Below are 55,625 nucleotides of genomic sequence, written 5' to 3' on the forward strand. Positions count from 1 at the left end.
CCCGATCGGCGCCAGCGGCGCGCGCATCATGGTCACGCTCATGCATGCGCTGCAATCGCGCGGCCAGAAGCGCGGCGTCGCGACGCTGTGCATCGGCGGCGGCGAAGGCACGGCCGTAGGCATCGAATTGCTCTAGCACCAGCCGGCCTCGCTGACCGCAGCAGGTGCGGTCAGCGAAGACAAGCTGCTTGGGGATCGATGCTAAGACGCCGTGCAGGCAAAGCTGCCGGCAGCACTCGGATCGCCACCGATATACCGAGGGTAGGCCGGATAACGGCAGACCGGGCGGTTGATCGGTTTTACGCCTTCAGGGACTGTCCATTGCGTCGCAGTGATGGTGCTGTCCGATGGCTTCGTACCCTTCTCGATCCATTCGAACATCGGGCCCACCAGATCGACCTTGTCCGCCCCCGTACCACCGGAACAGTGTTGCACCCCCGGCGCGGTGTAGTACTCCATGAACTCGTCGGTAGCGGCTTGGCCACCGCTTTTCTGAACGACGTTTTGATAGTAGTTGGTGGCGTTGTTGGCCGTGATCAGCCAATCCGTCAGCCCGGTCCAAAGGATCAGCTTTCCGCCGCGCGCCTTGAAGCGACTGAGATCCGGATCCACCGCATCGATGATGGAAACGAGTTGATCTATCCGGCTGGTGTAGGCGGTCGGGTCGAGGGTGAGCCAGTCCACGGTCGGGTCACGTGCAACCATGTACTTGATGTATCCCTCGCCGAGTTCCTTCAACGGGACCATATTGGCGGGGCCCCAGCCCTCTGCTTCGCCACCCGGTGGAAAGCCTGGCCAGGTGTAGCGCCCGTTCGCGACGTCCGTTGGCGCGTAGAAGGCCTGGGCGCTTTTGACCTGTGCAGGCGTCAGGCACGCATCGGATTCGGTCCCGGTGCACGCGAGTTCGACAGGGCTGAAACTGCAAGCCTGCGGGCGGCCGATGATGTTGTCCTTGATTCCGTCGAGGCCATCGCACTTGGCCAGCACGGCATCGGAGATCGTCTTTATCTTCGCCGTGCTCAAGGCGGCTCCCGGCTCGGCAAGTCGCTTTGCAAGTTGCTGATAGTGAAGAAACTGCGGCGTGTAGGCATTGGCCGGCGCCCGCGATATCACGCCATCGAAAAGATCGGGATAACGCTGGGCCTCGATCAAGCCTTGGCGCCCTCCGCCTGAACAGCCTTCGTAGACCAGTTTGGTGCTCGGGAACGCACTGTCGTAGCGTTCGCGGAGTATTGCCTTGGCAGCCGCCAGAACCCGAGGCACGGCGCGATTTCCATAGTCGGCCAGCATGTCCTCGTCCAGCGCGAATGAGGCATCACCAGGTCTGTTGTGCCCATGATTCGTCGCGATGGTGGCGTAGCCGAGCTTTGCGAGGTTCGGACTTCCAACGGTACTCACCGCAGGATCGCTCAGGAATGCGACGTCCAGATAGCCATCGAAACCACCACCGCCCCTGAAGACCGTACGCTTGTTCCATTCGGTCGGCATGCGAACATCGAAGTCCAGGTCTTTCGGCATCTCGCCACGCACTTTGCAATGCTCCAGAGATGAGTCACTCGCCGGCACCAACTCCGCACGGGTCACCGTTGCGCCTTCGTATGTGCGGCCAAGGAAGGCATCGCACTTGCTCTTGGCAGAAGCTTGTGGCTCGGGTCCTCGATCATCGTGACCTCCTCCACAACCGGCCAGCGCAAGCACGACCAAGAGCGAGGCTGTCGAAACCAGAGCGGTGCTTTTCGCGTGATTTTGCGGCGCGCACAGAGGAGCGGATCGCAATGATCCAGGGGTAAGGGCATGTCTCATCTCTTTCTCCTGAGGTGTTTCCCTCAACCAATGCAGTTGGGGTTTGGAGAACTTAGGCATCGTCCCGATGAGCAAATGTCCACCTCATGACATTCGAGGGTTTGACCTACTCGGTGTGCTTCCACTCCCGGGGCGACAGGCCGCTTTGCGCCTTGAAGGCGCGCGACAGCGCGGCTTCGCTCCCATAGCCGACCTCCTGCGCAATGAGCTTGAGCGGGCGCCCTTGACGCAACGCCTGCTGGGCGAGGCCGACGCGCCAGCGCTGCAGGTAGACCCCCGGCGTGCATCCCACGGTGTCGCGGAACTGGGTGGCGAAAACGCTGCGCGACATGCCCGCCTCCGCAGCGAGAGCGTCGAGCGTCCATTCGAGCGCCGGTCGCTCGTGCATGGCCACGACGGCGTTGCGCAACCGCGGGTGCGAAAGCCCTGCGAGCAGGCCCGAGCGGGTTTGCCCCTTCTCCATCAGGTGCCTGAGCACCTGGATGAGCACGACGTCGAACAGGCGGTTCAGCAGCACCTGCTTGCCGCAGCGCTGCGCGAAGGCTTCGTCGAACAGCAGCTCCAGAATGCCCTCGGTGCCGTCGATCTCCTCCAGCGGCAGACAGACGAACGCCGGCAGTGCGGCAAGGATCGGGTTCGCGGCACCACCTTCGAATTGCAAGTGCGCGCAGGCAAAGTCGGCGCCGTGCGCAGCGTCGGTGATGAACCTGTGCGCCATCGGCCGCGGGTACAGCAGAAGGCTCGGCCGCCCGATGCGCAGCACCTCCGCGCCGCCGTGGCTGACGCCCACCTCGCCGCGGCGCACCAAGTGCAGCTGGCCGGTCGCGCCCTCCTCGCCCAGGTCGTTGATTCCGCACAGCACGCCGGTATGAAACACCCGCGCGGTGACGGAGAAGTGCGTCAGCAAGGCTTCGAGTCGATCGGACAAGAAATACTCCAAGTCAAGTTATCAAGACGTTTTATCACCGATCGTTTCACCACACGCCTAAAGTTCGTTCTGTCGATTCCGACTCGAAATCTCAACCCGCATCAAGGAAGAAACATGAACGCCGTTACCCGCATCTTTGCCGTGGCCGCTCTCGCTGTTGCCGCCAACGCCGTGTTCGCCGCCGACCAGTCGGCCGTTCGCCAGCCGGCACCGGCGGTTGCCAAGACCGCCAGCTACATCACCACCAAGGACGGCGTGCAGCTCTACTACAAGGACTGGGGCCCGAGGAACGGTCCGGTCGTCACCTTCAGCCACGGCTGGCCGCTGAGCTCGGACAGCTGGGAATCCCAGATGATCTTCCTGGCTTCCAAAGGCTATCGCGTGATTGCGCATGACCGCCGTGGCCATGGCCGCTCGAGCCAGCCCTGGGAAGGCAACGACATGGACCACTACGCCGACGATCTGGCCACCGTGATCAACACGCTCGGCGTGAAGGACGTCACGCTGGTCGGCTTCTCTACCGGCGGCGGCGAGGTGGCGCGCTACATCGGCCGCTATGGCACCAACCGCGTCAAGAAGGCGGCCCTGGTCAGCGCGGTTCCGCCGTTGATGCTGAAGACCGACAAGAACCCGGGCGGCCTCCCGATCGAGGTGTTCGACGGCATCCGCAAGGGCGAGTTGGAGAACCGCTCGCAGCTATATCTCGACATTGCCTCAGGCCCGTTCTTCGGCTTCAACCGGCCGGGCGCGAAGGTCTCGCAGGGCGCCATCCAGTCGTTCTGGGCGCAGGGCATGCAGGGCGGCCACAAGAGCACCTACGACTCGATCGCGGCGTTCTCGGCCACCGACTTCACCGAAGACCTGAAGCGCTTCGACGTGCCGACCCTCGTCGTGCACGGTGACGACGACCAGATCGTGCCGATCGACGCATCGGGCCGGGCTTCCGCCAAGCTGATCAAGAACGCCAAGCTGATCGTCTATGCAGGCGCACCGCATGGCCTTGCCGACACGCACAAGGATCGACTCAACAACGACCTGCTGGCATTCATCAGGGAATAAGCGGGCTCCAGGTCGCGGCTTCCAAGGCACCACCGGCCTCCTGGCGCATGGCGATCACTCGCCAGGAGGCCGCCGAGCGTTTTGATGCGTAAGCTGAGGCTGGGCGGTGTCATGCGGGGCAAGGTCGTGCTGCACGATCCTCTCAGGAGTGGAAGCCTCCTCAAAACACGGGGCGATTCAATCAGTCCACTGCGCATTCCAGCGAGAAGAGAGGCACGTCGGCTCGTCGGCTGAGCCACACCCCGCCGCCCAAGCCCTTGAACTCCCTCGACAACCCGCGGCGGTACATGTCGTCGCGGTGTCGAAAGAGAAGCGGGTCGGTCAGGTCTTCGTCCACGATGTCATTTTCGTAGTCCTCGAGCGTCACTGCCTCGACGTAGAGCGCGCCATGGCTTAACGCCCCAAGGTTGCGCAGGGCGCGCTTCAGGTCGGCAGGACTCAAATAGGCCAGAACGCCCTGGCAGATGACAAAGTCGAATGGTTCCTTGGCCTGGTAGTCCACGACCGAGCCACGCTCCCAGCCGTAGCGACTGCACAGGTATTCGCTGACTTCGACGCCTTGATAGCTCGCCTGCGGAAAGTGTCGGGCAACGATGTCGCGCCACAGCCCGACGCCACAACCGACGTCCAGAACTCGACGCACGGGGACGCGCAAGTACTTGAGGTAGGCGCTTACAAAGGCGCCCAGCCGTTCGACATGCTGCAGGTCAGCCACTTTGGTCTTCTTGTCGAAGTAGTAACGCGCGTAGTACGACTCATCGAAGGTGGCGGCATGAACAGATTCCATGCGTGAATCCTACCCGTACGCGCCTTCTCTCCATGTGATTCCAGACGGCCCGTGCCTGAGCGGGTCAAGGATCAAGGCCGGTTTCTGGCCGAATGTAGCCGGTGAACGGCCGCACTCCTTGAGCCCCTCTTCGATCGCCCCGGATCGCGTCGATCCGCTATCGGGTGCCGGCAGGCAGGCACGCCGCCAACTGGCGCGCGGTTCGCGCGCTGGCGCCTTTGCCGGTGACGGCCAGCGCCGGGGGGTGGACCAGCATCCGCTCGAAGACCGCCCGCACTTCTTCCGCGCCGATGTCGTCGATCATCGCAATCGCTTCGGCCATCGGCGTCACGGTCCCGCTGGCGAAGAGCTCTTCGACGGCCTGCTCCATCGTTGCGTAGGTCCGCTCGGCTGCGCGCACGCGGGACACGGTCAGCTGGTTCTTCGCCCGCTCCAGGTGCACCGGATCGATGGTGGTGGCCTGCGCGCGCAGCAGATCGCCCGTGGCCGTCACCAGGGCGTCGAGCTTGTCCGGGGTGGTGACCGCATGCACGATGAAGTTGGCCCAGACGTCGCCGCTGTCGATCGTCGAATGGGCCGTGTAGGCCAGGCCGAGTTGCTCCCGGACCGTGTCGACCAGGGGCGCCGACATCCCGCCTCCGAACAGGTTGGCCGCCAGCGAAGCCGCAAGGCGCCAGCGCTGCTGCGGCATCTCCTCTGGCTGCACAGGCGCCAGCGGGTAGGCGATATTCAGGAACACCTGGGACACCTGCGTGAAGCGCCGGGCCAAGGCTTGACCGACATACTTCGCTGGCGCTGGCGCGCGCAATACGGGCAGGTCGGCCGACGCGGGCATCGCTTCAAAGAGTTCCCCGGCGAGCGCTACCCACGGTTCGACGTCGAAATTCCCCGCCGCAGCGATGATGGTCTTTTCCGCGACGTAGTGGGACTGCACGTGGCGCACCAGGTCGTGCCGGGTGAAGCCTTCGATGTTCCCGACGGTGCCGATCACCGGCATGCCCATGGGGTCGTCGCCCCAGATGGCGCGGTCGAGCAATTCACTGGAACTGTCCTCCGGGTCCTCGTCGTACTCGATGGCCTCCTGGCGAATCACGTCCAGCTCGCGCTGCAATTCGATCTCGGGAAATGTGCTGTTCAGGACGATATCGGCCGTCATGCGCGTCAGATGCTCTGCATGCCTGCCCAGGCCGGTCATGAAGTAGCCGGTGGTGTCCTTGCCGGTGAACGCGTTGACATCCGCACCCAGCCGCTCCGCATCGAGGTTAATGGCCTGCACCGAGCGGGTCGCGGTCCCCTTGAACGCCATGTGCTCCAGGACATGGCCGATGCCGTTGGTGCCCGGCGTCTCGTCGCGGGAACCGACGCGCAGGAACACGCCCACACTGGCGCTCTGCACATGGGGCATGGGAATGGCGAGCAGCCTCACCCCGTTCGGAAGCGTGCGAAGGGTGATGGAGGTGCGCTCCGCCGGCAGCCGGACCATGGCTCAGCGGCCTTCCGGCTGTTGCAGCCTGACGCCGATGCCGTAAAGGGCAAGGAGGCCCAGCACGTGCCCGATGGCGACGCCGGGCTCACCCGCTTCGATGCGGCCGATGGTTTGGACGTGCACGCCCAGGCGCGCGGCCGCGGTGGCCTGGCCTTCGCCTGCAGTCGATCGGGCCAGCCTTGCCGCTGCGCCCAACTCGCGGATGGAATGCAAGGCGTCGTCGCCGATGTCTGCCGAGATGCGCTTGCCTTGGGTCATCTCTGCATTGTCGCTTCGCCCGTCATATCAGATCGTAGAATGAGAATCGTTCACTACGATTTCAGGGGTTCGATTCATCCTGGAAGCCCTTCGTGCCCACTGTCGACCGCTCATTTCCCACAGAGCTTCACGCCCTTTACAGCCATCACCATGGCTGGCTGTACACGTGGCTGCGCAAGAAGCTTCGAAACGGTTGCGACGCGGCCGACCTGGCACAGGACACATTCGTCCGTGTTCTGGTCGGCCAGAAGTTCTCGGCGCTGCAGAGCGAACCGCGCGCGCTGCTGACACACATCGCCAAGGGTCTCGTCATCGACCACTGGCGTCGTCAGGACGTGGAGCGCGCCTATCTCGACAGCCTGGCGGCGATGCCCGCGAATGTGGTTCCATCGCCCGAGACCTGCCTGCTGATTCTCGAGGCCCTGCAGCGCATCGAAGTCATGCTGCGCGAACTGCCGGAGAAGACGCGCGACATCTTCCTCCAGGCCCAGTTCGACGGCATGGGCTACGCCGATATCGCGAAGCTGCACAACACATCGCTGATCACTGTGAAGCGCCACATGCGCAAAGCCTTCGCCGCCTGCCTGGCGGCGGCATGAACCGATGAGCGATGGCCCCTTGCCCACGGTAGATGGTGCCGGCGCCCGCGAGTTGCTCGAGGAAGCGGCCGACTGGATGGTCCGGTTCAAATCCGGCAGCATGACGGAGCGCTCGCTGCACCAGTTCGAGCGATGGCGCACCGGCAGCGCCGCGCACGTCGAGGCCTGGCGGCGCGCCGAACGGGTCCTTGGAGCCTTCGACATCGTGCCCGAGGCAATCGGCAGCGAGACCATGAAGCGACTGGCCAAACCGGGACGCCGTCAGGCCCTGCGCGCGCTGGGCATCGTGACGGTCGCCGCCCCTGTCGCCTGGTTGGCGTGGCGCGATCCGGTCGCCAGCACCTGGATCGCGAGTTGGAATGCAGACCTGCGCAGCACAGCGGGGGAGCAGAGGACAATCACGCTGCAAGACGGTACCCGACTCGTCCTCAACACCGCCAGCGCCGTCGACGTCGCGTTCAGCCTCACCGAACGCCGGCTGCATCTGCGCCAAGGCGAGATTCTCGTCACGACGTCGCACGAAGACCCTTCGCCAATCGATCGCCCCTTCATCGTGCAGACCGCGCAAGGCGACGTGCGGGCGCTGGGCACACGCTTCTCGGTTCGCGCGGAAGAGGAAAGCACCCGCGTCGCGCTGTTCGAAGGCGCGTTGCATATCCAGGCGGCACAGACCGGGCAGTCGCTGATGCTGCGCGCTGGCGAGCAGACGCTGTTCAGCGCCACGGCCATCGAAGCGCCGCAGGCCGCACCACCGACCGCCTCGCTCTGGGAGCAGGGAATGCTTGTCGCCAACGACATGAGGCTGAGCACGTTCGCGGCGGAGCTGGGCCGCTACCGCGCGGGCGTGCTGCGCTGTCACCCCGATGCGGCGAACCTGCGCGTCTCGGGCGCCTTCCCGCTCAAGGACACGGACGCAAGCCTGCAACTGCTGCAGAAGACCTTGCCGGTGCGCATCTCGACCATGACGCGCTATTGGGTCGTGATCGAGCCGCGCTGAATATTCTTTGCAGAGGGGTGATACCTTTTTCCGTTTCGTACGGTGTACCGAATGAAAGCGCCTCAGTGCGCCAGCCATGCGTTCATCTGCGAAAGGACTCTCTTGATGGTCTCCGGCCTTTTTGCTCGTTCGACCGAGCTTGTCCCCCGTCATCCGCGCATCGTCGTTCCTGCCCGCCTCCGGCCAATGGGCGTCGCGCGCTCCATGCGCTGGACGCTGGCTGGCCTCGGCCTTGCCCTGGTCGCGCCGCTCACGGTCGTTCACGCCGCGGAGCCGGCCGCCACCGAGTCGCGGCGCGCCTATGCGATCGAGCCCGGCCCGCTCGGCAACGCACTGGCGCAGTTCGCAGGCATCGCGGGCGTTCCGCTGTCCTTCGATCCGACGCCGCTGGCGGCCATCCGCAGCCCGGGTCTGCGCGGCAGCTTCACCGTGCAGGATGGCTTCGCCCGGCTGCTGCGTGACTCGGGCTACCAGCTGCTCGACGCCGGCAACGGCGGCTTTTCGCTGCGGCCCTTGCCCGTGGTGAAGGGCGCGGATTCGGCCACACTGCCGACCGTCACCGTCACGGCGACCGAGCCACTGCCCAGCGAGTTGCCCCGCGCCTATGCGGGGGGCCAGATGGCGCGTGGCAGCCGACTGGGCCTGCTGGGCAACGCGGACACCATGAGCTCCCCGTTCAGCACCAGCAGCTTCACCTCGGAGGCCATGACGAACCGGCAGGCGGCGACGCTGCCCGAAGTGCTCAACAAGGACTCGTCTGTGCGCTTCACCGGCCAGCTCGGCGGCGTCACGGACTCCTTCTACATCCGCGGCCTGCCGATCGGCGAGGGCAACCTCAGCGAAGTGGCCTTCGACGGCGTGTACGGCGTGGCGCCCAACTACCATGTGTTCACCGAATACGCGGAACGCGTCGAGGTGGTCAAGGGGCCGGCCGCCCTGCTCTACGGCATGTCGCCCAACGGCGGCGTGGGCGGCGTCATCAACATCGTGCCCAAGCGGGCATTGCCCGAAGATCTGAGCCGGGTCTCGCTCGACTATGGCAGCGGCTCGCAGCTCGGCGAGCACGTCGACCTGAGTCGACGCTTCGGCGCCGACCGCGAATGGGGCGTCCGTTTCAACGGCGTGCACCGCGAAGGCGACACACCGCTGGACAACCAGAAGTCGCGCACCGACATCGGCGCCCTGTCGCTCGACTACCAGGGCGAACGCCTGCGGGCATCGCTCGACTTCCTGTCGCAAACCGAGAAAGTCGATGCGCCCACGCGCCCCTTCCTCGTGGCGGCGGGCCTCCAGGTGCCAGATGCGCCCGACGGCCGGCGCAACATCTCGCAGCCCTGGGGCTGGTGGAAATCGGACGGCCAGTCGACGCTGCTGCGCACCGAGTACGACCTGAACGACAAGGTCACGCTCTTCGCCAATGTCGGTGGCTCGACGGTCGACATCGCTCGCCTGTCCGACCAGACGCCCACGCTGCTCAACGGCTCCGGCCTGACGACCTCCACACCCACCCACTACAAGTTCAAGGTGGACCGGCACACCGTCGATGCGGGCTTGCGCGGGCACTTCGAAACCGGCGCGATCAAGCATGCTGTGAGCCTTCAGGTCAGCAGCTACGAGGACCGGATCGCGCAGGCCAACAACACGGGCACCGCGATGCTGACCAACATCTACGCACCGATCGACCGGCCCGCCCAAAATATCGCCGAGCCGCTGCGCACGCCGAAGGTGTCGGCCTCGCGCCTGTCGGGCGTGGCGCTGGCCGATACGCTCAGCGCCTTCGACGACGGCCTGCAGTTCACGCTCGGCCTGCGCCACCAGCAGGTCGAATCGAACAACTACAGCGCAAGCACCGGTGCTGTGACCGCCCGCTACGACCAGAGCGCGGTCACGCCAATGGCCGGCGTCGTCTACAAGCCATCGCAGGGCGTGTCGATCTACGCCAACTACATCGAGGGCCTGAGCAAGGGCGACACCGCCCCCACCACGGCGTCGAACGCGGGGGAGATCTTCTCGCCCTACAGGTCGAAACAGCACGAGATCGGTGTGAAGTTCGACCTCGGGAGCACGCTGGCGACGGTGAGCGCGTTCCAGGTCACCAAGCCCAGCGGTCAACTCACCGGCACGGTCTATGCGGCCGATAGCGAACAGCGCAATCGCGGGCTCGAGTTCAACGTGTTCGGTGAACCCGTGAAGGGCCTGCGCCTGACCGGCGGCCTCACGCTGCTCGACGGCAAGCTCACCCGTACCAACAGCAGCACCACGCTGGGCAACCGACCGGTAGGCGTTCCCACGGCGATGGCCAACCTCGGTGCCGACTGGGATGTTCCGGGTATCGCCGGCCTCGCAATCAGTGGCAGTCTCATCTACACGGGCAGGGAATACGTCAACCAGGCCAACACCCAGTCGATACCCGCCTGGACCACGCTCGACCTCGGCGCGCGCTACACAACCCGAGTCGCCGGGCGCACCACCACCTTCCGAGGCACGCTGGCGAACGCCACCAACCGGGCCTACTGGTCGGGCGTCGCGTCGTACGGCACGATCTCGCAAGGCATTCCGCGCACCTTCGTGCTGTCCGCTTCCGTGGACTTCTAGGCCGTCGGCACGCGAGCTTTCCTAGACGCTTGCCCTACGCGCGCATCGTGCGCCCGGAGGGCGCTCGGCGGCTGCATACCTCTTGACGCTCACACCTCGTCCGGCTGGTAGCAACGATTCATCGGGGCGCCACGAACAAGGTTTCGATTTCAACGGCGGCAGCGGCGATGCGGGACTGCTGGCTCCGCAGGTACTCAGGCGACGAATACCGCGTACTCGTTCCCGAGAGTGAAAGCGCGCCGAGCAACTTGCCTCTCGCATCGAAGACCGGCACAGCGACCGCCGCAAGCTCAGGATCGCGCTCTCCAAGACTTGTCTGCACGACGTCCGTACCGTCGGCGGGCCGACCTCCTTCGTATTGCCTCAACACCCGCCCTCCAGCGCCACGCTCGGTGGGCAAGACGTCGCCGACCTTCAAGGTGTGTCCGACTGCGCGGCGCCCGGCTGCAACTGCCACGCACAACCGCAAATCACCGTGGCCCACAAAGAAGCTCGCTGTCTCTCCCGATTCCCTGGCGATCCGGTCGATGACTGGTTGCACGACCGCTGCGATCCCATGGGTCGTGTCGCCCGTGGCCTCGAGAACAGCCGTCGCCGGGCCTAGGCGATAGCGCTCATCGGAGTCCTTTACCGCAAACGAATACCGCATCAAGGAGCGCAGCAGCCTCGATGCCGTGGCTTTGTCGAGCTGGGTTGCCCGGGCCAGATCGCTGAGCTTCTGGCCTTCGTCTTTGCGCAGCGCCATCAAGAGCCGGAGTCCGCGTTCGAGCGCGTTGACGCCAAGGCCCTTTGCAGAGGTCGCCAAGGGGGTACTTACGTTGATTGACATGAGGAATTGCGAACCCTATAGTTTCATCTAGTGATTATATAGGCTCATCAGATGAAACATCAAGAAGATGCGAACCATGCGGAGTTGCCGCTGGCCGGCGTGAAAGTCCTGGACTTCGGTCACACCGTGATGGCCCCCACCTGCGGGCTCATCCTGGCGGACTTGGGCGCCACGGTCGTGCGTATCGAGCGCGTCGAAGGCGATCCCACGCGCAGCCTCACGGGTTTCGGGTCGGGCTTCTTCGGCTACCTCAACAGAAACAAGGAAAGCGTGGCGGTCGATCTGAAGAATCCGCAGTCACGGCCCATTCTGGAGAACGCCATCCGGTGGGCCGACGTCCTGATCGAGAACTTCGGACCCGAGGTCATGACGCGCCTGGGCTATGGCCATACCGCTGCGAGCAAACTGAATGAGCGCTTGGTGTATTGCTCTTTGAAGGGCTTCTTGCCGGGCCCCTACGAAGCGCGTACGGCCCTCGATGAGGTCGTCCAGATGATGGGTGGCTTGGCGTACATGACCGGCCCGGCCGGGCGCCCGATCCGCGCCGGTGCATCGATCGTCGACATGACGGGTGGCATGTTCGGCGTCATCGGCATCATGGCCGCCTTGCGTGCACGCGAGCAGTCCGGGCGCGGCGCATTGGTCACCAGCGCACTGTACGAAACCACGGCATTCCTGGTCGGCCAGCACATGGCCATGGCGCAGTTGGGCGGCACTGAACTGGTACCCATGCCCGACAGAACGCAGGCCTGGGGCGTGTATGACCTGTGCCGATGTTCCGATGGCCAGATGTTCATCGGCCTCACGAGCGATGCGCAATGGCGCCGCTTTTGCAGCGAGTTCGGTTTCGACGAGCTGCGAGACGACCCGCAGCTGGCGACCAACACAGCTCGAACGACGGCTCGCAGCTGGATGCTGCCTCGCTTGAACGAAGCGTTGTCGGCGTTCTCGATGGCAGAAGTGGAGGCGCACTGCCTTCGCGCCCAAGTCCCGTTCGGGCCTGTGCGCACGCCCCTCGACCTGCTCGACGACGAACACCTCGGCGCCAACGGCTCTTTACTGGACGTCTGGGTGGAAGACAAGCATGCAGCCCTCCCGGCCATGCCGTTCCGCATCAACGAACAAAAGCCCGCCGTTCGCCTGCAACCGCAGAGCGTCGGCGCACAGACGGCCAAGTACCTCGAGGCTTGGGGGATGTCGGCGACGGATTCACGCGGTCTCTTCGAATCCGGCGCTGTCGCCGGCCCGCACTGACGGCGCAAGGATGCATCGTGCTGCGATGCAGGCAGCCAGACAACAAGATCGCTTTCGCGACACATTAACCACACGGAGACAACATGAGCCCCATGAACAGACGAACGAGCATTACTGCGCTTGCAGGACTTCTCGCCACATTCGGTCCGGCCTACGCGGCCGACGCCTATCCCAGCAAGCCCATCCGGATGATCACGCCGAACTCAGCCGGCTCCGGCGCGGACAACATGACGCGGCGTTTGGCCGACCAGATGTCCAGGGCCCTGAAACAGCCGTTCGTCGTGGAGAACTTGCCGGGCGCCGGTGGCGTCGTGGGCACCGAGGCCCTGCTGCGGGCCCCTGCCGACGGGTACGCCATCGCGCTCATCAGTTCGAACTACGTTGTGTTTCCCCACGTCTACAAGAAGCTGTCCTTCGATGCGCTGAAGGACATCACGCCGATTGCAGGCGTGGCGTCATCGCCCATGGTTCTGGTCGCGCGTTCAGACCTGCCCGCCAACAATGTGGCTGAACTGAAGGCGCTGGCGTTGAAGCAGCCGAACAAGTTGACGCTGGGTTCATCTGGCAACGGAACGATTCTTCACCTCGCAGGGATGTTCATGCAGGACAAGGGGCAGTTCACGCTGCTCCACGTTCCCTACAAGGGCGTGGCCCCGGTTCTTCCCGATCTGGTCAGCGGCGTCGTCGACGTGGCCTTCATGTCGTATGCGGCCGTGGAGGGGCTGGTCCAGCAGGGGCGTCTCAAGGTGTTGGCGGTGTCCAGTGCCAAGCGCGCTCCGGCGCTGCCCAATGTGCCAACCCTGTCCGAAGCCATTCCCGGCTGCATCCTGGAAGCGTGGTACGCGGTGATCGGGCCCAAGGGAATGCCGGCCGACATCGTCCGCAAGCTCAACGAAACCATCAACACGACGCTGCGAAGCTCGGCCTTCCAGAATCAGATCGCGCCCGAAGGGGCGGCGATCGCACCCATGAGCCCGGATGAACTCAAGGCGTTCATGGCGTCCGAGTACGTCAAACACGGCGAGCTGGTGGCGCGCTCGGGTGCCGTCATCCAGTAACGGCGGGGCTGCCATGATGCCGCGCACGCTGTTCCAGAAGCTCTGGGACCAACATCACGTCGCCGACCTGCCGGGCGGCGAAGCGCTGGTCCACATCGACCGGCACCTCCTGTACGAGATCACGAGCCCGCAGGCTTTCGAGAGCTTGCGATCGGCCGGGCGCGCCGTGCGCAATCCGGAGCTGACCTGGGGCACCACCGACCACCTGATCTCGACCGATCGCGGACGGGGGGACGACACGGTCGAAGGCGGCCAAAAACTGATCCGGGCTTTCCGGAAGAGCACGAGCGAGCACGCGATACGGCATTTCGATGTGCACGATCCGCAGCAGGGCATCGTCCACGTCATCGCGCCCGAACTGGGCATCGCGCTTCCCGGCGTCACACTGGTCTGTGGTGACAGCCACACCGGCACCGTCGGCGCCCTGGGTGCGTGGGCCTGGGGCATCGGCACCTCGTCGGTCGAGCAGGTGCTTGCAACACAGACGCTGGCCGTGCGCAAACCCAAGACGATGCGCATCCGCGTCGATGGCACCTTGGGCACTGGCGTCACCGCCAAGGACCTCATCCTGTTTCTGATCGGTCAGATCGGCACGGCCGGTGCGACGGGGTACGCGTTGGAACTGGCGGGGCAGGCCATCTCGACCATGCCGATGGAAGGAAGATTCACCCTGTGCAACATGGGTGTCGAAGCGGGGGCCAGGACCACGTTGATTGCGCCGGACGACACCACGTTCGACTACGTCAGGGGACGCGAATACGCGCCTTCTGGCGATGTGTTCGCGTCGGCTGTTTCGCACTGGCGTCAACTCGCCAGCGACGAGGGTGCCACCTACGACGCCGAGTACCACTTCGACGCGCGCGCCGTTGCACCACAGGTCACGTGGGGCACCAGTCCGGAACAGGTCGCCGCGATCGATGCGGCTGTGCCTGACCCATCGCGCATCGTGGACAAGGAAGAGCGGGAGGCCGCGCAACGCGCCATCGACTACATGGGCATCCAACCGGGCGTGCCCTTACTGGGCTTGAAGATCGACAACGTCTTCATCGGCTCTTGCACCAACAGCCGCATTTCGGATCTGCATGCCGCTGCCTCGGTCGCACGAGGCCGGAAGGTCGCCGGCCATGTTCGGGCCATCGTGGTTCCCGGGTCCATGACCGTGAAGCGAGAGGCGGAAGCCCTCGGCCTGGACCGCATCTTCCTGGATGCGGGGTTCGAGTGGCGCGAGCCGGGATGCTCGATGTGCGCCGCCGTGAACAGCGATCGTGTTCCGACCGGGAAACGCTGCGTGTCGACCTCGAACCGCAATTTCGAGGGCCGCCAGGGACCCGGTGCGCGGACGCATCTCGCCAGCCCCGCCGTGGCAGCCGCAGCGGCCATCGCGGGCGAGCTGACAGATATTCGCAACCTCGGAGCAAGCTGATGGAACCGTTCATCCGACTGGAAGGCACTGCGGCGCCCTTGCCCAGAATCAACGTGGACACCGACGCCATCATCGCTGTCCAGCATGTCTACACGCTGTCGAAAGCCGGGTTGGGCCAGTATCTCTTCCATCGATGGCGCTATGACGAAGACGGCAGCGAGACGCAGGAATTCGTCTTGAACCGCACGCCTTTCCGGCATGCCTCGATTCTTGTGGCACGCGCGAACTTCGGTTGCGGCAGCTCTCGGGAGCACGCCGTATGGGCTCTCGCCGACTTCGGCTTTCGCAGCATCATCGCCCCGTCGTTCGCCTCCATCTTCTACGAGAACTGCATCAAGAACGGCATCCTGCCGGTGACGCTGCCCGAGGAGGCGGTGGAACGACTGTTGACCCTGCTGGAGCGAGACCTGGGCGAGCCGGTGACGGTTGATCTGCGCTCGTGCCAAGTGGTGTTTCCCGACCATTCGGTCCACGCCTTCGAGATGGACGAAGCACGCCGTGACACCTTGCTCCGGGGGTTGGATCCGATCACCGTCGCAGCGAGCCACGAGGAAGACATCGCCGCCTACCAACGCAGGGACCGACAGGCGCGTCCGTGGGTGTGGGCACATCGCATCGACTCGACGGAAAAGCACCCATGAATACACCGACCCCTGTGATCGTTCGCGAAGTCGGCTTGCGCGACGGCCTGCAAAGCATTGCCAGAACCCTTCCGACGGCGCAGAAAATCGAATGGCTGCAGGGCGCGTACGCTGCCGGGCTGCGCGAGATCGAGGTCGGCGCTTTCGTGCCGGCACGCCTGCTGCCCCAGTTGGCGGACACGGCTGACGTGGTGGCGTGCGCCAAGACGCTTCCGGGTCTGGTGACGTCTGTGCTGGTTCCCAACCTCAAGGGAGCGCAGGCGGCGCTGGACAGCGGTGCCGACGTCATGCTGCTGCCGCTGTCCGCGAGCCATGCACACAGCCTGGCCAACCTGCGCAAGACGCCCGACGAGGTGGTGGCGGAAATCGCCCGCATTCGCAGCCTGCGCGACAGCAGCGGATCGGCCTGCCTGATCGAGGTCGGCCTCAGCACGGCCTTTGGTTGCACCATCCAGGGCGCCGTCGCTGAAAGCGAGGTGCTGCGCCTGCTGCAGGCCGTGCTGGATGCCGGGGCAGACCGCGTCGGACTGGCCGACACCGTGGGCTATGCACAGCCGATACAGGTCAGGCGCTTGTTCGAGAAGGGGTTCGCCGTTGCCGGCGATCGCCTGAGCTGCGGCCATTTTCACGACACGCGGGGGCTGGGCCTGGCCAACGTGTTCGCCGCCTGGGAAGCCGGGGTCCACCGATTCGATGCCTGCACGGCGGGCATCGGCGGATGCCCCCATGCACCGGGCGCGAGCGGCAACGTGTCCACGGAAGACACGGCCTTCCTGTTTGCAAGCATGGACGTGCCGACGGGATTGAACTTTGACGCGCTCATCGCGCTGCGCGCCAGGGTGGCGCAGTGGCTGGAAGGTGAGACCCTTCACGGCGCCGTATGGCGCGCGGGCCTGCCCAGGACAATGCTGATTGGAGCGTAGAGCGCCGCCCTCCCCGTGCCAGGTTTGCGCCTCAGGCGGAGCTCACCTGGCCGGCGCGCAACATCCCCGCCAGGACACGATGCTTGGACTGCTCGATGTGCGCCATCATCTGCGCCAGTGCGCCGTCGCTGTCTCGAGCCGCAAGGGCATGCAGGAATTCGAGATGCTCCCGCATCGCGGGCACGACCTGGACCGGTCGCATGGAGTCGGCGTCATAGCGGATCAGACGCACGTGAAGACTGTTCACGCGATAGATCTCCGACAGGATCTCGTTGCCGATGGAATCGACCATCTGGTCGTGTAGCCCCCAGTCGACGGCCTGTGCGTCCTTTTCCAGATCCACATCCGGCTTCGGCTTCATTGCGCGCTTCAGAATGGCTTCGTGCTCCGCGATCAAGCGTGCGATCGTCTCGTTGCTTGCAACCTGTGCAAAGTGAAGCACGGCTTCGCGCTCCACCATCGCCCGGACCTGCCAGGCGTTGCGGATGAGCTTCATGTCGACAGAGGCGATCTGCAGCCCTCGCTGGGGCACGGTCCTGATGAGCCCGGCGGCCTCGAGACGGGGGATCAACTCCCGCACCGCAGCCAGCGGCATCGCGAGCATCTCCATGAGTTCGCGTTGCGAGACGAACTGCCCCGGCCGGATTCGCGCGTCGATGATCTGCTGGCGAAAGCCCTGGTAAGCGCGGCCACGCTGGTTGACCGGTTCGGAATCGACAAGGCGTGGCGCGGTTGATGTGAGGGATTCGGGTCGGTCAGCACGTACGGTCATGGCCCAGATGGTAAGGGGCCGAGCGCAACGCACGCTGCTGATCGCATGTCAGGGTTAACTCTGACGTTACACTAACATGTTAGTCCGTTTATAGTTGCAGCCGAGGCGACGTCGTCGCTTTTCGCCAATCACCGTACACGGAGAAATCTCTCATGGGTCTCGAACTCACCGGCGTCATCCCGCCTCTTGTCACGCCGTTCACCGCCGATGGCAGCATCGACGAAGCGGCATTGCGCAAGGTCATCCGTTTCAACCTGGACAAGAAGGTGCACGGGGTCTGCCCGGGCGGCAGCACCGGCGAGGGCCATACCCTCACGGTCGACGAATTCAAGCGCGTGATGGAGATCACCGCCGCCGAAGTCGCCGGTCAAGTGCCGATCGTCGCGGGCATCATTTCCAACAGCACCCGCGACGCCATCCACCGCGCCAAGGCGGTCTCGCACCTGTCGGTCGCGGCACTGCAGGTGACGCCGGTTCATTACCTGTTCAAGCCCGACGAGGAGGCAACCCACAACCACTTCAAGGCGCTCACCGAAGCGGTGGACATTCCTGTCGTGATCTACAACGTCGTGCCGTGGAACTACCTGAACCCGGCCCAGATGATCCGCCTCATGAAGGAGCTTCCGGGCGTGCAAGGCATCAAGCAAAGCCAGGGCGACCTGAAGCTCATGGCGGACCTGCTGCTGGGCGTGCCCGAGGGCTGCAAGGTGTTCTCCGCGGTCGACGCGCTGCTCTATTCGTCCTTCGCACTCGGCGCGCACGGAACGATCGCCGCCACGCCCGCCGCGCTACCCGGGGTGTGCGTGAACCTCTGGAACACGGTGCAGGCGGGCGACCATGTGAAGGCACTCGAGATGCACAAGTCAATGCTGGCCTTCTGGAACGCGCTCATCGGCGACAACCTTCCGGCCAACATCAAGACCTCGATCACGCTGCAGGGCTGCGCGGCGGGCCTGCCGCGTGCACCGATGCCGGCGACCAGCCCGGCGCAGCATGCCCGCATCAAGGCGGCCATGGACGACGTGCTGCGCTTCGACGTGTAAGCGCCCCCAAAAACCAACGGAGACAAAACCATGAAGATCCAACGTCGACGACTTCTGAGCCTGGGGGCTGCGGCCGCCGTCACCGGGACGCTCGGCACCCGTGCCTGGGCGCAAGCCTTTCCGACCAAGCCGGTCACGCTCGTCGTGCCCTTCGCGCCCGGCGGCAACACGGACATCGTGGCACGCACCGTGGCTGTGGCCCTGGGCAAGGTGCTCGGCCAGTCCGTCATTGTGGACAACCGCGCCGGCGCCGGAGGCTCGATCGGCGCGTCGCAGGTCGCGCGTGCAGCGCCCGACGGCTACACGCTGCTGCTGTGCGGCGCCGGCGTGATCGTCACCGTGCCGGAGATGGTCAAGACCAGCTACAGCCGGACGAGCTTCGCGCCGCTCGGCCTCGTGAACAAAAGCTCGATGGTGCTGCTCGCGCGCAAGAACGACCCGCGCTTCAGGACCTTCAAGGACCTGGCCGCCTACGCCCGCTCCGGCGAGGGCAAGCTGACCGCCGCGCACTCCGGGCCAGGCACGCCCAACCACCTGGCCCTGCTGCAACTCGAGAGCCTGCTCAAGACCAAGTTCACGGTCGTCAGCTACAAGGGATCCGGCCCTGCCCTGGTCGACCTGATCGGCGGGCAGGTCGATGTGCACTTCGATCAGGTGCCCAGCTCGCTGCAACACATCAAGGGCGGTTCGCTGCAGCCGCTGGCGGTGCTGGGACCGGTGCAGGACCCATCGCTGCCAGGGGTGCAGACCGTCGCGGAGCTCGGTTTCGGAGAGATCGACGGCACGACGTACGTGGGCGTGCTGGCACCCAGCGGCGTGCCCAAGGACGTGCTGGACAAGCTGGCGACTGCGCTCGCGCAGGCCGTGAAGGATCCGCAGACGGTCAACAGCGCGCGCGAACTGGGGAGCGTCGCCCTCTCCAGCACGCCGCAGGAGTTCGCGCGCATCCTCGACGCCGAATACGGCCTCGCGGCGCAGGCGACGAAGGATGGCCGACTGAAGGCCGACTGACCCAGCGCAGCACGCGGGCGCGCCCACCGATCCCCGCCCATCGCAGGTGGCGGCCCGCCTCCTCCCACCCTCAACCTCCCCACCCGAGCCCCGTGAAAAAGATCCTCAACGACCCGAACGCCTACGTCGACGAAATGCTCGAGGGCCTGTGCCTGGCCCATCCCGAGTTGCAGCGCCGCGGCGACGGCGGCCGGGTCATCGTCCGCAGCCGCGGCGCCGTCCAGGGCAAGGTGGCTGTGGTGACCGGTGGCGGCTCGGGCCACCTGCCCGTGTTCCTCGGCTACGTGGGTGAAGGCCTGCTCGACGGCTGTGCCGTCGGCAATGTTTTCGCCGGGCCGCGCATGGACGACTGCATCGAGGCCATGCGCGCGGCCGACGGCGGAGCCGGCGTGCTGCAGCTCTACGGCAACTATGGCGGCGACCGCATGAACTTCGACATGGCCGCCGAGATGCTCGAACTCGAAGGCATGCAGGTGGCATCGGTGCGAGTGGCAGATGATGTGGCGAGTGCCCCCGCTGCCCAGCGCGAGAAGCGGCGTGGCGTGGCTGGCCTGGTGCTCGTCTACAAGGTCGCCGGCGCCAAGGCCGCGACAGGGGCATCGCTGGATGAGGTGGCTGCACTTGCGCACAAGGCGAACGATGCATGCCGCTCGATCGGCGTGGCGCTCACGCCTTGCGTGGTGCCCGAGTCGGGCAAGGCCTCGTTCTCGATCGGCGACAGCGAGGTCGAGTTCGGCATGGGCATCCATGGCGAGCCCGGCATCTGGCGCGGCCCGCTCAAGAGCGCGGACGCCCTGGCTGACGAGATGCTCGAATACCTGCTGCCCGAACTGGCATTGACGACGGGTGATCGCGTCGCCGTGCTGGTCAACAGCCTCGGTGCCACACCGGCCGAGGAGCTGTACATCCTCTATCGCCGTGTCGCGGCGGTCTTCGCTGCGAACGCGGTGGAAATCGTGCGCCCGCTCGTGGGACGCTACGCCACCTCGATGGAGATGGCCGGGGCCTCGTTGAGCGTGATGAAGCTCGATGCGGAACTCGAAAGGCTGCTGTGCGCACCGGCCGACTGCCCGTTCTGGAGGGTCGGATGATCGACGCCGAAGGACTCACCCGGATCGTGCCGAGATGGTGTGCCGCCATGCATGCGGCCGCCCCCGAACTCAATGCGCTCGATGGCCGGCTCGGCGATGCCGATCTGGGCGTCACGCTGGACAAGTGCGCCACCTTGATGGAACAGGCGCTGCCGGAGCTCCCCGGATCGCTCGAGGGCATCTTCAGGCGGCTCGCGCAGGCCTCGGCCAAGGCATCGGGCTCGAGTTTCGGGACCCTGCTCACGGTCGCACTGATAACGTCGGCGAAATACAGCGCCGGGATGGCGGCGCTGGGACGCCGCGATCTCGCGCTGCTGCTCGCCGAAGTGGTCTCGACGCTGGCGGCCCGCGGCGGCGCGAGCCTGGGCGACAAGACCGTGCTGGACGCCCTGCAGGCTGCACAGGGCGCACTGGCGGGCGCATCGGATCATGACGACCTGCGGCGCCTCGCGAGCGATGCGGTGCGAGATGCACTGGATGCCTTCCGTGACCGTCCCAACCGGATCGGGCGCGCGCGGATGTTCGCAGCCAGGACGATCGGCATGGACGACCCGGGGATGGTGGCCTTGCAGCGCATGATCGACGGCATCGGATGCAGCTGACCGGCATTCCGGTTGCTCCGAGCGCCTGCACAGAGGGTGCGGCCGAAGTGTTCAGGTTTTCCACGTGACGCTGTTAAAGTGCTGGTGACTGCGATGCGTGCATCGCCTCGCCCCATGACTTAGGAGCAGTGAAGCTCCCAACGGCCCGCCGCGTGGCCGTTGGGAGCTTTTTTCATTTGGAGAGTAGCCACCGTGAGCACACCCACAGACCGAACCTGGCGCGTCGGCGTTCTGTTCTCCACCACCGGGGTGACCGCCGCGGTGGAGCGCACGCAGCAGGCCGCGACGCTGCTGGCCATCGAGGAGATCAACTCCGAGGGCGGCGTGCTCGGCAGCCCGATCGAGCCGGTGCTCTACGACCCCGAGTCGCGCCCCAAACGCTATGGCGAACTGGCCCGCCTGCTGTGCGACCAAGACGGCGTGCGCGTGATCTTCGGCTGCCACATGTCCAGCACGCGCAAGGCGGTGCTGCCCATCGTCGAGGCGCACCGTGCACTGCTGTTCTACCCGACGCTGTACGAGGGCTTCGAGTACTCGCCCAACTGCGTCTATACCGGTGCGGCGCCCAACCAGAACTCAGTGCAGCTGGTGCGCTACCTCACGCGCCACTTCGGCAAGCGGCTCTTCCTGATCGGGTCGGACTACGTCTACCCCTACGAATCCAACCGCATCATTGCGGACCTGTTCCGCCAGGCCGGCGGCGAGGTGCTGGACGAAATGTACGTGCCGCTGCGCGTGGCCGACATCGACATGGCCAAGGTGCTCCGGCGCATCAAGGCCGCCCAACCTGACGCCATCTATTCGACCGTGGTGGGCGACGGCATCGCGCGCTTCTACACCGCCTACCGCGACGCCGGCTTCGACCAGCGCACCCACCCCATCGCCAGCCAGTCGACACAAGAGGCGGAGATCGCCCAAATGTCGGTCGAGGCGGCGCGCGGCAGCATCACCGCGGCACCCTACTTCTCCACGCTGCAGAGCCCGGCCAACCTGAAGTTCGTCGAGGCCTACCGCAAGCGCTTCGGGCCGGACCTGCCCATCACCGGCTGCGCCGAGGCCGCCTACTTCCAGGTGAAGCTCTACGCGCAGACGCTGGAGCGCGCCGGCGACGACCGACTAGACGCGATGCTGCCGCATCTGCACGAGCACGAGTTCGACGCGCCGCAGGGCAAGGTCCGCATCGACAAGGAGAACCACCACACCTACCTGTGGCCGCGCGTGGCCCGCGTGGACGACGCGGGCAGGTTCCAGGTCGTCGACGATCCGGAGGTCCGCGTCAAACCCGACCCCTACATGTTCGAGAGCCGGTTCGACCCGCTCGCTGGCCGCCTGGAGTGATCGGAGAGTCACATGTCCATCTCGTTGTTGCGCCAACTGCCGGAGTTGAAGGTCGTCGTCGTCCATCCACCGGACGAGGAAGGCGACGCGCTGCTCAGCCACCTGCGCCGCGTGGGCTGCATGGTCAGCATGGTCTGGCCGGTGCCCGAGGCCCTGGCCTCGAACGCCGACGTGCTGTTCCTGCTGGTCGAAGGCGAAGGCCGGCATGCCACGGAAGTGCTGCTCAAGTCGCTGGACAAGCCCGAGCCGACAGTGATTGCCATCGTCAACTACGAAGATCCGACGACGCTGCAGCTGGTGCTGGAAAGCGGCGCCTTCGCCGTGGTGCAAAAGCCCATCAAGCCATTCGGCCTGCTCGCGAGCCTGGTCGCCGCGCGCAGCATCTGGACTGAGCGGCAGACCTTGCTGAAGGAGAACCGCAAGCTACGCCGCAAGATCGCGAGCGACCAGGCCATGAGCCGCGCGAAGACGATCCTGATGGCATCGAAGGGCATCAGCGAGGGCGACGCCTACCAGGCGATTCGCGCGCAGGCCATGGCCAAGCGCCTGTCGATGGAGCAGATCGCCAGCTCGATCATCAACATGGAAACTTTGTTGCACGCCTCCAGCTAATGCATATAAGATTCTCTGCACTGTGTCGGCGGCATCCGCCGATGCAGTGGCCGCACCACCCTTGATTCATCAGGCCTGGTGCGGTTCATCCCGGCAACCATGTGTGTTGCCTGGATCCAGGCAATGAAGCCCACATCGCAGCCCATGCTGCGACGTGGGTTTTTTTTTGCCTGCGCTCGACAGTGCCGTCGGCTGGTTTCGCTTGATACGGGTTCTTCCACCATGGGCCGCGCATGCCGCGCTGCCAAACGTCTTAAGGGTTCCGCCATGTTGACATCCACACGTCGCCGTCTTCTCGTCTCTTCCGCCGCCTCGGTCGCCGCCGTGGCATCACCTGCCTGGATGCGCTCGGCTTTCGCCGCCGACAGCATCAAGGTCGGTGCGCTCTATTCGCAGACCGGCGGCTTGTCCATCGTCGAGAAGATGATGGCCAATGCCGTGCGGCTGGCGGTATCGGAGATCAATGCCTCCGGCGGGGTGCTGGGCCGGCAGGTCGAGGTGGTGCTGGAAGACGGCGCCTCCGACCCCAAGACCTTCAACGAGAAGGCCTCCAAGCTGGTCACGCGCGACCGCATCGAGACCGTGTTCGGCTGCCACACCTCGGCCAGCCGCAAGGCCGTGCTGCCGGTGTTCGAACGACGCAACGCGATGCTGTTCTACCAAACGCACTACGAAGGCTTCGAGTGCTCCAAGAACGTGGTCTACAGCGGCGCGGTGGCCAACCAGCAGTTGGGCAACTACATCCCGTGGATCGTGCAGAAGCTGGGCAAGAAGAAGTTCTTCATCGTCGGCTCCAACTACGTCTACCCGCGCGAGATGTCCAAGGTCAGCAAGAAGCTGATCGAGGCTTCGGGCGCCACCTGGGTGGCCGACGAATACCTGGAACTGGGCCACTCCGAATGGGCCAGCATGGTCCGCAAGATCAAGGAGTCCGGCGCGGACGTGGTGCTGTCCAACGTGGTCGGTGATTCGCTGGTGGCGTTCTACCGCGAGTACAAGAACCAGGGCATGTCGCAGGCCGCGGTGCCGATCTGCGCGACCGTGACCAGCGAGATCGAGGTCGCCGCCATGGGCGCCGAATACGCGGCCGGCAGCTACATCTCCGTGCCCTACTTCATGTCGATCGACACGCCGGCCAACAAATCCTTCATCGAGCGGTACCGCAAGTTCGTGAACGACCCCAAGGCCGTCACCTACCACTCGCTCGAAGCCGCGTATTTCCAGGTGTTCCTGTGGAAGCAGGCGGTGGAAGCCGGCAAGGCCACCACGGCCGACGCCATCCGCGCCAACATCGGCGGCCAGACCTACGACGCCCCGGGCGGCAAGGTACGCATCGATCCCGAGAGCCTGCACGTCTGGATGACGCCGCGCATCGGCCAATGGCAGGCCGACGGGCAAGCCAAGGTGGTGGACGCCGGCGCGCAACCGATCCGCCCATTGCCGTACTTCGCCTACGGCGAGACCGACGCCAACCTGATGTGCACGCGCAAGGGCGCGGCGCAGGTCAAGGTCTAAGCAGATCCACCGGCCCGCCGCGGACGGCAATGCACGCCGGGGCGGGCCGCGTCCTCCAAGGAACTCCGACATGCTGGATGTACTACTGATCGGCCTCAGCGTGGGCTCGATCCTTCTCCTGGCCTCGCTCGGCCTGGTGATCATCTACGGCGCCATGGGCGTGGTGAACATGGCCCACGGCGAGATGGTCATGGTGGGGGCCTATGCCGCCGTGATGACGCAGATCTGGCTGGGCTGGAGCCTGTATGCGGCCATCCCGATCGCCTTCGTGGTCACGGCGCTGCTGGGCCTTCTGATCGAGCGCTGCGTGGTGCGCCGGCTCTACGGGCGCCTGGGCGACACGCTGCTGGCCACCTGGGGTGTGGCCATCCTGGTGCAGCAGGCCGTGCGCCTGGAGGGCGGGCTGTCGTTCTTCGGCATCCACATCCAGGGCCTGGGCCCCGGGCTGCAGAACATGCCGGTGCCGCCGGAGCTGCAGGGCGCGTTCCAGATCGCGGGCACCTCGATCAACGCCTACCGTGCGTTCATCGTGGCCGCCACCCTCGTGCTGACGCTGGCCACCTGGTTCCTGCTGTACCGCACGCGCATGGGCATGCAGGTGCGCGCGATCATCCGCAACCCGCGCATGGCCGAGGCCTGCGGCATCGACGTGCAGCGCGTCAACGCCTGGACCTTCGCCTTCGGTGCGGGCCTGGCCGGCATCACCGGCGTGCTGGTGGCGGGCTTCAAGACGGTTTCACCGGACATGGGCACCTCATTGGTGGTCGACAGCTTCCTCGTGGTGGTGGCGGGCGGCGTGGGCAGCCTGCTCGGCGCCGTGGTCACGGCAGTCGGGCTGGGCGAGATCAACGGCGTCGTCGCCGCTGTGACGAACGACATCGTCGCGCGCGCCACCATGTTCGGCCTGGTGATCCTGCTCATCGTCGTGCGCCCGCAAGGCCTCTTTTCGTTCAAGGGGCGCTGAGACATGCATTCCACACTGGACAGGCGCGCGACCTACGCCGCCTATGCGATCTTCCTCGCGCTCGTGGCGTTCGCGCCGCTGGTGCTCGACGGCTTCTGGCTCAACCGGCTCGCAAAGTACCTGGTCTACGGCATGCTGGGCATCGCCATCGCGATGTGCTGGGGCTACGCCGGCATCCTGAACCTCGGGCAGGGCCTGTTCTTCGGCATCGGCGCCTACATGCTGGCCATGTCGCTGAAGATGGCCAGCCCGACGAGCCTGCAGCACGGCGGCAACGGGCCGGTGCCCGACTTCATGCTGTCGAACGCCGAGCCCGGCGCGGTGATCGACCTGTGCTGCATCAACGCCGGCGCTTTCCTGTGGTCGCCGTTCCGCCACCAGGCGTTCGGCATCCTGATGGGGGTGGTGCTGCCGGTGCTGGTGGCCTTCCTGCTGGGGCTGGTGGTGTTCCGCAAGCGCATCGCTGGTGTGTTCGTCTCGATCATCACGCTCGCGCTGGTGCTGCTGGTGCGCCTGCTGCTGGTCGATGCGCAGCCGCTGACGAACGGCTTCAACGGCCTGTCGGACCTGGCCTGGCTGAAGGTCGGCGGCTTCGAGTTCGACCCCTACGGCGTGGCGACCTACTATCTCATCGCCGGCCTGCTGGCGCTGGTGCTGGTCGGTGCGCGGCTGCTGCTGGCCACGCGCGCCGGGCTGATTCTGCGTGCCACGGCGGGCGATCCCCAGCGCGCGCGCTACCTGGGCTTCGACGTGGCGCACTACCAGACCTTCTTCTTCGCGCTGTCGGCCGGCATTGCGGCGCTGGCGGGCATGCTCTACGTGGTGGTGGCCGAGTTCGCCTCGCCCACCTTCATGGACCTGGCGTTCTCCATCACCATGGTGGTGTGGGCCGCGGTGGGCGGGCGCGGCTCGCTGCTGGGGGCCTGCGTGGGCGCCATCCTCATCAACATGCTGGAATCCACCGCCAGCGAGACGCAATCGCTGGTCGAGGCCTGGCGCGTGATCGTCGGGCTGAGCTTCGTGCTCGTGGTGCTGTACTTGCCCAAGGGCATGGCCGGCTGGGTGCACGAGATGCTGGACCGCCGGGGCCGCGCCGGCGACGAGCGCGCACTGCGGGGTGCGAAATGACGGCCAACACGAGCAGGACCGCGCTGGAACTGAAAGCGCTGGGCGTGAGCTTCGGCGGGTTCAAAGCGGTGGACGGTGTCTCGCTGCAGGTGGCCGAAGGCGAACTGCGCGTGCTGCTCGGCGCCAACGGCGCCGGCAAGACCACGCTGATGGACCTCATCTCCGGCAAGACGCGCAGCACGCACGGGCAGGTGATGCTGTACGGCAAGGACATCACCAACTGGCCCGAGTACCGCGTCGCGCGGGCCGGCATCGGCCGCAAGTTCCAGATCCCCAGCGTGTTCCGGGACCTGACGGTGCGGCAGAACCTCAGCGTGGCGGCGACGCGCGAGCCGTCCATCCTGCGCAACCTGCGCTGGGGCTTCGGCCGCGAGGCCGAGACGGGCGTGAACGAGATCCTCGACCTGATCGGCCTGCAGGATGTGCAGCACCGCCAGGCCGCCGACCTGAGCCACGGCCAGACGCAGTGGCTGGAGCTGGGCCTGCTGACCGCGCAGAAGCCCCAGGTCATCCTGCTCGACGAGCCGACCGCCGGCATGACGCAGGCCGAGACACGCAAGACCGCGCAGATCCTGATGGCCCTGCGCGGGCGCCAGACCATCCTCGTGGTGGAACACGACATGGCCTTCGTGCGCGACATCGCAGAGCGCATCACCGTGCTGCACCTGGGCAAGGTTCTGGCCGAAGGCGATGTCGCCGAGATCGAACGCGACCCCAAGGTACGGCAGGCGTACCTGGGCTCCCATGGCATCGCCGCATCATGCTGAAACTCACCAACGTCAACAGCTACTACGGCCGCAGCCACGCGCTGCAGGACGTGAGCCTCACCGTGCCAGCCGGCAAGGTCACCGCCGTTCTCGGGCGCAATGGCATGGGCAAGACCACGCTGCTGCGCACGCTGATGGGCAGCATGGTGCAGTCCACCGGCGCGATCGAACTGGAGGGCCGGCGCATCGACACCCTGCCCACGCACCAGCGGGCGCGCAACGGCATCGCCTACGTGCCGCAGGGGCGCGAGATCATCGCGGACTTCAGCGTGCAGCAGAACATCCTGATGGGCGCCTTCGCCGGCCGCGGCCCGCGCGAGATTCCGCCGCTGGCGCTGGAACTGTTCCCCTATCTCGCGGCCAACCTGCAGCGGCCGGGAGGCGTGCTGTCGGGCGGCCAGCAGCAGCAGTTGGCGCTGGCCCGCGCGCTGGCCGCGCACCCCAAGGTCATGCTGCTCGACGAGCCGAACGAGGGCATTCAGCCCTCGGTGGTCGAGGAGATCGAGGCCGCCATCACGCGGCTGAACCGCGAGTTCGGCCTGACCATGGTGTTGGTCGAACAGAACATCGACTTCGCCCGCCGCGTCGCGAGCCATTTCGCAATGTTCGAGAAGGGCGCGATCGTGGCGAGCGGCCCCATTGCGGAGCTGACCGATGCCGTGGTCGACCGGCACATGACGTTCTGAGCCAGGCGCCCTTTTTCAACCCGTTTTCCAACCCCTTTTCAACCATGCGACCCGATGCGCCGCACGCACCGGACGCAACCTCTTCCAACAGGAGTTCACCATGAGCGCGACCGCATCGCAGCCCACCGCCGTCGACTTGACCACCTTGACCGTGGAGCAGGTGCAGCACGGTTTTCGCACCGGCGCCTTCACCGCGGAGAGCCTGGCCCAAGCCTGCCTGCGCCAGATCGAGGCGCACAACCCACGCTACAACGCCATCATCTTCCTGAACGACCAGGCGCTGGCCGATGCACGCGCCATCGACCAGCGGCGCCAGGCCGGCGAAGCGCTCGGCCCGCTGGCAGGCGTGCCGGTGGTTGTGAAGGATCCGATGGACATGGTCGGCTTTCCGACCACGGCCGGCTGGTCGCTGCTGTACAGCAAGGCCGGCGGCGTCGACCTGATGCCCGCCACCGATTCGCCCGTGGTCGCGCGCATGCGCGCCGCGGGCGCCGTGATCCTGGGCAAGACCAACGTGCCGGTGCTGAGTCACACCGGCACGCACGCCGATGACAGCTGGGCCGGGCCGACGCTGAACGTGGTGCGGCCCGAGCGCGTGCCGGGCGGCAGCAGCGCCGGCACCGCGGCCGCCGTGGGCGCCAGCATGGCGGTGCTGGGCCTGGCGGAAGAGACCGGAGGCTCGATCCAGAACCCGGCCTCGGCGCAGGACCTGGTTGGCATCAAGCCGACCATCGGCCTGGTACCCAACGCCGGCGTGATGCCGCTGTCCGGCAACCGCGACGTGGTGGGCCCGATCGCGCGCTGCGTGCGCGATGCCGCGCTGTGCCTGGACGTGCTGGCCGGCTACTCGGCCGAAGATCCCAAGACGCTCGCCGGCGTCGGCAAGACGCCGGTGAACGGCTACACATCGAAGCTGCGCAAGGACGCGCTGAAGGGCGTGCGGCTGGGTCTGTACGGCGCGGGCTGGCGGCCGCAGCCGCTGTCGGCCGAAGCGCGCAAGCTCTACGACCGCGCCGCAGAGGAGCTGACGGCGCAGGGCGCCATCCTGGTCGAAGACCCGTTCCTGGGCACCGGATTTGCAGCACTGCGCCAACCCACCACGCCGTTGCCGAACTTCGACGCACGGGGCATGGAGTCCGTGCCCTACGACCTGCAGAAGTACCTGGAGCGCCTGGGCCCGGACGCCGCGCTCAAGAGCTTCGCCGCCTTCGCCGAGGCCACGGCCAAGGAGTCGGCGTTCGGTCCCAAGGGCGTGCTGAGCTTCATGCACAACCTGCCCCAGTTCGTGGCCAGCCTCGCGGCACCGACCACGCCGCCGGACCTGTCCGACTTCATCGCCTTGAAGGCCAGCTACCTGCGCATCGTCGACGAGGTGTTCGCCGCCCACCGTCTGGACGCGCTCGTGTTCCCGCAAATGCGCGAAGAACTGCCGCTGAACAAGACGGGGACCATCCAGGAAACCACGGTCGGCGAGATCAACATCGCCGGCATGCCAGCGGTGACCGTGCCGGCCGGCTACTACGCGTCGGGTGCGCCATTCGGGCTTCTCTTCGTCGGCAAGCTGTGGAGCGAAGCCGACCTGCTCGCCTTTGCCTATGGCTACGAGAGCGTTACACGGCATCGGAAGGTTCCGGCCTTGACGTGAGGGCCGTCACGCAGCGAAGGGACCAAGGCCATTTCCGACGCAAGCAATGCCGACTCGAGCGTGGCGATCAGCGAGTCCAGCAAACGCGCAAGATCCACGATCAGCGCACCATGCAGGGCCGCTTGTTGTCGAACTGCCAGCCGGGGATCAGGTACTGCATGGCCTGCGCGTCGTTGCGCGCGCCCAGGCCGTGCTTCAGGTACAGCTGGTGCGCCTTCTCGACCTCGTCCATGTCGAGCTCCACGCCCAGGCCGCCCTGGGTCGGCACCTGCACGAAGCCGCCTTCGATCTGCAGCGGCGCCTGGGTCAGGCGCTGCCCGTCCTGCCAGATCCAGTGCGTGTCGATGGCGGTCACCTTGCCCGGCGCGGCCGCCGCCACGTGCGTGAACATGGCCAGCGAGACGTCGAAGTGGTTGTTCGAATGCGAGCCCCAGGTCAGGCCCCAGGCCTGGCACAGCTGCGCCACGCGCACCGAGCCGGCCATGGTCCAGAAGTGCGGGTCGGCCAGTGGAATGTCGACCGACTGCAGCGACAGGCTGTGGACCATCTCGCGCCAGTCGGTGGCGACCATGTTGGTGGCCGTGGGCAGGCCGGTGGCGCGGCGGAACTCGGCCATCACCTCGCGGCCGGAGAACACGCCTTCGGCGCCGCACGGGTCTTCGGCGTACGCCATCACGCCGTGCAGGTCGCGCGTGATGCGGATCGCATCCTTCAGCAGCCAGCCGCCGTTCGGGTCGAGCGTGACGCGGGCGTCAGGGAAGCGCTCGTGCAGCGCACGGATGGCCTCGACCTCCTCCTCGCCGCGCAGCACCCCGCCCTTGAGCTTGAAGTCGGTGAAGCCGTAGCGCGCATGGCTGGCCTCGGCCAGGCGCACGATGGCCTCGGGCGTCATGGCTTCTTCATGGCGCAGGCGGAACCAGTCGTTGTCGGCGTCGGGTTCGCTGCGGTAGGGCAGGTCGGTCTTCTTCCGATCACCCACGTAGAACAGGTAGCCGAGCATCTGCACCGCATTGCGCTGCTGGCCTTCGCCGAGCAGCGCGGCCACCGGCACGTTCAGGTGCTGGCCAAGCAAGTCGAGCAGTGCGGCCTCGGCGGCGGTCACCGCATGAATCGCGATGCGCAGGTCGAAGGTCTGCGTGCCGCGGCCGCCGCTGTCGCGGTCGGCGAACTGGGCGCGCATGGCGTTCAGCACCGCGTTGTGGCGGCCGATGGGCTGGCCGACGATCAGGCCGCGTGCATCTTCGAGGGTCTGGCGGATCTTCTCGCCACCGGGCACTTCGCCCACGCCGGTGTGGCCGGCGCTGTCTTTCAGGATCAGCAGGTTGCGGGTGAAGAAAGGGCCATGGGCGCCGCTGAGGTTCATCAGCATGCCGTCGTGGCCGGCCACCGGCACCACGCGCAATTCGGTGACGATGGGTGTCTGCGAAGAGGAAGGGAGAGAGGAAGAGGTCGTCATGGCTTCAAAGAAAAAAGGAAGGGTCCGCTGTGCGGACCCTGTTGTCAATCTGCAGTGATCTTTCGGGTTTCGATCAGCGTCTTCCAACGTGCCCATTCGCGCGTCTGGAAGGCGGTGAAGTCGGCCGGCGTGCTGGCCACGACCTCGAGGCCTTGCTCGACCATGCGCTTCTTCACCTCGGGGTCGTTGATGGCGGCGATGGCAGCCGCGCTCAACTTGTCCTTCACGGCCGGCGGCAGGCCCTTGGGCGCTGCCAGGCCTTGCCAGGAATACACCTCCGCCCCCTTCACGCCGGCTTCGGCCAGGGTGGGCACGTCGGGCAGCACGGGGGAGCGCTTGTCGCCGGTCAAGGCAATGGCATGCAGCTTGCCGGCCTTGATGTGGGGGAGCACGGCGTTCACATTCTGGAACGAGAAGTCCACCTGGCCGCCCAGCAGGTCGTTGATGGCCGGTGCGCCGCCCTTGTAGGGCACATGCAGCCCTTCGGTGCCGCTCTGCTGCCAGAACACCTCGGCCGACAGATGGTCGGAAGAACCGTTGCCCGAACTGGCGAAGCTCACCTTGCCGGGGTTGGCCTTCAACGTGGCGATGACCTCGGCCACCGTGCGCTCCTTCTGCTTCGGGCTGGCCACCAGCACGTTGGGCGCCTGCACTGGCACGCTGATGTAGTCGAAATCCTTGGTGGCGTCATACGGCACGTTCTTCTGCAGATGCGGCGTGACCACGAAGGCGCCCAGCGACGACACGAGCAGCGTGTAGCCGTCGGGGGCCGCCCGCTTCACGAAGCCCGCGCCGATCGTGCCGGTCGCACCCGGCTTGTTGTCGACCACGAAGGTCTGGCCGAGCTTGGTCTGCATCTGCAGCGCCAGCGCCCGGGCCACCATGTCGGTCGAACCGCCCGCCGGAAAGGGCACGACGATGGTCACCGTCTTTTCGGGCCAGTTCGCTTGGGCGTGAACGCCGAAGGCCAGGGCACAGGACAGGGCAGCAATGACTTTTTTCATGATGTCTCCTAAGGGTTGCGTTTCAGGGCTTACTGCGGGCCGAGCTTGTCGATCAGCGCCTTGAGCATTTCCATCTCGTCGGGCTTCAGGTCCGTCAGCGGCGGGCGCACCGGGCCGGCGTCGTGGCCGACGATCTTGGCGCCCGCCTTCACGATGCTCACCGCATAGCCCTGCATGCGGTTGCGCAGCTCGAGGTAGGGCATGAAGAAGTCCTTGAGCAGGCGGTGCTGCGTGGCCATGTCGTCGTCGCGCACGGCTTCGTAGAACTGCACCGCGGTCTTCGGGATGAAGTTGAAGACGGCCGACGAGTACACCGGCGTGCCCATCGCCTTGTAGGCGGCGGCGTAGACCTCGGCCGTGGGCAGGCCGCCCAGGTAGGCGAAGCGGTCGCCCATGCGCTGGTAGATCGCGACCATGGTCTCGATGTCGCCGATGCCGTCCTTGAAGCCCACCAGGTTCGGGTTGCGTTCGGCCAGGCCAGCCAGCGTCTCGGGCTTGAAGCGCGTCGAGCCGCGGTTGTAGATGATCACGCCGAAGTCCACGCTCTTGCACACCGCCTCGACGTGCGCGGCCAGGCCTTCCTGGCCGGCTTCGGTCAGGTAGTGCGGCAGCAGCAGGATGCCGTGGGCGCCGGCCTTCTCGGCCGCTTGCGCGCACTCGATGGCGAAGCGCGTCGGGCCGCCGGTGCCGGCGATGATCGGCACCACGCCGCGGCAGGTGTCGACCGCGGTCTTGATGATGCCGGGGTATTCCGCGCCGGTCAGCGAGAAGAATTCGCCGGTGCCGCCTGCCGCGAACAGTGCGCTCGCACCGTACGGGGCGAGCCATTCGAGACGCTGCTCGTAGCTCTTCTTGTTGAAATCGCCGTTGGCGTCGAAGTCGGTCAGCGGGAACGACAGCAGGCCGGAGCCCATGATGGATTTGAGTTCTTGCGGGTTCATGAAGGTCAGGCAACTCGGTTGAAACGAAGGCCCGCGCGATCCGATGTCGCGCACGCCTGTGCGGGTACGAAGCCCTTAATTGTTATCGTTAACACTTGAATGTGCTTAGGGGTTTACCCTGAAACCCTGGCCATGAGGCGCGCGTCACGAAGTTCTGGAATTCCCCTCTGAAATTTCAATGTCTTGCCGGGTTTGCCCTCAGAAAGTTCGATTCTGGTTGCGCTAACAATTCAATTTGTTAACGATAACCAAAAGGAGACTCCATGAAGACATTGACGATGCTGGCCGTCGCCTCTGCCGTGCTTGCCGGCTGTGGAGGCGGCGGGTCGGACGACAGGGCTCCACCTCCCCCGCCGCCGACCGAAGCACCTGCGACGGTGACCGCCGAGTGCGCGTCGTTGCCCAATGCGGCGGCCGCGCCCGCGGCATCGGCCCTTCCGCTCGTGCTTCAGACCATCAAGGTCAACGGAGAGGACCGCCAGTACTACGAGTACGCCCCCGGCGCCGTCGCCGCCCTCCGCGAACAGGATGCGCGCGGCGTGGAAGTCGTCATTTCGCTGCACCGCGCGGGCCAGTCGGCCCCAGAGAATGCACGGCTGACTGGATGGCCCACCCTTGCGGAGGAAAAAGGCTTCGTCGCCGTCTTCCCGGTGGCCAAGTCCGGCGGCTGGAACACCGGCAAGGACGCGGCACGCTCCGACGATCATGCGTTCGTGGTGGCCGCCGCTGCGGCCGTCCGCACCCGCTACGGTCTCCCATCGACGATGTCCACGTTCCTGACGGGCGCGGGCGCCGGCGGGTCCATGGCGCAGGAACTCGCCATGCGAGAGCTCGGCGTCATGGCCACCGGCGTCGCCTCGTTCGGCGCAGCCGCAGAACCTGCGACGCTGAATCTTCCGGCCGACGGTCTTCCCAAGACGGCCATGGCCGTGTGGCAGTTCCAGTGCGGGCCGAACGCGTTCACGAAGCAGACGGACTTCTGGCGCCAGGCGAACGGCACCGATGCGCAGGTTCAGACCCCCGTGGGCACCTTGCCGACGGTGACCGATTTCGTGAAGGACAACCCCGTCCAGCAAGTGAAGGTTTCGAAGCTCGACCGCCCGGCCGAGTCGACCGAAGTGTCGAGACTGGTGTGGGATGAGATGTTCGGGAAGGTCGTGCGCTTTCCGGACAACAAGTCCTACAACGGAACGCTGCATGCGGAGAAAAGCATCGCGGACATGGGGCTCACGGAGACGATCAAGGCCTTGCGTCCCGGAGAGCCCAGGCGATGGTTGACCTACGTTCCGCCGCAGTACCAGAAGCTGGTCGCGGAAGGCAAGAAGCTGCCGCTCGTCTTCTCCTTCCATGGCCGCAACGGCTCGGGCCGTTTCCAGGCGGAGATTTCGGAATGGCACGAGGTCGCGCGCGACGAAGGCTTCATCGTCGTCTACCCCCACGGCCTCCAGGCGACCTGGACGACCTCCATCGATGCGAACAACCCTGACGTCCTGTTCTTCCTCGACCTGTTGGACGAGATGAAGAAGACGTACCAGATCGACGAAGGCCGCGTCTTCCTGAATGGCTCGTCGCAGGGGACCGCGCTCACGAACCGCATCGCGGTTCAATACCCGCAACTCTTCGCTGCGATCGCGCCTTGCTATTCGGGGCATCTGTCGGCTGCGAGCTATGCCAACCCGATCGTGCGCACGGACATCGCGCTGCCCGTGTGGCAGTGCCGGGGCGAACAGGAACTTCCGAGCGAGTTCCCGGGCGGCACGGCCGGCGAGACCGCTGCCAGGACGTTCTGGCGCGAGACGGTGAACCAGAATTTCTCGTCACCGAGCATCGCCATCGACGGGCGGCGCACGACCGAGATCTGGAACAGCGGGCGCGCGGAGTACCGCTGGCAGATCACATCGGACATCGGCCATGCGTGGCACCCCGGCCAAGCGCGAAAGATGTGGGACGAAATGCTGAAGCGGTACCGACGCAATCCGGACGGATCGCTGCAACGGCTCTGATCGGGCCGCCATCCTTACATCCCCTTATCGCGCGCTGACCACTGCTCTTGACAGGCCAGCGCGCCACTTCCTTGGAGATCACGCATGAAATCGGTTCTAGGCCATTGGCACGTTCCGGCTGCCCTTGTCGTTTCGGCGCTTGTCATCGGCTGCGGCGGAGGCAGCTCCGGCGACAGCGCGAACACGCCCGCACCGGAAGGCGGCGGCGGCACGGTGAATCCGCCCGCCCCATCCGCGCCGGTCTTCCGGGCAGCGGGCCTGGTCTACGGCACGCCCGCCACCACGTCGGGCAGCGCCGGCAACGACACCGTTCGCATCGCGGTGCTGACGCAAAGCGGCGTGAAGACCCTGTCCGCCACGGTGCCCGCAGCCAGGACGGCCGACGTCGTTGCCGGCCTGGTGCCCGGCAATCTCGTGGACTGGGTCCCCGGCAGCGACGCGGACAGCGTGGCCGTTCCGGCAGACGCGGCGCAGACCTTCAACGTCGTCCTGTCCAAGAGGAACTCGACCGCGGCCCAGTTCAACCTCAGGAAGTACGGCGCCGCGGTCACCCGGAACGACAACGCACCCGGCCCGATGGTCGCGGCGGGCTGGGTCTACGGCAAGACCGGCGCCACCATCACGGTGGGCGACGGCAACCTGGTGAAGGCCGACCAGGCCGGGCGCCCGTACGCGCAGCCCATCAAGCGCTACGAAGAGACCTACGAGGTCGCATCGAACGCGAAGGTGTTCAACGTCAACACCGCCGACTATTCGAAGAGCACGGTCGCCGACTTCGCATCGATCCCGGTGACGGCCAACTACGACCACGGCACCACCTCGCGCCAGAGCGCCTATCTGCTCTTCGACAGCAACTACCTGAAGGTCGACACCGCCAAGGTGGTCGCGATCTGGTACTTCACGCCGCAGTCCACCACCGACGGCAAGCCGGTGTGGGACGTGCCCACGCTCAGCACGATGCTCGACGACAAGGGCAACGACCCGGTGTCCGGCCAGCCTTTCAACAAGATCAACGCGACCACCCCGACGACGGCGCCCTACTCCCGCAGCACCGAGCCCTTCGAGATGGTGAAGAACACGATGTACTACGTGGGCGACAACGAGGTGGCTTCGTACCTGCTCAAGGCCGACATGGGTACGCCCAACGATCCGTCCGACGACAAGGTCATCAAGGTCGACGCGGGCTGGCCCAACAGTGGCTACCAGTACTGGAAGAACATGGAGCTGGTCGGCGTCGATCCGCGATCGGTCACCGACATCTGGCTGACGCACGGCCACAGCGACCACTACGGCACGGTCGTCGAACAGCTCAAGATGATGGACAACGCGGGCAAGCCGATCGCGCTGTGGGCGTCGAAGGAAGACGCCACGGGCATCACCTCGGACCTGCAGGGCAACACCTGGAACATCCCGGGTGCGCTGCCGACGAGCGAGACCGTGATCCGCGAACGCGTCTCGCATTCGTACGACTACGACAAGTGGTACGACTACGGCAACGTGCAGATCATGGTGATCTGGTCGCCCGGACACACGCCGGGCAGCACCAACATGCTGTTCAAGGTGAAGAATCCCGACGACGGGAAGTTCTACACCTTCGGCTACCACGGCGGCTACGGCTTCAACGGCCTCAACAGCCCGACCGCGGCCAACGGCTGGTTGCGCCTGTCGTTCCAGCACGGCTTCAGCTACCTGCAGAACACGCTGGATGTGGACTTCGTCGCGCCGCAGCACACCAACCAGTTCCCGATCGTCGAGGTCTACCAGGCACTGAAGGCGTACAACCGCGACCCGGCGAATGCAGGCGCTCCCCTGACCATGATGGACGCGATGCGATCCAAGGTGTTCGACTCGCCGGCCGTCAACGGCGTGAACCTCACGGGCGAGTTCTCCAACCAGTTGGAGAAACGCCGCTCGGTCGCCTCCTACGCGGCCAGCGACGCGGCCAATGCGACGTACAAGAGCATCGAGACGTCGGGGCCTTTCAAGCCAGGTCGCGAAACCGGCGTGAACGCGGTATCGGCCAGGATCCTGGACAACGGAAAGATCATTCAGGGCTTCGTGGGGCCGCAGAACAAGAACCCGAAGCTTCCGCTGCTGGCCAACGGCATCACGACCTCGACCGACCAGTACGTGAACGACCCGGGCGGCTACTACGTCCAGGTGGCCATCGACGTTCAGGACACGGTCTACAAGGGCTATATCCCCGAAGGCTTCACGCAGTTCAGCCCAGGCTTGAACGCGTCCATCGTCTACAAGGGCGGGCCCGTCGAGTCGGTCCATGCGGAGAAGGGAACCTTCCATCCGCCGGAGTACCTGCGCACCCAGCGCCTGAATTCCCTGGCCGACGCACAGGCCGTGCTCGCCACCATCGCCAAGGGCCAGACGAAGACGATCTCGCTCACCCGCGCCAGCGAGATCGTGGTGCCGGCCAACGTCACCCAGACCTTCCAGTAGCGTGACCGACGCCCCGGTCATGGCACGACGAATGTTCAGATGCGGGTGGATTGCCGCAGTGGTCGTGGCGTTCTGCGGGGCCTCGGCTGCTGCGACGACAGCGACAGACTTGGCGGCGCTGTCGTCGCGCGCCGACGCCGGCGATGCGCTGGCGGCGTACGAAGTCGCGAACCACCACAGCGGCCGCACCGGTCAGGCCTTGGACCTGCACCAGGCATTCAGGTACCTCGAGCGCGCCGCGCAGCAAGGCCATGTGCCGGCCCAAGCCGACCTTGGCTTCGTCTACTTCAACGGCAACGGCAGCACGCCCAAGGACCTCGCGCGATCGTTCCACTGGTTCCAGCGCGCGGCCGACGGCGGCAGCGTGATCGCCCAGTGCATGGTGGGTGACTTCTACAGGCTCGGCCTGGGCGGTGTCGCGCAAGATGCCCGCAAGGCGTTCGGGTGGTACCAGCGGACCGCCACGCAACCCGACCGGTGCGCCGCGAAATCCCAGTACGCGCTGTACGCCAGCTACGTGTCGGGGAACGGTGTCCGGAAAGATGTGCCCACGGCCATGAGCTGGCTAAAGCGCGCGGCCAACGCCGGCAACCCGCAGGCGCAACGCACGCTCGGCCAGGCTTACGAAAGCGGCAACGGCGTGCGGCGCGACCCCGCGCTCGCTCGGGTGTGGCTGCTGAAGTCTCGCGAAGGCGTGGCGCCGCACGATGACCACGTGCACGAAGACGCATCGCAACCAGCACCGGCCCATCGCGGGCACGCGCACTGACGCGAGTCCGGGACCGTTTAATTCAGGCGCTCGCGCGCCGAACGATCGTGAAGCCGACGTCCACGACCATCTCCGGTGGCCGCCGCCCCGCGGCCCGCTCGACGATGCAGTCGGCCGCGATCTGACCGATGCGGCGACCATCGATGCGCACGGTGGTCAGCGCGGGATCCAGGTCCGCCGCGAAGTTCAGATCGCCGAAGCCCACGACCGCCAGATCGGCGGGAACGCGGATGCCGGCTGCGTGGGCTTCGGTCAGCACGCCGAGCGCCAGCATGTCGGAGCTGCAGAAGATCGCGTCGATCCGAAGATGGGACTGCAGGATCGACCGCAGTGCGCGACGGCCGTCGCCCAGCTTTGCCGGCGCAGGGACGAGATGCGTGATCGGCGCGACGGCGCCACGCGCCTGCACGGCGGCGATGAATGCGTTGGCGCGGCGAACCGAGCGCGGGTCGTCACCGCCCACCACGGCCAGTTGCTTGCGTCCCTGTGCCAGGAGGAAGTCGGCGACGCTGCGACCCACCGCCTCATGCGAGAAGCCGACCAGCATGTCGATGGGATCGAGCGCGACATCCCAGGTCTCGACGATGGGAATGCCCGCGCCCAGAAGCCGCTTTCGACCCAGCTCGCTGTGCAGCACGCCGGTCAGCACGATGCCATCGGGCCGGCGCCCGATGATGTCGCGCACCAGATCGTCTTCCGTGGCATTGGTGTAGCCGCTCTGCCCGACCATCAGTTGATAGCCGTGCTGCTGCAGCCGCGAATTGAGGGCCTCGGTGGTGTCCAGGAAGACCGGCCCCGACAGGGTCGGCACCAAGGCCGATACCAGCCGCGTCCGGCTGGAGCGCAAGCCCCCGGCGCCGAGATTGGGCACGTAGCCGGTGGACGCAATCGCAGCCTGCACCTTGGCAAGCGTCGTCGCATGGACCGAGTGCGGCGCATTGAAGACCCGCGACACCGTCATCGCCGACACGCCCGCGAGCTTGGCGACGTCCATCACGGTGACGCTCAGGTGGCGAGGCTGCGGAGGGCGATCTGTCATGGTGGTTGGCTGCGGACTATAACGGCCGGTCGCACCTGTCGTGAGCGGCCGGCGAACCGGGTAAGCTTTTCGGACCGCCCCTCGCCAGACCCGCATGCCGGCCTCCACGAAGAAACAACGCACCGACACCGAGCGACCCGCTCTTGCGCCCCTGCCCTTGCGGCGCGGGCGTTCCTCCGGCGGCATCACCCTGCTCGAAGTCGCCCGTCTGGCGGGCGTGTCGGCCATGAGCGTGTCGCGTGCGCTGAATGCGCCGGACCAGGTATCGCCCAGCATCCTCGCCAAGGTGCGCGCCGCGGTCGACGCGACCGGCTACGTGGCCAACCGCGTGGCGGGGGGCCTCGCCTCCCGGAGGAGCCGCCTCGTCGCCGCCCTGGTGCCCTCGATTGCAGGCCCCGTGTTCCAGGAAATGGTGCAGTCGCTCATCGCAGAGCTCGCGGCGCGAGACCATCAGCTGATGCTCGGTCAGAGCGGCTACCGCACGCAGGAAGAGGACGCGCTGCTCGAGGCCATCATCGGCCGGCGTCCCGACGGCATCGTGCTCGGTGGCGTGGTGCCCTCGTCGGCCGGCCGGCGCCGGCTTGTGGCGTCGGGCATTCCTGTCGTGGAGACCTGGGACATGGTGCCCGACCCGATCGACATGCTGGTCGGCTTCTCGCACGAAGCCATTGCCGCCGCGGTGGCGTCGTTCCTGATCGAGCGTGGCCATCGGCACCTCGGCTTCATCGGCGGCGACCACGCGCGGGCGGCACGGCGCGCGCGCGCCTTCGCCGACTCGGCCTTGAAGCGACCGAAAGACGCGCGCGCAAGCACCGTCGTCATCGAGTCGGTCGTCGCGCCGGCGACGGTCCGCAGCGGCCGGGATGCACTGGGCGAACTGCTTCGACGCCAGCCCCGGACCGATGCGGTCTTCTGCAGCTCGGACGTGCTGGCGCTGGGTGTCGTCACCGAGGCCGGTGCGCGCGGCCTGCGCGTGCCGCAGGATATTGCCGTGGTCGGCTTCGGCGACCTCGACTTCGCCGCCGACGTCTCGCCCTCGCTCACCACCGTTCGCATCGACAGCACGCGAATCGGCCAACTGGCGGCCCGCTTCATCGTGAACCGCAGCAACGGCCTCGACGTGGAAGAACCCCAGGTCGACGTCGGCTTTTCGATCGTCTCCCGCGACAGCGCCTAGATAGAAACCCGCGCACGTCAGCGTGCCGTGCCATCGTACGATAGGTTTGGTAGCGCTACCAACATTGGTAGTGCGGCCAGAACCGCAAGGCCAGGAACCCAGATGTCATCCACCATTCGCTCGGTCGACTGCCTTCAGCTTCGACTGCCCTTCGACCACGGCGCCCCCGCGCCCCTCTTCGCCGGGCGCCCTCGCACGACGCTCGACAGCGGCCTCGTCCGCGTGGAACTCGACGACGGCCTGGTCGGCTGGGGCGAGTCGTACGGCGCCGAGCTCGATGCGCTGTCTGCCCTCTTCCGCGGCCGGATCGCCCCGCTCACGATCGGCCGCGACGCGATGGACCCCCTGCTCATCGCCTCGCTCGAACGCACCCTGCACAACATGGGGCGCTCGGGGCCGGTCTTGCACGCGCTGAGCGGTATCGACATCGCACTCTGGGACCTGAAGGCGAAGATGGCCGGCGTGCCCTTGCACGCGCTGCTCGGCGGCGCCCGGCGCACCCGCATCCCCGCCTACGCGTCGCTGCTGCAGTACTACGGCGACACCGCGCTGGTCGGCAAGAACGTCCAGCGCGCGCTGGCCGCAGGGTTCGGACAGATCAAGCTGCACGAGAAGACCCTCGACGCCGTCGCTGCGGCGCGCGGCGTGATGGGACCGGACGTGCCCCTGATGGTCGACACGAACTGCGCCTGGACGGCCGACCAGGCGACCCAGGCGGTCGACGCAATGGCCGCGTTCGACCTGCGGTGGATCGAGGAACCGATCTGGCCGCCTGAAAACATCGGTGCACTGCAGGCATTGCGTGCACAGACCGGCGTCGCGACGGCCGCCGGCGAGAACGCGAGCAGCGTGCATGAGATGAGCGCCATTGTCGCGGCACAGGCCGTCGACTACCTGCAGCCCAGTGCCATCAAGTCGGGCGGCGTCACCACGCTGCTGCGACTGTCGCGCGAGTGTGCCGGCACCTCGGTGCACTGCGCGCCGCAATCGGCCTTCTTCGGCCCCGGCCTCCTGGCGACGCTGCACGTGCTCGCGGCACAGGAAGACGAGGTTCATGTGGAGCGCCTCTTCTGCGACCTTGGCTTCACCCCCTATGGCAACACCGTGCCATGCATCAACGGCGCCTTCCAACTGACGGACGAGCCCGGCCTGGGTGCCGACCCCGACCCGGCGCTGCTCGACAGCGACTTCGTCCGCCACGTCAAGTAACCCATTCAGGAGACACCTCATGTCAATCCACAACAGGCGATCGCTGATCCTCGGCGGCGCCGCATTTCCCCTGGGCGCGCTGATCGGTACGCCGTCTCTCGCATTCGCGGATACCAAGCCGGCCGTCCGCCTCATCGTGCCCTACCCACCCGGTGCGGCAACGGACACGCTCGGCCGCCTGATGGCGCAAGCGCTCGAGCCGGCGACAAAGGCGCCCGTGATCGTCGACAACCGGGCCGGCGCCGGGACCCAGATCGGTACGCGCGCCGTCGCCACGGCCGCGCCGGACGGGCAGACACTCGGCTTCGTCGACACGGCGTTCGTCATCAACCCCGGACTTCTGGGTACAGCATTGCCCTACGACACGGAGAGGGACTTCGTACCGATCTCCTTGATGGCGACTGCGCCCTTGGTCCTCATCGTGCACAGCGCAGTGCCGGTGACCACCATCAAGGAATTCGTGGCGTTGTCCAAGGCAAAGCCCGGCGGATTCAACTATGGCTCGGCCGGCGTAGGCAGCGCGCCGCACCTGGCCGGCGAACAGCTGCGCAAGGCCGCTGCGATCGACATCAACCATGTGCCCTACCGCGGCGGCGGCACCGTATTGAACGATCTGCTGGCGGGGCATATCCAGTTCGGATTCACGACGGTGCCCACCATGATCGATCACATTCGAGCGGGCACGGTACGCGCGCTGGCCGTCACGGGAGCGCGTCGCGCCGCACAGCTGCCCGACGTGCCCACCATGCAGGAGGCGGGGCTTCCGAGCGTGGACGCAACGCCGATCTTCGGTTTGATCGGCCCTGCGAAGCTGCCGCCAGCCACGGTGTCGCAGCTCGCAGCCGCGGCGGCGAACGCCGTGCGTACGGGTGCCCTGCACCAGAAACTCACCGAACTCGGATTCGTACCGGTCGGCAGCTCTTCGGACGAGTTCAAGACCCGCATCCGTCAGGAGATCGAGAAATGGACGGCTGTCGTCAAGGCCGGCAACATCAAGCCCAATGCCTGAGAAGACGTTTGAAGATGCGCCTGAAGCCGCCCGCTTTCCGGCGACCCGAGACGCCCTGCACACCAACGATCAGCGCGCCGCCTACGACATGATCCAGCAACGGCGTGGTCGCGTACCCGCACCTTATCTGCCGCTGCTGGGCAGTCCGCACGTCGCGGACCTTCTTGAGCGGTTGTCCACTCAGCTTTGGACCGGCGCGCTCCCGGCTCGCGTGCTGGAAGCAATCTTCCTCATGACCGCGCACCGACATCATTGCGACCATCAATGGGACACCCACCGAGAAAAGGCGTTGGACGCAGGCTTGACCACCGAGCTGATCGGCGCCATTGCCCAAGGGCAGATACCGCAGGACGGCGGCGCCGTGGAGGCGGCCGGACGCTTCTACACCACGCTGCTTGAAAGTCATCGCGTGAGCGACGAGATCCTGCACGGTCTGCGTCACCACTTCGGACAACGAGGCACGGCAGAACTCATCGCGTTCTGCGGTGTGGCCAACACCGTCGCCATGTTGTTGAATGTGCAGCGAAGATCTGACGTTCGGCGTTAGCTGACGGTACGTTTGATCGAACGCTCAGAACACCTGTAGTTCAACGACGCCAATCAGCAGCCCTTCGTAGGGTCAAAGACCGTCGATAAGGTCCTCGTGATCGACGAGAGATTTCGTCACCAGCGTGCAACCCCAGTGAAAACCAAAAAGGGGTAGAGGCAGGGGAAAACGCAAAAAAGCCACCCGAAGGTGGCTTTTTTTTCATTGGGGAACCCCAAAAATAATGGCGGAGTGGACGGGACTCGAACCCGCGACCCCCGGCGTGACAGGCCGGTATTCTAACCAACTGAACTACCACTCCTGGTAGACAACGTTCGCTTCTTGCGAAGCCAAGTGTTGACCACTTGGGCCGGCTTCACTTGCGTGAAACTGGCGACCCTACGGGGATTCGAACCCCGGTAGCCACCGTGAAAGGGTGGTGTCCTAGGCCTCTAGACGATAGGGTCAAAACCTGAGGAACCGCGCTGCGATCAGCACTTGTTTCTTCTACTCGACAAACCAAATGGTGGAGGTAAACGGGATCGAACCGATGACCTCTTGCATGCCATGCAAGCGCTCTCCCAGCTGAGCTATACCCCCTTGGGTGTCGAGCCTCAGATTATAGGCTGAAAAATCAGCCCTTCAAACGCTCGATCACTTTTTCTTTAGAAAAGATGGCGAGGACTGCATCGAGCGAAGGCGTCTGGGGCGTGCCCATCACGAGCACACGCACCGGCATCGCCAATGCGGGCATCTTCATGCCGTGTGCGGCGAGTACTTCCTTGATCGCTGCGGCGATCGATGCCTTGTCCCACGCGACGATCGCCAGCTTGTCGGCCAGCGTGGCCAATGCCGGGCGCACGGCATCGGTCACATGCTGTGCACGGTCCGCGTCGCTCGGCGTCACGTCGGCGTAGAAGGCGGCAGCCCAGTCGGCCAGGGCCACCGTGGTTTCGCAGCGGTCCTTGAACAACGCGCAGATGGCGGCCAAGCGTTCATCGGCCGTGATGCCGCGCTTGTGCAGTTGCACTGCGACCAACGGCGCGAGTTCATCGTCGGCCTTGGCCTTGATGTACTGGCCATTCACCCAAGCGAGCTTGGCCGCGTCCCATTGGGCGGGGCTCTTCGACAGATGCGAGCCGTCGAACCAGCCGACCATCTGCTCGCGCCTGAAGAGTTCGTCGTCGCCATGGCTCCAGCCCAGGCGCGCGAGATAGTTGAGCATCGCCTCGGGCAGGTAGCCGTTCTCTTCATAGGCCGTGACGCTCACCGCGCCGCGGCGCTTCGACAGCTTCTGGCCATCGTCGCCCAGGATCACCGGCAGGTGCCCGAAGGCCGGCAGCGGTGCGCTCAGTGCGCGGAAGATGTTGATCTGCCACGGCGTGTTGTTGATGTGCTCGTCGCCGCGGAACACGTGCGTGATCGCCATGTCCCAGTCGTCGACCACCACCGCGAAGTTGTACGTCGGCACACCATCCGCGCGCACGATGATCAGGTCGTCGATCTCGCGGTTGTTGATGGTGATCTCGCCCTTGACGAGGTCGCTCCATGTCACGTCGCCGTCGACCGGGTTGCAGAAACGCACCACCGGCGGCACGCCTTCGGGCACGGGCGGCAGCACCTTGCCGGGTTCGGGGCGCCAGCGGCGGTCGTACAGCGTCTTCTCGCCGCGGGCACGCTGCGCCTCGCGTGTGGCCTCGAGCTCTTCCGGCGTGCAGTAGCAGTGGTAGGCAGTGCCCGCCTCGAGCATCTGCGCTACCACCGCCTTGTAGCGGTCGAGGCGCTGCATCTGGTAGACCGGGCCTTCGTCGTAGTCGAGGCCCAGCCAGGTCATCGACGCGAGGATCTGTTCGACGGCGTCCTGCGTGGAGCGCGCGACGTCGGTGTCTTCGATGCGCAGCACGAACTGGCCGCCATGGTGCTTCGCATAGGCCCACGAATACAGCGCGGTGCGGGCGGTGCCCAGGTGCAGAAAACCGGTGGGCGATGGCGCGATGCGCGTTCTTACGTGTTGAGTCATGTGGGGAGCGAGTCCAGACCGCGCAGCAGGTCGGTCTTGATGTCTTCGATATGGTCCAGGCCGACAGCCAGGCGGATCAGGCTCTGGCCGATGCCTGCTGCTTGCCGCTGCGCCTCGGTCAGGCGCCCGTGCGAGGTGGTGCCGGGGTGCGTGATGATGGTCTTGGTGTCGCCGAGGTTGGTGGCGATGCTCACGACGCGGGTGCTGTCGATCACGTGGAAAGCGTTCTTCCGGGCCGTGGCCGGATCGTTGCCACGCACGTCGAAAGACACCACCGCGCCGCCCTGCCCCGACTGCTGGCGCATGGCCAGATCATGTTGCGGATGCGAGGCGAGGCCGGGGAAGTGCACGCGCGACACCATCGGATGGCCTTCGAGCCACTGCGCCACCGCCAAGGCATTCGCCGACTGCGCCTGCATGCGGATGCCCAGTGTTTCCATGCCCTTGAGCACGACCCACGCATTGAATGGCGACAGCACCATGCCGGCGGTACGCACCACGGGGCCGAACACGTCGACGATCAGGCGCGACGGACCGCAGATGGCGCCGGCCATCACCCGGCCCTGGCCATCGAGGTACTTGGTGCCCGAATGGATCACCAGATCGGCGCCAAACTCGATCGGCCGCTGCAGCGCCGGCGAACAGAAGCAGTTGTCGACCGCCAGCAAGGTGCCCGCATCGTGCGCCAGATCGGCCAGCGCGCGGATGTCGCACACCTCGGTCAGCGGATTGGTCGGCGTCTCGGCAAAAAGCAGCTTGGTCGTGGGACGCAGCGCCGCGCGCCATTCGGCCACGTCGGTCTGCGAGACGAAAGTCGTTTCGACACCGAACTTCGCGAACTCCTTGCCGAACAGGTTGAGCGTGGAGCCGAAGACCGAACGCGAGCAGATCACATGGTCGCCCGCCTTCAGCAGGCCCATGCACATCATGAGGATGGCGCCCATGCCGCTCGACGCGCCGATGGCGGCCTCGGTGCCTTCGAGCGCGGCCAGCCGCTGCTCGAAGCTCGCCACCGTCGGGTTGGCGGTGCGCGAATAGGTGAAGCCTTCCTCGGTGCCGGCAAAGCGGCGTGCCGAAGTCTCGGCATCGGGCTGCACGAAGCCGCTCGTCAGATAGAGCGCTTCGGAGTTCTCGCCGTACTGGCTGCGCTCGCCGGCAGCGCGCACGGCCAGCGTGTCGCGGTGCAGGCCGGGCGGCAATGATCGTTCGGTCACGTGGGTCTCCGGCCTATTCGGCGAGATTGGGCAGCGCCAGGCGGGACGAGTCCTCTTCCGTTTCCTCGATGCGCGGACGGCTGCCGTTCATCCGGCTGATGGCTTCGGTGTCGATGTCGCCAGTGACGTAGATGCCGTCGAAGCACGAGGAGTCGAAGCCATCGAGCTTCGGTGCGCCGGCCGTGGTCGGCGACGCCTTCATCACCGCGCGCTTCATGCCTTCGACGTCCTGGTAGATCAGTGCGTCGCAGCCGATCAACTCGCGAATTTCCTCGATCGTGCGGTCGTGCGCGACCAGTTCGCCCTTGGTCGGCATGTCGATGCCGTAGACGTTGGGGTAGCGCACCGGCGGTGCGGCGCTCGCGAGGTACACCTTGTTCGCGCCGGCGTCCCGCGCCATCTGCACGATCTCGCGGCTGGTGGTGCCACGCACGATCGAGTCGTCGACCAGCAGCACATTGCGGCCCTTGAACTCGCTCGCGATCACGTTGAGCTTCTGGCGCACCGACTTCTTGCGAACGCCCTGCCCCGGCATGATGAAGGTGCGGCCGACGTAGCGGTTCTTCACAAAGCCTTCGCGGTAAGGAATGCCCAGCAGGTGCGCCAGTTGGGTGGCACTCGGGCGGCTCGATTCGGGGATCGGAATGATCACGTCGATCTCGCTCGGCGGCACGGTCGAGACCACGCGCTTGGCCAGCGTCTCGCCCAGGTTCAGGCGCGCCTGGTAGACCGAGATGCCGTCCATCACCGAATCGGGCCTCGCCAGGTAGACGAACTCGAACATGCAGGGGTTGAGCGTTGGCGCATCGGCGCACTGCTCGGCGTGCACCTGGCCTTGCAGGTCGATGAAGACCGCTTCGCCCGGCGCGATGTTGCGCTCGAACACATGGCCCGAGCCTTCGAGCGCGACCGATTCGCTCGCCACCATCACGGTGCCGTCGGCGCCGCGACCCATGGCCAGCGGGCGGATGCCGTACGGGTCGCGGAAGGCGACCAGGCCGTGGCCGGCAATGAGCGCCACCACCGCGTAGGAGCCCCGCAGGCGCCGATGCACGGCGCGCACCGCCTCGAACACGGTGGTCGAATTCAGCATGCCGCCGCGCGTCGACCGCTCGATCTCGTGCGCCAAGACGTTCAGCAGCACTTCCGAGTCGCTCTCGGTGTTGGTGTGGCGGTGGTCGGTCGAGAACAGTTCGGACCGCAGCGCATGCGCGTTGGTCAGGTTGCCGTTGTGCACCAGCACGATGCCGTAGGGCGCGTTCACGTAGAAGGGCTGTGCCTCTTCTTCGCTGTAGGCGTTGCCGGCGGTCGGGTAGCGCACCTGGCCCAGGCCCACGTCGCCCGGCAGCGCGCGCATGTTGCGGGTGCGGAACACGTCGCGCACCATGCCCTTGGCCTTGTGCATGAAGAACTTGCGTTCCAGCAGCGTGACGATGCCGGCTGCGTCCTGGCCGCGGTGCTGCAGCAGCAGCAAAGCGTCATAGAGCAGTTGATTGACGGGCGCGTTGCTGACAACGCCGACGATTCCACACATGGGACGATCCTCTCAGGGCAGGTAACTGGCCAACTTCTCTGGCAATGCAGGCTTCAGGCCCTGCAGTGCCGCATCCAGAACGACCGCGCTGTGCGATTCGCGCCACCAGGCGCTCTCGCTCAACGACAGCAAATGCACAACCACCGCCAGCGCCAGCAGCGCGACCGCGCCACGCGCCAAGCCGAACACACCGCCCAGCACCCGGTCGACCGGCCGCAGCCCGACGGCGGCGATCAGCTTGCGGATCAGCGCTGCCAGCAGACCAACGGCGAAGACCACGGCGATGAAAACCAGCACGAAGGCCAGCGCGTAGCGCCATGAGGCCTCCGGGTCACCGCTGATGGGCAGCCACGCCGCCACATCGCTCGCGAACCACTGCGCGCTGAAGAAAGCCACCACCCAACCGGCCAGCGACATCACCTCGAACACCAGGCCGCGCACCAGCCCCAGAACCAGCGACACCGCCAGCAGCACGACGGCAATCCAGTCGAGCAGGGCCACGTTCGTGCGCGATGCCTACAAGCTGAGGACGGCGGCGGGCAAAGACAAGCCCTTGACCTTGCCGGCCGCCTTGTCCGCCTCGGCACGCGATGCGAACGGGCCGACGCGCACACGCGTGCGCTCGCCATCGGGTGTCTTCGCGACGTTGGTGTAAGTCTTCAGACCGGCCTTCTCGAGTTTCTGGCGCACCTCGCGCGCCTTGTCGGCTTCGGCGAAGGCGCCGACCTGCACGACAAAGCGACCGGCATCGTCCGAAGCCGCCACCGGCTTGGCAGCCGCAGCAGCCGCGTTCTTGCCTTCGAGCAGCGCGCGGGCACGGGCACCGTCCTCGGCCGGCTTGGCTGCGGTAACCGGCTTGGGTTCGGATTTGGGTTCGGGCTTCGGCTCGGGTTTGGCTTCCGGCTTCGGCTTGGCCTCGGGCTTGGGCGCAGGCTTCGGTGCGGGATGCGTCTCGGCCGGCGGGGCCGAAGCCACCGGTCGGTCGGCCGACACTTCGCGGCCATCGGCCGTCTCGGTGATGACGCCGGTCGCCGGCGCGTTGGCCGCTGCACGCGGACGCTCCTCGGCGGGCGGCGCGGCCGGTGTCGGCGCAGGCGCCTGGGCGACCGGAGCCGGCAGCGGTGCGGCCTTGTTCCGGTCGGGAATCTCGATGGGGATGTCGACCGCGACGGGACGCGGCTGGGTGTCGAACAGCAGGGGGAAGCCGATCACGCCGACCAGCACCAGCACCGCCGCGCCGAGCAGCCGATGGCGCGCGCGTCGGCGCATGGCATCGACGCTTTCCGCTGGGGCCGCCGACACGGGCGTGTTGCGGCTTTCATTGGTCGGCTGGCCACGCGAGCGGAACTTGAAAAACGCCATGAATTCGATCCCTGATTGAGTGCAGCGCGGTGTGGGGTTGCGAGGGGCCGGACACCCGCCGATCAGGCGCCTGACAGCAGGTGTTTGGCCTGCAGACGGGGGGTTCCGTGCGCGAGCACGCCACCCACCGTGAAGAACGATCCGAAGACGACGATTCTATCAGTGGGGTCCGCCGCCTCGATGGCCGCCTGCAGTGCCGACATCGGGTCGGCATGCACGCTCGACGCGACGTCCTTGCGCGTGTTCTGCGCCTCCCACTGCGCTTTGAGGGCGGCACCCAGCGCGGCCCGAGGCGTCGGCAGATCGGTGAAGTACCAACGGTCGATCAACGGCCCGATGCGCGACAGGATCGGGGCCAGGTCCTTGTCCGCCATCACGCCGAAGACGGCATGCGTGGTCGGGTAGAAACCCATCGCATCGAGGTTTTCGGCCAGCGCCGCCACGGCATGGCCGTTGTGCGCCACGTCGAGCACCAGCGTCGGCTGGCCGGGGATGATCTGGAAGCGGCCCGGCAGCTCGACCATCGCGAGCCCGGTGCGCACCGCCTGCGCGGTGATCGGCAGGCGCTGGCGCAATGCTTCCAGCGCCGCCAGCACGCCGGCGGCGTTCAGCAACTGGTTGGCGCCACGCAGTGCCGGGTAGGCCAGGCCGCTGTAGCGACGCCCGCGTCCGCTCCAACCCCACTGCTGCTTGTCGCCCGACACGTTGAAGTCGTGCCCGAAGCGCCACAGGTCGGCGCCGATCTCGCGGGCATGGTCGAGCACGCTCTGCGGCGGCATCGGGTCGCTCACGATGGCCGGCCGGCCAGCGCGCAGAATGCCGGCCTTCTCGCGGCCGATGCTCTCGCGGTCGGGCCCGAGGAAGTTCATGTGGTCGAGGTCGATGCTGGTGATCACCGAACAGTCGGCGTCGATGATGTTGACCGCGTCGAGCCGACCGCCCAGGCCGACCTCGAGGATCGCCACGTCGGGCTTCGCCTCGACCATGCAGCGCAGGATGGCCAGCGTGGTGAGCTCGAAGTAGGTCAGCGGGATCTCGGCGCGGGCCGCCTCGACGGCCTCGAAATGCGGCACCAGCAGCGCGCCGTCGATCGCTTCGCCCTTCAGTCGAAGGCGCTCCTCGAAGTGCACGAGGTGGGGCGATGTAAACACGGCCGTGCAGTAGCCGGCGTGCCCGAGGATCGACTCCAGCATCGCGCAGGTCGATCCCTTGCCATTGGTGCCGGCGACTGTGATCACCGGGCAATCGAAGGCCAGCCCGAGGCGCTGTGCCACGGTGCGGGTGCGCTCCAGGCCGAGTTCGATGGTCTTGGGATGCTGTCGCTCGGCGTGCGCGAGCCAGTCGGCTAGGGTTTTCATGGAGCCCAGCATTGTCGCCGACCTGCCGCGGCGGCATGATTCCGGGATGACAACAACCCTTTACGGAATCCCGAACTGCGACACCGTCAAGCGCGCCCGCGCCTGGCTCGACGAACACGGCGTGGCCTACCGCTTCCACGATTTCAAGAAGGAAGGCGTGCCGGAGGCCGAACTGGACCGCTGGCTGAAGGCGCCGGGGTGGGAGGCGCTGGTCAACCGGCGCGGCACCACCTGGCGCAAGCTGGACGACGCGACCCGGGCGGCGGTGGTCGACGCCGGCTCCGCCCGGGCCGTGCTGCTGGCCCACCCCAGCCTGATCAAACGCCCGGTCGTCCACTGGAACGGCCGCCCGGACGTTACAACGGGGTTCGACGCCGCCGAGTGGGCCACCCGGGCCTGAGCACTCCCGGTTGAACCCGGCGCGCCGAATTGCATCCAACCGGGTTGAAGCGGAGCACACGCTTCTCCCATTCAAGGAGTTCGACATGCACAAGAAGATGTACACCGCCGCTCTCGGCCTCACTCTGCTGGGCGCCCTGGCCAGCGGCAGCGCCATGGCGCAGCAACAGGTTCAGGCCCGAGTGGTTTCGACCGCCCAGGTGACCGAGCCGAACGGCCGCGTGGGCTACAACGTGACCTACGAATACGAAGGCCGGCAATACAGCACCTACACCGACAGCCAGCCCGGCCGCACGATTGCGGTCGACGTCGGTGCCTACGGCGTGACCACCGCGCCGGTCGCGCCGCAGGCGCAGTTGTCGGGCGAACCCGTGGCCAATGGGGGGCGTGCCCCGTGGGAAGGCGTGGTGCCCGAGCAGGGCGTGGTGGTGTCCTCGGCACGCCCGGCCGCACCGGCCTACTACGCCGCACCAGCCTACGCCGCACCAGCCTACGCGGCGCCGGTCTACATGGCACCGGCGCCGGTCTATGTGGCACCGGCCTACGGCTACGGCTATGGCTACGCCCCCGCTTACGCCTATCCGCCCGTCGGCCTGTCGCTGAACCTCGGTTATTCGCGCGGCTGGGGCGGGCGCGGCGGCCGCTGGCGCTGAACGCCGGCATGGGCAGGGGCCTTGGCAAGCCCTAAAATCGCGGGCTTTCCGCCCGGTGGAGCGAATCGCTGAGCGCGGATCGCTTCACCTTTCTCTCCAGCCCGAGCGCGCCCGCGCCCTGCCCTTCACATGACGATCAACGAATCCCTCCCCTGCGCCGCGGTCGGCACCAAGGCCAACGTGTACTTCGATGGCAAGTGCGTGAGCCACGGCCTCACGCTCGCCGACGGCACCAAGAAGTCGGTCGGCGTGATCCTGCCGTCCACCCTCACCTTCAACACCGGTGCGCCCGAAATCATGGAAGGCACGTCGGGTCGTTGCGAATACCTGCTCTCGGGCAGCAGCGAATGGCTGGCGTCGGGTGCTGGCGAGACGTTCAGCGTGCCGGGCAATTCGAGCTTCCAGATCCGCGTCAGCGGCGAACCCTACAGCTACATCTGCCATTTCGGCTGAACCGGACGCCCACGCCATGTCGACCATCCTCCAACACGTTCCCGCCGGCCAGAAGGTCGGCATCGCCTTCTCCGGCGGCCTCGACACCAGCGCCGCGCTTCACTGGATGAAGCAGAAGGGCGCGATCCCCTACGCCTACACCGCCAACCTCGGCCAGCCCGACGAGCCGGACTACGAAGAGATTCCGCGCAAGGCGATGCAGTACGGCGCCGAAAAGGCGCGCCTGATCGACTGCCGCAGCCAACTCGCGTCCGAGGGCCTCGCCGCCCTGCAGGCCGGCGCCTTCCACGTGACCACCGCCGGCGTGACCTACTTCAACACCACGCCACTGGGCCGTGCCGTGACCGGCACGATGCTGGTGAGCGCCATGAAGGAAGACGACGTCCACATCTGGGGCGACGGCAGCACCTACAAGGGCAACGACATCGAGCGCTTCTACCGCTACGGTCTGCTCACCAACCCGGCGCTGAAGATCTACAAGCCCTGGCTCGACCAGCTCTTCATCGACGAACTGGGCGGCCGCGCGGAAATGTCGGCCTTCATGACCGCCGCCGGCTTCGGCTACAAGATGTCGGCCGAGAAGGCCTACTCGACCGACTCCAACATGCTCGGCGCCACGCACGAAGCCAAAGACCTGGAGCACCTCCACAGCGGCATCAAGATCGTCAACCCGATCATGGGTGTCGCCTTCTGGAAGGACGAAGTCGAGGTGAAGCGCGAAGAGGTCACCGTGCGCTTCGAGGAAGGCCGCCCGGTCGCACTCAATGGCAAGGAATACCCCGATCTGGTCGAGCTGATCCTGGAAGCCAACCGCATCGGCGGCCGCCACGGCCTGGGCATGAGCGACCAGATCGAGAACCGCATCATCGAAGCCAAGAGCCGCGGCATCTACGAGGCCCCCGGCCTGGCGCTGCTGTTCATCGCCTACGAGCGCCTGGTCACCGGCATCCACAACGAAGACACGATCGAGCAGTACCGCGACAACGGCCGCAAGCTCGGCCGGCTGCTCTACCAGGGCCGCTGGTTCGACCCACAGGCCATCATGCTGCGCGAAACGGCGCAGCGCTGGGTGGCGCGCGCCATCACCGGCGAAGTGACGATCGAACTGCGCCGGGGCAACGACTATTCGCTGCTCAACACCGAGTCGGCCAACCTGACCTACAAGCCCGAGCGCCTGAGCATGGAAAAGGTCGAAGGCGCCTTCACGCCGCTGGACCGTATCGGGCAGCTGACGATGCGTAACCTGGACATCATCGACACGCGCGACAAGCTGGCGATCTACACCAAGACCGGCTTGCTGCAAGTCGGTGACGGCGCGTCGGTGCCGCGCCTGACCAACGACAACGACGAGTAAGCGATCGCCGGAGGCCGTCGAAGCAAAGCCACCGCGAGGTGGCTTTCTTCATGGTGTGCGCTCAGTCGCCGCCTCCGCCGCCGCAGCCCCCGCCACCGCAGCCCGATCCGCCATCGCTTCCACTGCTGCTGTCGCTTGAACTGCCGTCACCGCTGCTCGATTCGCTGCCACCGAAACCGCCTGCATCGCCCGAGCCGGAAGCCGAGCCGGTGTCGCCGAAACTGGTGCCGCAATGCGCACCCGAACTCGCAGCCCGGTCGATGTCGCCGCAGTCGGGCACGTAGCTGAAGCCACCTGCGATGGCGAACTTGGCGTCGAGCGCGAACAGCAGCGGCAGGCGGCTGGGCTGGCGGGGGTCGATGCTCTCCTCCTTGCAGGCCCAGTACCAGGTGCGGCGCAGGCCGTCGTTGCGCTTCGCGCTGCGCCCGAGCACCTCGGCCGGCGTGTGGTGCAGCATCGCACCGAAGGCATACCGGCACCACTGCTGGTAGGCCTGGGTGTGCAGGATGAATTCGTGCCATGCAGCGTCGACCAGCTTCGACGGCATGCCGACGAACGCCCGGTTGCTGCGCAAGTGCGCCATGAAGAACTGCCGCAGGCCGCGCACGACCAGTTCGGTGTCGCGCAGCTGCAGCTGCGGGTAGAGGTCGCGCAGCTTGTCGAGCAGGAAAGGCGGCAGGCGCGCCTCGCGGACGAACTGCCGCCGTGCGCTCTCCTGCCAAGCCTTGAGCGCACCGCTGAGCACGACACCGACCACGAGGGCCGCGAAGAACACCCAGGCACTGCGCCCATAGAGCACGGCCGCGGCGCAGAGCACCCACAGCAACCGTCGCCCCCAGGCCAGCGCATCGATGCGACGGCGGAAATTGAGCGACGACAGCGCCGTCACACCACCACCGGCTCCGGCTCCAGCCGGATGCCGAAGCGCTCGTACACGCTGGTCTGGATCGCCTTGGCCAGCGTCATGACCTCGCCGCCGGTCACCGGGTCTTCGCGGCCGCCGCGGTTGACGAGGACGAGCGCCTGCTTCTCGTACACGCCGGCATTGCCGACGGACTTGCCCTTCCAGCCACAGGCGTCGATCAGCCAGCCGGCCGCCAGCTTGATGCTGCCGTCGGCCATCGGGTAGTGCACGATCTTCGGGTCGCGCGCGATGATGTCGGCGCACTGCTCGGGCGTGACCGTCGGGTTCTTGAAGAAGCTGCCGGCATTGCCCAGCACGCGCCAGTCGGGCAGCTTGGCGCGGCGGATGGCGCAGACCCAGTCGAAGACGTCCTTCGCATCCGGCGTGAAGTTGCCGGCCTCTTCCATCTTGCGTTCGAGGTCGAGGTAGCCGACCACGGCCTTCCACGGCTTGGGCAGGCGGAAACGCACCCGGGTGATCAGCGCCCGGCCGGCCAGGCCGAAGTCGTTGCCGCCGGTCGCCACGTGCTTGAACACCGAGTCGCGGTAGCCGAAGGCACATTGGGCGGCGTCGAGCGTGAAGCTGCGGCCGGTGACCAGGTCGACCGCATCGAGCGACTCGAAGCGGTCCTGCAGCTCGATGCCGTAGGCGCCGATGTTCTGCACCGGTGCGCCACCGACCGTGCCGGGGATCATCGCCAAGTTCTCCAGGCCGGGGAATCCTTTATCCACCGTCCACTGCACGGTGTCGTGCCAGTTCTCGCCGGCACCGGCTTCTACGATCCAGGCGCGGGCGCCGTCCTCGACCAGGCGCAGGCCCCGGATCTCGACCTTGAGCACCAGCGGCTTCACGTCGCCGGTGAGCACGATGTTGCTGCCGCCGCCGAGCACGAACTTGGGCGCGTCGCGCCACTGCGCGTCGGCCCGCAGCGCGGCCAGGTCGGCCTCGCTCGCGATGCGCGCCAGGTGCTGCG

51 protein-coding genes, 3 tRNA genes and 1 pseudogene (1 of these 55 running past the window's edge) are annotated in these 55,625 nt (G+C 66.2%); 33 read left to right on the forward strand and 22 right to left on the reverse strand.

Features of this window, described 5'->3' with window-relative positions:
• Positions 1-136: pseudogene (locus ACSFBE_RS08810) on the forward strand (acetyl-CoA C-acetyltransferase); the annotation flags it as partial.
• A 65-nt stretch (positions 137-201) separates the two neighbouring features.
• On the opposite strand, the gene ACSFBE_RS08815 reads toward ACSFBE_RS08810, so the two are convergent.
• Complete coding sequence (locus tag ACSFBE_RS08815; RefSeq protein WP_435490012.1) at positions 202-1,803, reverse strand: tannase/feruloyl esterase family alpha/beta hydrolase; 1,602 nt, start codon at positions 1,801-1,803, stop codon at positions 202-204.
• A 106-nt stretch (positions 1,804-1,909) separates the two neighbouring features.
• Positions 1,910-2,731 carry a cupin domain-containing protein gene (locus ACSFBE_RS08820; RefSeq protein ID WP_435490013.1) on the reverse strand — a complete coding sequence of 274 codons (822 nt, stop codon included), beginning with the start codon at positions 2,729-2,731 and terminating at the stop codon, positions 1,910-1,912.
• A gap of 114 nt (positions 2,732-2,845) precedes the next feature.
• Here ACSFBE_RS08820 and ACSFBE_RS08825 point away from each other — a divergent pair, with 114 nt between their 5' ends.
• On the forward strand, positions 2,846-3,790 hold the full coding sequence (locus tag ACSFBE_RS08825; protein WP_435490014.1) for an alpha/beta fold hydrolase: 945 nt from the start codon (positions 2,846-2,848) through the stop codon (positions 3,788-3,790).
• Between the two features lie 181 nt (positions 3,791-3,971).
• On the opposite strand, the gene ACSFBE_RS08830 is transcribed toward ACSFBE_RS08825, so the two are convergent.
• The 3 genes from ACSFBE_RS08830 to ACSFBE_RS08840 form a co-directional block, all read right to left on the reverse strand.
• Positions 3,972-4,577, reverse strand: a complete 606-nt coding sequence (locus ACSFBE_RS08830; protein WP_435490015.1) for a class I SAM-dependent methyltransferase — start codon at positions 4,575-4,577, stop codon at positions 3,972-3,974.
• A gap of 157 nt (positions 4,578-4,734) precedes the next feature.
• A complete protein-coding gene (locus tag ACSFBE_RS08835; RefSeq protein ID WP_435490016.1) occupies positions 4,735-6,060 on the reverse strand; it encodes a M16 family metallopeptidase in 1,326 nt (441 codons plus the stop codon).
• Between the two features lie 3 nt (positions 6,061-6,063).
• The gene (locus tag ACSFBE_RS08840; RefSeq protein ID WP_435490017.1) at positions 6,064-6,321 is read right to left on the reverse strand and encodes a helix-turn-helix domain-containing protein; all 258 of its coding nucleotides are present in this window, start codon (positions 6,319-6,321) and stop codon (positions 6,064-6,066) included.
• 92 nt (positions 6,322-6,413) lie between these two features.
• On the opposite strand from ACSFBE_RS08840, the gene ACSFBE_RS08845 reads away from it, so the two are divergent.
• From ACSFBE_RS08845 to ACSFBE_RS08855, 3 genes are all read left to right on the forward strand, one after another.
• Positions 6,414-6,920, forward strand: a complete 507-nt coding sequence (locus ACSFBE_RS08845) for a sigma-70 family RNA polymerase sigma factor (RefSeq protein WP_435490018.1) — start codon at positions 6,414-6,416, stop codon at positions 6,918-6,920.
• Between the two features lie 52 nt (positions 6,921-6,972).
• Entirely contained in the window at positions 6,973-7,917 is a 945-nt protein-coding gene (locus ACSFBE_RS08850) for a FecR domain-containing protein (protein ID WP_435490019.1), read from the forward strand.
• A gap of 186 nt (positions 7,918-8,103) precedes the next feature.
• Positions 8,104-10,512 (forward strand): TonB-dependent siderophore receptor, encoded by a 2,409-nt coding sequence (locus ACSFBE_RS08855; protein ID WP_435490020.1) that lies wholly within the window; start codon positions 8,104-8,106, stop codon positions 10,510-10,512.
• 118 nt (positions 10,513-10,630) lie between these two features.
• Here ACSFBE_RS08855 and ACSFBE_RS08860 read toward each other — a convergent pair whose 3' ends face one another.
• Positions 10,631-11,317, reverse strand: a complete 687-nt coding sequence (locus tag ACSFBE_RS08860) for an IclR family transcriptional regulator (RefSeq protein ID WP_435490021.1) — start codon at positions 11,315-11,317, stop codon at positions 10,631-10,633.
• 75 nt (positions 11,318-11,392) lie between these two features.
• On the opposite strand from ACSFBE_RS08860, the gene ACSFBE_RS08865 reads away from it, so the two are divergent.
• From ACSFBE_RS08865 to ACSFBE_RS08885, 5 genes are all read left to right on the forward strand, one after another.
• Positions 11,393-12,595: a CaiB/BaiF CoA transferase family protein gene (locus ACSFBE_RS08865; RefSeq protein WP_435490022.1), complete on the forward strand. Its 1,203-nt coding sequence runs from the start codon at positions 11,393-11,395 to the stop codon at positions 12,593-12,595.
• An 83-nt stretch (positions 12,596-12,678) separates the two neighbouring features.
• The gene (locus tag ACSFBE_RS08870; RefSeq protein ID WP_435490023.1) at positions 12,679-13,653 is read left to right on the forward strand and encodes a Bug family tripartite tricarboxylate transporter substrate binding protein; all 975 of its coding nucleotides are present in this window, start codon (positions 12,679-12,681) and stop codon (positions 13,651-13,653) included.
• A 16-nt stretch (positions 13,654-13,669) separates the two neighbouring features.
• Positions 13,670-15,076: a 3-isopropylmalate dehydratase large subunit gene (gene leuC, locus ACSFBE_RS08875; RefSeq protein ID WP_435490376.1), complete on the forward strand. Its 1,407-nt coding sequence runs from the start codon at positions 13,670-13,672 to the stop codon at positions 15,074-15,076.
• Positions 15,076-15,717 carry a 3-isopropylmalate dehydratase small subunit gene (gene leuD / locus ACSFBE_RS08880; RefSeq protein ID WP_435490024.1) on the forward strand — a complete coding sequence of 214 codons (642 nt, stop codon included), beginning with the start codon at positions 15,076-15,078 and terminating at the stop codon, positions 15,715-15,717. Before leuC ends, leuD begins: the two co-directional genes overlap by 1 nt.
• Positions 15,714-16,640 carry a hydroxymethylglutaryl-CoA lyase gene (locus ACSFBE_RS08885; RefSeq protein WP_435490025.1) on the forward strand — a complete coding sequence of 309 codons (927 nt, stop codon included), beginning with the start codon at positions 15,714-15,716 and terminating at the stop codon, positions 16,638-16,640. The genes leuD and ACSFBE_RS08885 overlap by 4 nt, the downstream gene beginning before the upstream one ends.
• 31 nt (positions 16,641-16,671) lie before the next feature.
• Here the strand turns inward: ACSFBE_RS08885 and ACSFBE_RS08890 are convergent, their stop codons facing one another.
• Positions 16,672-17,412: a GntR family transcriptional regulator gene (locus ACSFBE_RS08890; protein ID WP_435490026.1), complete on the reverse strand. Its 741-nt coding sequence runs from the start codon at positions 17,410-17,412 to the stop codon at positions 16,672-16,674.
• A 152-nt stretch (positions 17,413-17,564) separates the two neighbouring features.
• On the opposite strand from ACSFBE_RS08890, the gene ACSFBE_RS08895 reads away from it, so the two are divergent.
• The 12 genes from ACSFBE_RS08895 (at position 17,565) to ACSFBE_RS08950 (ending at position 29,814) form a co-directional block, all read left to right on the forward strand.
• Entirely contained in the window at positions 17,565-18,455 is an 891-nt protein-coding gene (locus ACSFBE_RS08895; RefSeq protein WP_435490027.1) for a dihydrodipicolinate synthase family protein, read from the forward strand.
• Positions 18,456-18,485: 30 nt separating this feature from the next.
• Positions 18,486-19,466: a Bug family tripartite tricarboxylate transporter substrate binding protein gene (locus ACSFBE_RS08900; RefSeq protein WP_435490028.1), complete on the forward strand. Its 981-nt coding sequence runs from the start codon at positions 18,486-18,488 to the stop codon at positions 19,464-19,466.
• A 92-nt stretch (positions 19,467-19,558) separates the two neighbouring features.
• The gene (locus ACSFBE_RS08905; protein ID WP_435490029.1) at positions 19,559-20,557 is read left to right on the forward strand and encodes a dihydroxyacetone kinase subunit DhaK; all 999 of its coding nucleotides are present in this window, start codon (positions 19,559-19,561) and stop codon (positions 20,555-20,557) included.
• Positions 20,554-21,159, forward strand: coding sequence for a DAK2 domain-containing protein (locus tag ACSFBE_RS08910; protein WP_435490030.1), 606 nt, complete (start codon positions 20,554-20,556; stop codon positions 21,157-21,159). Before ACSFBE_RS08905 ends, ACSFBE_RS08910 begins: the two co-directional genes overlap by 4 nt.
• A gap of 192 nt (positions 21,160-21,351) precedes the next feature.
• Positions 21,352-22,497, forward strand: a complete 1,146-nt coding sequence (locus ACSFBE_RS08915) for a transporter substrate-binding domain-containing protein (protein ID WP_435490031.1) — start codon at positions 21,352-21,354, stop codon at positions 22,495-22,497.
• Between the two features lie 12 nt (positions 22,498-22,509).
• Positions 22,510-23,109, forward strand: coding sequence for an ANTAR domain-containing response regulator (locus ACSFBE_RS08920; protein WP_435490032.1), 600 nt, complete (start codon positions 22,510-22,512; stop codon positions 23,107-23,109).
• 267 nt (positions 23,110-23,376) lie between these two features.
• Positions 23,377-24,624, forward strand: a complete 1,248-nt coding sequence (locus ACSFBE_RS08925) for a transporter substrate-binding domain-containing protein (RefSeq protein ID WP_435490033.1) — start codon at positions 23,377-23,379, stop codon at positions 24,622-24,624.
• Positions 24,625-24,694: 70 nt separating this feature from the next.
• Positions 24,695-25,588, forward strand: coding sequence for an urea ABC transporter permease subunit UrtB (urtB, locus tag ACSFBE_RS08930; RefSeq protein WP_435490034.1), 894 nt, complete (start codon positions 24,695-24,697; stop codon positions 25,586-25,588).
• 3 nt (positions 25,589-25,591) lie between these two features.
• Complete coding sequence (gene urtC, locus ACSFBE_RS08935) at positions 25,592-26,716, forward strand: urea ABC transporter permease subunit UrtC (protein ID WP_435490035.1); 1,125 nt, start codon at positions 25,592-25,594, stop codon at positions 26,714-26,716.
• The gene (gene urtD, locus ACSFBE_RS08940; RefSeq protein WP_435490036.1) at positions 26,713-27,483 is read left to right on the forward strand and encodes an urea ABC transporter ATP-binding protein UrtD; all 771 of its coding nucleotides are present in this window, start codon (positions 26,713-26,715) and stop codon (positions 27,481-27,483) included. Before urtC ends, urtD begins: the two co-directional genes overlap by 4 nt.
• On the forward strand, positions 27,477-28,169 hold the full coding sequence (urtE, locus tag ACSFBE_RS08945) for an urea ABC transporter ATP-binding subunit UrtE (protein ID WP_435490037.1): 693 nt from the start codon (positions 27,477-27,479) through the stop codon (positions 28,167-28,169). The genes urtD and urtE overlap by 7 nt, the downstream gene beginning before the upstream one ends.
• Before the next feature lie 100 nt (positions 28,170-28,269).
• Entirely contained in the window at positions 28,270-29,814 is a 1,545-nt protein-coding gene (locus ACSFBE_RS08950) for an amidase (protein ID WP_435490038.1), read from the forward strand.
• Between the two features lie 100 nt (positions 29,815-29,914).
• Here the strand turns inward: ACSFBE_RS08950 and gudD are convergent, their stop codons facing one another.
• Genes gudD through kdgD form a run of 3 tightly spaced genes read right to left on the reverse strand, consistent with a single transcriptional unit; the run spans position 29,915 to position 33,215 of the window.
• Positions 29,915-31,270 carry a glucarate dehydratase gene (gene gudD / locus ACSFBE_RS08955; protein ID WP_435490039.1) on the reverse strand — a complete coding sequence of 452 codons (1,356 nt, stop codon included), beginning with the start codon at positions 31,268-31,270 and terminating at the stop codon, positions 29,915-29,917.
• A gap of 44 nt (positions 31,271-31,314) precedes the next feature.
• Positions 31,315-32,274, reverse strand: a complete 960-nt coding sequence (locus ACSFBE_RS08960) for a Bug family tripartite tricarboxylate transporter substrate binding protein (protein WP_435490040.1) — start codon at positions 32,272-32,274, stop codon at positions 31,315-31,317.
• A 29-nt stretch (positions 32,275-32,303) separates the two neighbouring features.
• Positions 32,304-33,215 carry a 5-dehydro-4-deoxyglucarate dehydratase gene (kdgD, locus tag ACSFBE_RS08965; RefSeq protein WP_435490041.1) on the reverse strand — a complete coding sequence of 304 codons (912 nt, stop codon included), beginning with the start codon at positions 33,213-33,215 and terminating at the stop codon, positions 32,304-32,306.
• 263 nt (positions 33,216-33,478) lie between these two features.
• Here kdgD and ACSFBE_RS08970 point away from each other — a divergent pair, with 263 nt between their 5' ends.
• From ACSFBE_RS08970 to ACSFBE_RS08980, 3 genes are all read left to right on the forward strand, one after another.
• On the forward strand, positions 33,479-35,218 hold the full coding sequence (locus ACSFBE_RS08970; protein ID WP_435490042.1) for a prolyl oligopeptidase family serine peptidase: 1,740 nt from the start codon (positions 33,479-33,481) through the stop codon (positions 35,216-35,218).
• 84 nt (positions 35,219-35,302) lie between these two features.
• Positions 35,303-37,672 (forward strand): MBL fold metallo-hydrolase, encoded by a 2,370-nt coding sequence (locus ACSFBE_RS08975; RefSeq protein WP_435490043.1) that lies wholly within the window; start codon positions 35,303-35,305, stop codon positions 37,670-37,672.
• A gap of 109 nt (positions 37,673-37,781) precedes the next feature.
• Entirely contained in the window at positions 37,782-38,441 is a 660-nt protein-coding gene (locus ACSFBE_RS08980) for a tetratricopeptide repeat protein (RefSeq protein ID WP_435490044.1), read from the forward strand.
• 22 nt (positions 38,442-38,463) lie between these two features.
• On the opposite strand, the gene ACSFBE_RS08985 is transcribed toward ACSFBE_RS08980, so the two are convergent.
• A complete protein-coding gene (locus tag ACSFBE_RS08985; protein ID WP_435490377.1) occupies positions 38,464-39,435 on the reverse strand; it encodes a LacI family DNA-binding transcriptional regulator in 972 nt (323 codons plus the stop codon).
• A gap of 139 nt (positions 39,436-39,574) precedes the next feature.
• On the opposite strand from ACSFBE_RS08985, the gene ACSFBE_RS08990 reads away from it, so the two are divergent.
• From ACSFBE_RS08990 to ACSFBE_RS09005, 4 genes are all read left to right on the forward strand, one after another.
• Entirely contained in the window at positions 39,575-40,657 is a 1,083-nt protein-coding gene (locus tag ACSFBE_RS08990; protein WP_435490045.1) for a LacI family DNA-binding transcriptional regulator, read from the forward strand.
• A gap of 102 nt (positions 40,658-40,759) precedes the next feature.
• Positions 40,760-41,866, forward strand: a complete 1,107-nt coding sequence (locus ACSFBE_RS08995; protein WP_435490046.1) for a mandelate racemase/muconate lactonizing enzyme family protein — start codon at positions 40,760-40,762, stop codon at positions 41,864-41,866.
• Positions 41,867-41,885: 19 nt separating this feature from the next.
• A complete protein-coding gene (locus tag ACSFBE_RS09000) occupies positions 41,886-42,875 on the forward strand; it encodes a Bug family tripartite tricarboxylate transporter substrate binding protein (protein ID WP_435490047.1) in 990 nt (329 codons plus the stop codon).
• Positions 42,868-43,422: a carboxymuconolactone decarboxylase family protein gene (locus ACSFBE_RS09005; RefSeq protein WP_435490048.1), complete on the forward strand. Its 555-nt coding sequence runs from the start codon at positions 42,868-42,870 to the stop codon at positions 43,420-43,422. The genes ACSFBE_RS09000 and ACSFBE_RS09005 overlap by 8 nt, the downstream gene beginning before the upstream one ends.
• 224 nt (positions 43,423-43,646) lie before the next feature.
• Here the strand turns inward: ACSFBE_RS09005 and ACSFBE_RS09010 are convergent.
• The 9 genes from ACSFBE_RS09010 to folC all read right to left on the reverse strand — a co-directional run bounded on the left by ACSFBE_RS09010 (position 43,647) and on the right by folC (position 50,901).
• Positions 43,647-43,723 (reverse strand) — tRNA-Asp (locus ACSFBE_RS09010).
• A gap of 69 nt (positions 43,724-43,792) precedes the next feature.
• A tRNA-Glu gene (locus ACSFBE_RS09015) sits at positions 43,793-43,868 on the reverse strand.
• Between the two features lie 57 nt (positions 43,869-43,925).
• Positions 43,926-44,001 (reverse strand) — tRNA-Ala (locus ACSFBE_RS09020).
• A 34-nt stretch (positions 44,002-44,035) separates the two neighbouring features.
• Positions 44,036-45,421 carry a glutamate--tRNA ligase gene (gltX, locus tag ACSFBE_RS09025; RefSeq protein WP_435490049.1) on the reverse strand — a complete coding sequence of 462 codons (1,386 nt, stop codon included), beginning with the start codon at positions 45,419-45,421 and terminating at the stop codon, positions 44,036-44,038.
• On the reverse strand, positions 45,418-46,635 hold the full coding sequence (locus tag ACSFBE_RS09030; protein ID WP_435490050.1) for an O-succinylhomoserine sulfhydrylase: 1,218 nt from the start codon (positions 46,633-46,635) through the stop codon (positions 45,418-45,420). Before ACSFBE_RS09030 ends, gltX begins: the two co-directional genes overlap by 4 nt.
• Positions 46,636-46,648: 13 nt before the next feature.
• Positions 46,649-48,169 carry an amidophosphoribosyltransferase gene (gene purF, locus ACSFBE_RS09035; protein WP_435490051.1) on the reverse strand — a complete coding sequence of 507 codons (1,521 nt, stop codon included), beginning with the start codon at positions 48,167-48,169 and terminating at the stop codon, positions 46,649-46,651.
• 12 nt (positions 48,170-48,181) lie between these two features.
• Complete coding sequence (locus tag ACSFBE_RS09040; RefSeq protein WP_435490052.1) at positions 48,182-48,670, reverse strand: CvpA family protein; 489 nt, start codon at positions 48,668-48,670, stop codon at positions 48,182-48,184.
• Between the two features lie 15 nt (positions 48,671-48,685).
• Entirely contained in the window at positions 48,686-49,531 is an 846-nt protein-coding gene (locus tag ACSFBE_RS09045) for an SPOR domain-containing protein (RefSeq protein ID WP_435490053.1), read from the reverse strand.
• 62 nt (positions 49,532-49,593) lie between these two features.
• On the reverse strand, positions 49,594-50,901 hold the full coding sequence (folC, locus tag ACSFBE_RS09050) for a bifunctional tetrahydrofolate synthase/dihydrofolate synthase (RefSeq protein WP_435490054.1): 1,308 nt from the start codon (positions 50,899-50,901) through the stop codon (positions 49,594-49,596).
• Positions 50,902-50,935: 34 nt separating this feature from the next.
• Between folC and ACSFBE_RS09055 the strand changes: the two genes are divergently transcribed.
• The 4 genes from ACSFBE_RS09055 (at position 50,936) to argG (ending at position 53,748) form a co-directional block, all read left to right on the forward strand.
• On the forward strand, positions 50,936-51,289 hold the full coding sequence (locus ACSFBE_RS09055) for an ArsC family reductase (protein ID WP_435490055.1): 354 nt from the start codon (positions 50,936-50,938) through the stop codon (positions 51,287-51,289).
• 85 nt (positions 51,290-51,374) lie between these two features.
• Positions 51,375-51,941: a hypothetical protein gene (locus ACSFBE_RS09060; RefSeq protein WP_435490056.1), complete on the forward strand. Its 567-nt coding sequence runs from the start codon at positions 51,375-51,377 to the stop codon at positions 51,939-51,941.
• A gap of 129 nt (positions 51,942-52,070) precedes the next feature.
• Positions 52,071-52,394: a pyrimidine/purine nucleoside phosphorylase gene (gene ppnP / locus ACSFBE_RS09065; RefSeq protein ID WP_435490057.1), complete on the forward strand. Its 324-nt coding sequence runs from the start codon at positions 52,071-52,073 to the stop codon at positions 52,392-52,394.
• A 16-nt stretch (positions 52,395-52,410) separates the two neighbouring features.
• Complete coding sequence (argG, locus tag ACSFBE_RS09070) at positions 52,411-53,748, forward strand: argininosuccinate synthase (protein ID WP_435490058.1); 1,338 nt, start codon at positions 52,411-52,413, stop codon at positions 53,746-53,748.
• 61 nt (positions 53,749-53,809) lie between these two features.
• Here the strand turns inward: argG and ACSFBE_RS09075 are convergent, their stop codons facing one another.
• Entirely contained in the window at positions 53,810-54,628 is an 819-nt protein-coding gene (locus ACSFBE_RS09075; protein WP_435490378.1) for a glycine-rich domain-containing protein, read from the reverse strand.
• A 5-nt stretch (positions 54,629-54,633) separates the two neighbouring features.
• Positions 54,634-55,625, reverse strand: partial view of a UDP-N-acetylmuramate dehydrogenase gene (gene murB / locus ACSFBE_RS09080; protein ID WP_435490059.1) — the 3' portion only. The gene runs 61 nt beyond the window's last position; the window shows 992 of its 1,053 coding nt (coding positions 62-1,053); its start codon lies beyond the right edge, outside the window; its stop codon occupies positions 54,634-54,636.

Origin of the sequence: Variovorax sucrosi (assembly GCF_051216635.1) — a bacterium.
Taxonomy (GTDB): domain Bacteria; phylum Pseudomonadota; class Gammaproteobacteria; order Burkholderiales; family Burkholderiaceae_C; genus Variovorax.

What these genes read in the sequence shown, in the direction of transcription:
- ACSFBE_RS08815 (WP_435490012.1), bottom strand. Translation starts at nt 1,803, where the DNA reads ATGAGACATGCCCTTACCCCTGGATCATTGCGATCCGCTCCTCTGTGC.
- ACSFBE_RS08825 (WP_435490014.1), top strand. Translation starts at nt 2,846, where the DNA reads ATGAACGCCGTTACCCGCATCTTTGCCGTGGCCGCTCTCGCTGTTGCC.
- ACSFBE_RS08830 (WP_435490015.1), bottom strand. Translation starts at nt 4,577, where the DNA reads ATGGAATCTGTTCATGCCGCCACCTTCGATGAGTCGTACTACGCGCGT.
- ACSFBE_RS08835 (WP_435490016.1), bottom strand. Translation starts at nt 6,060, where the DNA reads ATGGTCCGGCTGCCGGCGGAGCGCACCTCCATCACCCTTCGCACGCTT.
- ACSFBE_RS08840 (WP_435490017.1), bottom strand. Translation starts at nt 6,321, where the DNA reads ATGACCCAAGGCAAGCGCATCTCGGCAGACATCGGCGACGACGCCTTG.
- ACSFBE_RS08855 (WP_435490020.1), top strand. Translation starts at nt 8,104, where the DNA reads ATGGGCGTCGCGCGCTCCATGCGCTGGACGCTGGCTGGCCTCGGCCTT.
- ACSFBE_RS08865 (WP_435490022.1), top strand. Translation starts at nt 11,393, where the DNA reads ATGAAACATCAAGAAGATGCGAACCATGCGGAGTTGCCGCTGGCCGGC.
- ACSFBE_RS08870 (WP_435490023.1), top strand. Translation starts at nt 12,679, where the DNA reads ATGAGCCCCATGAACAGACGAACGAGCATTACTGCGCTTGCAGGACTT.
- leuC (WP_435490376.1), top strand. Translation starts at nt 13,670, where the DNA reads ATGCCGCGCACGCTGTTCCAGAAGCTCTGGGACCAACATCACGTCGCC.
- leuD (WP_435490024.1), top strand. Translation starts at nt 15,076, where the DNA reads ATGGAACCGTTCATCCGACTGGAAGGCACTGCGGCGCCCTTGCCCAGA.
- ACSFBE_RS08885 (WP_435490025.1), top strand. Translation starts at nt 15,714, where the DNA reads ATGAATACACCGACCCCTGTGATCGTTCGCGAAGTCGGCTTGCGCGAC.
- ACSFBE_RS08890 (WP_435490026.1), bottom strand. Translation starts at nt 17,412, where the DNA reads ATGACCGTACGTGCTGACCGACCCGAATCCCTCACATCAACCGCGCCA.
- ACSFBE_RS08895 (WP_435490027.1), top strand. Translation starts at nt 17,565, where the DNA reads ATGGGTCTCGAACTCACCGGCGTCATCCCGCCTCTTGTCACGCCGTTC.
- ACSFBE_RS08900 (WP_435490028.1), top strand. Translation starts at nt 18,486, where the DNA reads ATGAAGATCCAACGTCGACGACTTCTGAGCCTGGGGGCTGCGGCCGCC.
- ACSFBE_RS08910 (WP_435490030.1), top strand. Translation starts at nt 20,554, where the DNA reads ATGATCGACGCCGAAGGACTCACCCGGATCGTGCCGAGATGGTGTGCC.
- ACSFBE_RS08920 (WP_435490032.1), top strand. Translation starts at nt 22,510, where the DNA reads ATGTCCATCTCGTTGTTGCGCCAACTGCCGGAGTTGAAGGTCGTCGTC.
- ACSFBE_RS08925 (WP_435490033.1), top strand. Translation starts at nt 23,377, where the DNA reads ATGTTGACATCCACACGTCGCCGTCTTCTCGTCTCTTCCGCCGCCTCG.
- urtB (WP_435490034.1), top strand. Translation starts at nt 24,695, where the DNA reads ATGCTGGATGTACTACTGATCGGCCTCAGCGTGGGCTCGATCCTTCTC.
- urtC (WP_435490035.1), top strand. Translation starts at nt 25,592, where the DNA reads ATGCATTCCACACTGGACAGGCGCGCGACCTACGCCGCCTATGCGATC.
- urtD (WP_435490036.1), top strand. Translation starts at nt 26,713, where the DNA reads ATGACGGCCAACACGAGCAGGACCGCGCTGGAACTGAAAGCGCTGGGC.
- urtE (WP_435490037.1), top strand. Translation starts at nt 27,477, where the DNA reads ATGCTGAAACTCACCAACGTCAACAGCTACTACGGCCGCAGCCACGCG.
- ACSFBE_RS08950 (WP_435490038.1), top strand. Translation starts at nt 28,270, where the DNA reads ATGAGCGCGACCGCATCGCAGCCCACCGCCGTCGACTTGACCACCTTG.
- gudD (WP_435490039.1), bottom strand. Translation starts at nt 31,270, where the DNA reads ATGACGACCTCTTCCTCTCTCCCTTCCTCTTCGCAGACACCCATCGTC.
- ACSFBE_RS08960 (WP_435490040.1), bottom strand. Translation starts at nt 32,274, where the DNA reads ATGAAAAAAGTCATTGCTGCCCTGTCCTGTGCCCTGGCCTTCGGCGTT.
- kdgD (WP_435490041.1), bottom strand. Translation starts at nt 33,215, where the DNA reads ATGAACCCGCAAGAACTCAAATCCATCATGGGCTCCGGCCTGCTGTCG.
- ACSFBE_RS08970 (WP_435490042.1), top strand. Translation starts at nt 33,479, where the DNA reads ATGAAGACATTGACGATGCTGGCCGTCGCCTCTGCCGTGCTTGCCGGC.
- ACSFBE_RS08975 (WP_435490043.1), top strand. Translation starts at nt 35,303, where the DNA reads ATGAAATCGGTTCTAGGCCATTGGCACGTTCCGGCTGCCCTTGTCGTT.
- ACSFBE_RS08985 (WP_435490377.1), bottom strand. Translation starts at nt 39,435, where the DNA reads ATGGACGTCGCCAAGCTCGCGGGCGTGTCGGCGATGACGGTGTCGCGG.
- ACSFBE_RS08990 (WP_435490045.1), top strand. Translation starts at nt 39,575, where the DNA reads ATGCCGGCCTCCACGAAGAAACAACGCACCGACACCGAGCGACCCGCT.
- ACSFBE_RS08995 (WP_435490046.1), top strand. Translation starts at nt 40,760, where the DNA reads ATGTCATCCACCATTCGCTCGGTCGACTGCCTTCAGCTTCGACTGCCC.
- ACSFBE_RS09000 (WP_435490047.1), top strand. Translation starts at nt 41,886, where the DNA reads ATGTCAATCCACAACAGGCGATCGCTGATCCTCGGCGGCGCCGCATTT.
- ACSFBE_RS09005 (WP_435490048.1), top strand. Translation starts at nt 42,868, where the DNA reads ATGCCTGAGAAGACGTTTGAAGATGCGCCTGAAGCCGCCCGCTTTCCG.
- gltX (WP_435490049.1), bottom strand. Translation starts at nt 45,421, where the DNA reads ATGACTCAACACGTAAGAACGCGCATCGCGCCATCGCCCACCGGTTTT.
- purF (WP_435490051.1), bottom strand. Translation starts at nt 48,169, where the DNA reads ATGTGTGGAATCGTCGGCGTTGTCAGCAACGCGCCCGTCAATCAACTG.
- ACSFBE_RS09045 (WP_435490053.1), bottom strand. Translation starts at nt 49,531, where the DNA reads ATGGCGTTTTTCAAGTTCCGCTCGCGTGGCCAGCCGACCAATGAAAGC.
- folC (WP_435490054.1), bottom strand. Translation starts at nt 50,901, where the DNA reads ATGCTGGGCTCCATGAAAACCCTAGCCGACTGGCTCGCGCACGCCGAG.
- ACSFBE_RS09055 (WP_435490055.1), top strand. Translation starts at nt 50,936, where the DNA reads ATGACAACAACCCTTTACGGAATCCCGAACTGCGACACCGTCAAGCGC.
- ACSFBE_RS09060 (WP_435490056.1), top strand. Translation starts at nt 51,375, where the DNA reads ATGCACAAGAAGATGTACACCGCCGCTCTCGGCCTCACTCTGCTGGGC.
- ppnP (WP_435490057.1), top strand. Translation starts at nt 52,071, where the DNA reads ATGACGATCAACGAATCCCTCCCCTGCGCCGCGGTCGGCACCAAGGCC.
- argG (WP_435490058.1), top strand. Translation starts at nt 52,411, where the DNA reads ATGTCGACCATCCTCCAACACGTTCCCGCCGGCCAGAAGGTCGGCATC.